40 protein-coding genes, 1 tRNA gene, 2 rRNA genes and 1 pseudogene are annotated in these 50,917 nt (G+C 61.5%); 11 read left to right on the top strand and 33 right to left on the bottom strand.

What is annotated here, in order from left to right; translation table 11 throughout:
* Positions 1 to 270: 270 nt before the first annotated feature.
* Positions 271 to 2,151: a methyl-accepting chemotaxis protein gene (locus BT116_RS22870; protein ID WP_072347278.1), complete on the bottom strand. Its 1,881-nt coding sequence runs from the start codon at positions 2,149 to 2,151 to the stop codon at positions 271 to 273.
* A 253-nt stretch (positions 2,152 to 2,404) separates the two neighbouring features.
* Here BT116_RS22870 and BT116_RS22865 point away from each other — a divergent pair, with 253 nt between their 5' ends.
* The 3 genes from BT116_RS22865 (at position 2,405) to BT116_RS22855 (ending at position 6,486) form a co-directional block, all read left to right on the top strand.
* The gene (locus tag BT116_RS22865; protein WP_072347296.1) at positions 2,405 to 2,905 is read left to right on the top strand and encodes a sigma-70 family RNA polymerase sigma factor; all 501 of its coding nucleotides are present in this window, start codon (positions 2,405 to 2,407) and stop codon (positions 2,903 to 2,905) included.
* Positions 2,895 to 3,896: a FecR domain-containing protein gene (locus BT116_RS22860; protein ID WP_072347275.1), complete on the top strand. Its 1,002-nt coding sequence runs from the start codon at positions 2,895 to 2,897 to the stop codon at positions 3,894 to 3,896. The genes BT116_RS22865 and BT116_RS22860 overlap by 11 nt, the downstream gene beginning before the upstream one ends.
* 85 nt (positions 3,897 to 3,981) lie before the next feature.
* Positions 3,982 to 6,486, top strand: a complete 2,505-nt coding sequence (locus BT116_RS22855) for a TonB-dependent siderophore receptor (RefSeq protein ID WP_072347273.1) — start codon at positions 3,982 to 3,984, stop codon at positions 6,484 to 6,486.
* A gap of 192 nt (positions 6,487 to 6,678) precedes the next feature.
* Here BT116_RS22855 and BT116_RS22850 read toward each other — a convergent pair whose 3' ends face one another.
* A complete protein-coding gene (locus tag BT116_RS22850; protein ID WP_072347271.1) occupies positions 6,679 to 7,752 on the bottom strand; it encodes a fatty acid desaturase in 1,074 nt (357 codons plus the stop codon).
* Between the two features lie 100 nt (positions 7,753 to 7,852).
* On the opposite strand from BT116_RS22850, the gene BT116_RS22845 reads away from it, so the two are divergent.
* Positions 7,853 to 8,857 carry an AraC family transcriptional regulator gene (locus BT116_RS22845; protein WP_072347269.1) on the top strand — a complete coding sequence of 335 codons (1,005 nt, stop codon included), beginning with the start codon at positions 7,853 to 7,855 and terminating at the stop codon, positions 8,855 to 8,857.
* A 192-nt stretch (positions 8,858 to 9,049) separates the two neighbouring features.
* Here BT116_RS22845 and BT116_RS22840 read toward each other — a convergent pair whose 3' ends face one another.
* Positions 9,050 to 9,736 (bottom strand): Crp/Fnr family transcriptional regulator, encoded by a 687-nt coding sequence (locus tag BT116_RS22840; RefSeq protein WP_072347267.1) that lies wholly within the window; start codon positions 9,734 to 9,736, stop codon positions 9,050 to 9,052.
* Positions 9,737 to 9,824: 88 nt separating this feature from the next.
* On the opposite strand from BT116_RS22840, the gene BT116_RS22835 reads away from it, so the two are divergent.
* Positions 9,825 to 10,349: an Mpo1 family 2-hydroxy fatty acid dioxygenase gene (locus BT116_RS22835; protein WP_072347265.1), complete on the top strand. Its 525-nt coding sequence runs from the start codon at positions 9,825 to 9,827 to the stop codon at positions 10,347 to 10,349.
* Between the two features lie 436 nt (positions 10,350 to 10,785).
* Here the strand turns inward: BT116_RS22835 and BT116_RS22830 are convergent, their stop codons facing one another.
* From BT116_RS22830 to oscA, 8 genes are all read right to left on the bottom strand, one after another.
* The gene (locus BT116_RS22830; RefSeq protein ID WP_072347263.1) at positions 10,786 to 13,008 is read right to left on the bottom strand and encodes a GMC oxidoreductase; all 2,223 of its coding nucleotides are present in this window, start codon (positions 13,006 to 13,008) and stop codon (positions 10,786 to 10,788) included.
* Positions 13,005 to 13,514, bottom strand: a complete 510-nt coding sequence (locus tag BT116_RS22825) for a sorbitol dehydrogenase (protein ID WP_072347261.1) — start codon at positions 13,512 to 13,514, stop codon at positions 13,005 to 13,007. The genes BT116_RS22830 and BT116_RS22825 overlap by 4 nt, the downstream gene beginning before the upstream one ends.
* Complete coding sequence (locus tag BT116_RS22820) at positions 13,504 to 14,871, bottom strand: cytochrome C (RefSeq protein WP_072347259.1); 1,368 nt, start codon at positions 14,869 to 14,871, stop codon at positions 13,504 to 13,506. The genes BT116_RS22825 and BT116_RS22820 overlap by 11 nt, the downstream gene beginning before the upstream one ends.
* A 490-nt stretch (positions 14,872 to 15,361) precedes the next feature.
* The gene (locus BT116_RS22815) at positions 15,362 to 16,351 is read right to left on the bottom strand and encodes a sulfate/molybdate ABC transporter ATP-binding protein (protein ID WP_072347257.1); all 990 of its coding nucleotides are present in this window, start codon (positions 16,349 to 16,351) and stop codon (positions 15,362 to 15,364) included.
* Between the two features lie 3 nt (positions 16,352 to 16,354).
* A complete protein-coding gene (gene cysW, locus BT116_RS22810; protein WP_072347255.1) occupies positions 16,355 to 17,224 on the bottom strand; it encodes a sulfate ABC transporter permease subunit CysW in 870 nt (289 codons plus the stop codon).
* Between the two features lie 12 nt (positions 17,225 to 17,236).
* Positions 17,237 to 18,055, bottom strand: coding sequence for a sulfate ABC transporter permease subunit CysT (gene cysT, locus BT116_RS22805; protein WP_013692011.1), 819 nt, complete (start codon positions 18,053 to 18,055; stop codon positions 17,237 to 17,239).
* A gap of 203 nt (positions 18,056 to 18,258) precedes the next feature.
* On the bottom strand, positions 18,259 to 19,272 hold the full coding sequence (locus tag BT116_RS22800; RefSeq protein ID WP_063323504.1) for a sulfate ABC transporter substrate-binding protein: 1,014 nt from the start codon (positions 19,270 to 19,272) through the stop codon (positions 18,259 to 18,261).
* A 138-nt stretch (positions 19,273 to 19,410) separates the two neighbouring features.
* Positions 19,411 to 19,593 carry a sulfur starvation response protein OscA gene (gene oscA / locus BT116_RS22795; protein WP_003186967.1) on the bottom strand — a complete coding sequence of 61 codons (183 nt, stop codon included), beginning with the start codon at positions 19,591 to 19,593 and terminating at the stop codon, positions 19,411 to 19,413.
* 480 nt (positions 19,594 to 20,073) lie between these two features.
* Here oscA and BT116_RS31920 point away from each other — a divergent pair.
* A pseudogene (locus tag BT116_RS31920) lies at positions 20,074 to 20,358 on the top strand (DUF6124 family protein); the annotation flags it as partial.
* Positions 20,359 to 20,531: 173 nt separating this feature from the next.
* Here the strand turns inward: BT116_RS31920 and dibA are convergent.
* Positions 20,532 to 22,439, bottom strand: a complete 1,908-nt coding sequence (gene dibA / locus BT116_RS22785) for a phosphodiesterase DibA (protein ID WP_072347253.1) — start codon at positions 22,437 to 22,439, stop codon at positions 20,532 to 20,534.
* Positions 22,440 to 22,585: 146 nt separating this feature from the next.
* Between dibA and desA the strand changes: the two genes are divergently transcribed.
* A complete protein-coding gene (gene desA, locus BT116_RS22780; protein WP_072347251.1) occupies positions 22,586 to 23,770 on the top strand; it encodes a delta-9 fatty acid desaturase DesA in 1,185 nt (394 codons plus the stop codon).
* A gap of 328 nt (positions 23,771 to 24,098) precedes the next feature.
* Positions 24,099 to 25,088 carry a GGDEF domain-containing protein gene (locus BT116_RS22775; protein ID WP_057450587.1) on the top strand — a complete coding sequence of 330 codons (990 nt, stop codon included), beginning with the start codon at positions 24,099 to 24,101 and terminating at the stop codon, positions 25,086 to 25,088.
* Between the two features lie 281 nt (positions 25,089 to 25,369).
* On the opposite strand, the gene BT116_RS22770 is transcribed toward BT116_RS22775, so the two are convergent.
* The 3 genes from BT116_RS22770 to gabD form a co-directional block, all read right to left on the bottom strand.
* Entirely contained in the window at positions 25,370 to 26,587 is a 1,218-nt protein-coding gene (locus BT116_RS22770; protein ID WP_072347249.1) for an HDOD domain-containing protein, read from the bottom strand.
* Positions 26,588 to 26,725: 138 nt separating this feature from the next.
* Positions 26,726 to 28,003, bottom strand: coding sequence for a 4-aminobutyrate--2-oxoglutarate transaminase (gene gabT / locus BT116_RS22765; RefSeq protein ID WP_072347247.1), 1,278 nt, complete (start codon positions 28,001 to 28,003; stop codon positions 26,726 to 26,728).
* 173 nt (positions 28,004 to 28,176) lie between these two features.
* Positions 28,177 to 29,619: an NADP-dependent succinate-semialdehyde dehydrogenase gene (gene gabD, locus BT116_RS22760; RefSeq protein ID WP_072347245.1), complete on the bottom strand. Its 1,443-nt coding sequence runs from the start codon at positions 29,617 to 29,619 to the stop codon at positions 28,177 to 28,179.
* Positions 29,620 to 29,968: 349 nt separating this feature from the next.
* Here gabD and BT116_RS22755 point away from each other — a divergent pair.
* A tRNA-Arg gene (locus BT116_RS22755) sits at positions 29,969 to 30,045 on the top strand.
* A 78-nt stretch (positions 30,046 to 30,123) separates the two neighbouring features.
* Here BT116_RS22755 and BT116_RS22750 read toward each other — a convergent pair.
* The 7 genes from BT116_RS22750 to BT116_RS22720 form a co-directional block, all read right to left on the bottom strand.
* On the bottom strand, positions 30,124 to 30,648 hold the full coding sequence (locus BT116_RS22750; protein ID WP_072347243.1) for a type II toxin-antitoxin system VapC family toxin: 525 nt from the start codon (positions 30,646 to 30,648) through the stop codon (positions 30,124 to 30,126).
* 1 nt (position 30,649) lies between these two features.
* Positions 30,650 to 31,351 carry a hypothetical protein gene (locus BT116_RS22745; RefSeq protein ID WP_256574487.1) on the bottom strand — a complete coding sequence of 234 codons (702 nt, stop codon included), beginning with the start codon at positions 31,349 to 31,351 and terminating at the stop codon, positions 30,650 to 30,652.
* 154 nt (positions 31,352 to 31,505) lie between these two features.
* Positions 31,506 to 32,123, bottom strand: a complete 618-nt coding sequence (locus tag BT116_RS22740) for a hypothetical protein (protein WP_072347239.1) — start codon at positions 32,121 to 32,123, stop codon at positions 31,506 to 31,508.
* Positions 32,120 to 32,692, bottom strand: a complete 573-nt coding sequence (locus BT116_RS22735; protein WP_072347294.1) for an RNA polymerase sigma factor — start codon at positions 32,690 to 32,692, stop codon at positions 32,120 to 32,122. Before BT116_RS22735 ends, BT116_RS22740 begins: the two co-directional genes overlap by 4 nt.
* Positions 32,693 to 32,865: 173 nt before the next feature.
* Positions 32,866 to 34,536 (bottom strand): vWA domain-containing protein, encoded by a 1,671-nt coding sequence (locus BT116_RS22730; protein WP_072347237.1) that lies wholly within the window; start codon positions 34,534 to 34,536, stop codon positions 32,866 to 32,868.
* A gap of 142 nt (positions 34,537 to 34,678) precedes the next feature.
* The gene (locus BT116_RS22725) at positions 34,679 to 35,260 is read right to left on the bottom strand and encodes a hypothetical protein (RefSeq protein ID WP_072347235.1); all 582 of its coding nucleotides are present in this window, start codon (positions 35,258 to 35,260) and stop codon (positions 34,679 to 34,681) included.
* Positions 35,261 to 35,363: 103 nt separating this feature from the next.
* Complete coding sequence (locus tag BT116_RS22720) at positions 35,364 to 36,365, bottom strand: zinc-dependent alcohol dehydrogenase family protein (RefSeq protein ID WP_072347233.1); 1,002 nt, start codon at positions 36,363 to 36,365, stop codon at positions 35,364 to 35,366.
* Between the two features lie 107 nt (positions 36,366 to 36,472).
* Between BT116_RS22720 and BT116_RS22715 the strand changes: the two genes are divergently transcribed.
* A complete protein-coding gene (locus BT116_RS22715; protein ID WP_072347230.1) occupies positions 36,473 to 37,351 on the top strand; it encodes a LysR family transcriptional regulator in 879 nt (292 codons plus the stop codon).
* 5 nt (positions 37,352 to 37,356) lie between these two features.
* Here BT116_RS22715 and BT116_RS22710 read toward each other — a convergent pair whose 3' ends face one another.
* The 3 genes from BT116_RS22710 to BT116_RS22705 all read right to left on the bottom strand — a co-directional run bounded on the left by BT116_RS22710 (position 37,357) and on the right by BT116_RS22705 (position 39,598).
* Complete coding sequence (locus BT116_RS22710; RefSeq protein ID WP_072347228.1) at positions 37,357 to 38,670, bottom strand: MFS transporter; 1,314 nt, start codon at positions 38,668 to 38,670, stop codon at positions 37,357 to 37,359.
* 38 nt (positions 38,671 to 38,708) lie between these two features.
* Positions 38,709 to 38,882, bottom strand: coding sequence for a hypothetical protein (locus tag BT116_RS31100; protein WP_163006770.1), 174 nt, complete (start codon positions 38,880 to 38,882; stop codon positions 38,709 to 38,711).
* A gap of 155 nt (positions 38,883 to 39,037) precedes the next feature.
* Positions 39,038 to 39,598: a YbhB/YbcL family Raf kinase inhibitor-like protein gene (locus BT116_RS22705; protein ID WP_072347226.1), complete on the bottom strand. Its 561-nt coding sequence runs from the start codon at positions 39,596 to 39,598 to the stop codon at positions 39,038 to 39,040.
* 140 nt (positions 39,599 to 39,738) lie between these two features.
* Between BT116_RS22705 and BT116_RS22700 the strand changes: the two genes are divergently transcribed.
* Positions 39,739 to 41,271: an FAD-dependent oxidoreductase gene (locus BT116_RS22700; RefSeq protein ID WP_072347224.1), complete on the top strand. Its 1,533-nt coding sequence runs from the start codon at positions 39,739 to 39,741 to the stop codon at positions 41,269 to 41,271.
* Positions 41,272 to 41,338: 67 nt separating this feature from the next.
* On the opposite strand, the gene pgaD is transcribed toward BT116_RS22700, so the two are convergent.
* The 8 genes from pgaD to rrf (BT116_RS22660) form a co-directional block, all read right to left on the bottom strand.
* Positions 41,339 to 41,845 (bottom strand): poly-beta-1,6-N-acetyl-D-glucosamine biosynthesis protein PgaD, encoded by a 507-nt coding sequence (pgaD, locus tag BT116_RS22695; RefSeq protein WP_072347222.1) that lies wholly within the window; start codon positions 41,843 to 41,845, stop codon positions 41,339 to 41,341.
* On the bottom strand, positions 41,842 to 43,197 hold the full coding sequence (gene pgaC / locus BT116_RS22690; protein ID WP_072347220.1) for a poly-beta-1,6-N-acetyl-D-glucosamine synthase: 1,356 nt from the start codon (positions 43,195 to 43,197) through the stop codon (positions 41,842 to 41,844). Before pgaC ends, pgaD begins: the two co-directional genes overlap by 4 nt.
* A gap of 1 nt (position 43,198) precedes the next feature.
* On the bottom strand, positions 43,199 to 45,196 hold the full coding sequence (gene pgaB / locus BT116_RS22685; protein ID WP_072347218.1) for a poly-beta-1,6-N-acetyl-D-glucosamine N-deacetylase PgaB: 1,998 nt from the start codon (positions 45,194 to 45,196) through the stop codon (positions 43,199 to 43,201).
* Positions 45,197 to 45,208: 12 nt separating this feature from the next.
* On the bottom strand, positions 45,209 to 47,689 hold the full coding sequence (gene pgaA, locus BT116_RS22680; RefSeq protein WP_072347216.1) for a poly-beta-1,6 N-acetyl-D-glucosamine export porin PgaA: 2,481 nt from the start codon (positions 47,687 to 47,689) through the stop codon (positions 45,209 to 45,211).
* 246 nt (positions 47,690 to 47,935) lie between these two features.
* On the bottom strand, positions 47,936 to 49,441 hold the full coding sequence (locus BT116_RS22675; RefSeq protein ID WP_072347215.1) for a YdgA family protein: 1,506 nt from the start codon (positions 49,439 to 49,441) through the stop codon (positions 47,936 to 47,938).
* Between the two features lie 159 nt (positions 49,442 to 49,600).
* On the bottom strand, positions 49,601 to 50,239 hold the full coding sequence (locus BT116_RS22670) for an NADH:ubiquinone oxidoreductase subunit N (protein WP_072347214.1): 639 nt from the start codon (positions 50,237 to 50,239) through the stop codon (positions 49,601 to 49,603).
* Between the two features lie 171 nt (positions 50,240 to 50,410).
* Positions 50,411 to 50,526, bottom strand: a 5S ribosomal RNA gene (gene rrf, locus BT116_RS22665).
* A 107-nt stretch (positions 50,527 to 50,633) separates the two neighbouring features.
* A 5S ribosomal RNA gene (gene rrf / locus BT116_RS22660) occupies positions 50,634 to 50,749 on the bottom strand.
* Between the last annotated feature and the right edge of the window lie 168 nt (positions 50,750 to 50,917).

Here is a 50,917-nt window from a genome sequence, read left to right as displayed (position 1 = left end):
GCGTGGGAACGATCGAACCGCCAGTCCCCTGTGGAAGCGGGCTTGCTCGCGATGGCGTCAGCCCAGACACCCCGTGGGTTGGTTTGAAGCTGATCGTCCCCATGCTCTGCGTGGGGATGCATCCCGTGACGCTCTGCGTCACATTCCGGAAGCGGAACGCGGAGCGTCCCTGGCGGCATTCCCACGCAGGAGCGCGGGAACGATCGAACCGCCAGTCCCTTGTGGGAGCGAGCCTGCTCGCGATGGCGGTGGCTCGGCTTGCGACTGGGATCAGATCTTGAAGCTATCCACCAGTTGCTTCAATCGATTGGCCTGTTGCGACAAGGCATCGCAATCCTTCAGGGTTTCATTGAGGTTGGCCACGCTTTGCTGGTTCAGCAGGTTGATGTGGCTGACGTCCATGTTGAGGGTTTCAACGACAGCGGTCTGTTCTTCGGTCGCAGCGGCTACCGATTGGTTCATGCCGTCGATCTCACCGATACGCTGCGTCACGCTGACCAGTCGCAGGCCGGCCTGGTTGGCCACTTCCACGCTTTCTTCGCTGGACGTCTGGCTGGCGTTCATCGTGGTTACCGCTTCACGGGAGCCGACTTGAAGCGAGGTAATCATCTTGTGGATTTCTTCCGCCGACTCCTGGGTACGGTGCGCCAGGTTGCGCACTTCATCGGCCACCACCGCAAAACCACGGCCGGCTTCACCGGCACGGGCCGCTTCGATGGCCGCGTTCAGGGCCAGCAGGTTGGTTTGCTGGGAGATGCCTTTGATCACGTCCAGGATGTGGCCGATGTTGTCGGTGCTGGCGTTCAGGGTTTCGATCTGGGTGCAGGAAAGGCTGATCTTCTGCGACAGCTCGGTCATGGCCTGGATGGTTTTTTCCACCACTTGGCGACCGTCATCGGCCTGTTCACTGGCACCGCTGGCATGTTGCGAGGCATCGGCGGCATTGCGGGCGATTTCCTGGGTCGCAGCCCCCAACTGGTTGATGGCCGCGGCCACGCTGTTGGTGCGAGCGCTCTGCTCATCCGAGCCGACAAGCGACGCATTGGACGAGGTCATCACCCGCTGCGACAAGTCATGCACCTGACGGGTGGCGGAAGACACTTCCGAGATCGACGCGTGAATCCGCTCCACGAACTGGTTGAACGAACCCGCCAGCACCGCGAACTCATCCTTGCCCTGCACCACCAGGCGCCGGGTCAGGTCGCCTTCGCCCTGAGCGATGTCCTGCATGGCGCGCCCCATGGTGGTCAACGGGCGCATCAATACCTGGATCAGCATGCTCAGCAGCAACGCAATGGCCGCCACCGCGACAAACATCGCAATCAGCGCAGACGTACGGAACTGGCTCAACGGCGCGTAGGCCTTGGCCTTGTCGATCGACAGGCCAATGTACCACTCGGCGTTCGGCAAGCCAGTCACTGGAGTAAACGAAAGGATACGGTCCTGCCCGTTCAGCTCAACATCCTGGATACCCTTGCCAATGCGCACCGGGGTCCCGGGGTAGATGTCCTTGAGGTTCTTCATCACCTGGTCTTTGTCCGGGCTGACGATCACCTGACCGTCGCCGCTGACCAGGAACGCATGGCCGATACCACCGAAGTCCACGGAGTTGATGATCTTCACCAGGGTTTCCAGGCTCAGGTCACCGCCCACCACACCGAGCAGTTCGCCGTTGTGCTTCACCGGCAGGGCAACGGTCACCACCAGGCCACCTACCGCCGCCAAATAAGGCGGGGTCAGCATGGTTTTATCGGCGGTCACCGCCTGTTTGTACCAGGGGCGCTGACGCGGGTCGTAGCCGTCAGGCATTTTGGCGTCCGGGCGCTGGGTGAAGACGCCGTTGGCCTGGCCCACATAAGTGAACTGGAAGTTCGAGGTCAGCGCCGGCTGATCGACCAGCCCCGGCAGATCGGCAGTAGCGCCCTGGTGCGCGATGTTTTGCGCCAGGTTTTCCAGCACCAGTATCCGGCCACTCATCCAGTTCTGGATGCTGCTGGCCGTCAGGTCGCCGGATTGCTCGATGGACGACTCAAGGCTGCTGCCGATGGTGTTGCGCTGCAAATAATCGTTGTAGAGCGTGAACAGGGCAAAAGCCAGGACCACCACACCAGAGGCGGCAAGAAGGATTTTGTGGCTGAACTTTAGATTCATTGATGAGGCTTCTTAGGCAAGGAGTGGGGGTGCATTCCAGATTTGCAACGTTCCATGTAGCAGTGCGAGCGGTTATCAGTACGCTCCACTTTGGTGCACGCATACCAGTCTGTCGGCAAGCCTGTACAAATAATTAGGGATTCGAAGAAATAGGCGACGGGAGGACATAGTGGGCGAACGGTGGTTGCAAATTCGCCGACGGCTGATGACAATGCGACCTATTATCATTTGTAACATCCAGGCCATCGCGTCCATGTCATCTCCCGAGTTTGCAGTACAGGCGCTCTACAGCCGGCATCACGGCTGGCTCAATACGTGGCTGCGCACCCGGCTGGGCAATGCCGCCGATGCGGCGGATCTGGCCCAGGACACCTTCGTGCGCCTTTTGCAGCGTAGCGAACGCCTGGAACTTCGAACTCCACGCGCCTTTTTGCGCACCATCGCCCAAGGCCTGGTGATTGACCATTGGCGGCGAGAAGAAATCGAACGTGCCTACCTGCAAACCATAGCTCACTTGCCGGAAGCCCAAACCCCTGGCGCTGAAGCCCAGGCCCTGATCCTGGAACTGCTCGAAGCCATTGCCAGGATGCTCGAAGGCCTCAAGCCGAAAGTGCGCAGGGCCTTTCTGTTGGCCCAGTGCGAAGGCCTGACGTACAAGCACATTGCCGAACAGATGGGCATCTCGTTGCGCTCGGTGGAGCGCTACGTCGCCGATGCGCTGTACCACTGCTATGTGCTGCGTTATGAAAGCTGAGCCGGCGGAGCACTTGCAGAGCCGCCGCAACGGCCCGTCGCAACAGGTGGTCAGGCAGGCGATCAACTGGCTGCTGCGCCTGCGCAATCACACCGCTCACCCGACCCTGCGCCAACAGTGCGACACCTGGCGCGCCGCCCACCCGGAACACGAACTGGCCTGGCAACGGGTGCAATCGCTGCACAGCGAATTGACCTCCAACCTGCGGGCGGTGCCCGGTGCCCATGTCGCCCTGGACACCCTGGAAAACAGTGTCCAGCGCCTCAGTCGTCGCCAGGCCCTGAAGTTGCTGTCGGGCATCGCCGTGGTGAGCGGCGCGGCTTGGCTGGGCAAGGATCTGGGCTGGCAAGCGTGGAGCGCTGACTTCGCCACCGCCATCGGTGAACGCCGAGGTTTCCAGTTGCCGGACGGCACGCGACTGGAGCTCAATACCCACAGCGCCGCCGACCTGGACTTCAGCGCCCGGCAGCGCCTGATTACCCTGGCCCGCGGCGAAATCATGGTCACCTGTGGTCGCGACCCGGGTCGGCCGCTGCTGGTGAAAAGCAGGCATGGCCTGTTCGAAGGGCTGGAAGGACGCTTCGTCGTGCGCCAGGACAGCGACTGCACGCGCTTGAGCGTCACCCGCGGGCAAGTCGTCATCCGTTCGCACCCCAACAGCGATGGCACGCCCATTCAGGTCGAGGCCGGGCAAAGCTATCTGATCACGGCATCGACAGCGGCCCTCGTACCGCCGCTGGACATGGACGCAGGCGCCTGGGCCGACGGCTTGATCGTCACGCGCAACATGCGCCTGGAAGACTTCCTCAATGAAGTAGGACGCTACCGCCCGGGTTATATGAACTGCGCGGCGTCGGTTGCCGACCTGCGCTTGTCGGGGGTTTTCCGTTTGGAGGACACCGACAAACTGCTCGCCGTCCTGCCACGCATGCTCCCCGTACAGATCCGTTATCGAACCCGTTGGTGGATCACGGTGCAGCGCCTGGCTTGATTTTTTTTGGCGGGTTTCAGGCCGGCGTCCGGCTAGGACAGTAAGCACCCCTTATCTGCCTTCAGCGACTCCAACGGAACCTACAATGACTGAGCGCTTGTTTCTCAAGACCCCCTTCGGCTTCTCTGCGCAACCGGGCCTGTTGCGCCAGGCGATTCATGCCGCGCTGTTCTCCACGGCGCTGGGGGTCAGCGTCGTGCCGATGCTCGCGGTGGCCGCACAAAACGGCGTGACCGCCAGCCGTCAGAGCTACAACATTACCCCGGGCCCATTGAGCGATGTGCTGAACCAGTTCGCCCGCCAGGCCGGGATCACCCTGGCAAGCACCCCGGCGCAAACCGGCGGCGTCCAGTCCCCGGGGCTCAAGGGCGAGTACTCGCCGGACCAGGCCCTGAGCCAACTGCTCAGCGGCTCGGGACTGGTTGCCGTCAGCCAGGATGGCAGCAGCTACGTGCTGCAGACCGAGACCGCTGGCAGCACACTGGAATTGCCGACCACCGACATCAAGGGCTTCGCCTTGGGTAACGCCCTGGGCAGCATGGAAGGCTACAACGCCACCCACAGCCAGGTCGCCACCAAGACCAGCACCGCCCTGCGCGAAACCTCCCAGAGCGTGTCGGTGGTCACCCGCGAACAAATGGACGATCAGGGCGCGCAAACCGTGTCCCAGGCCATGCGCTACACCCCCGGTGTGCTGACCAACCCCTACGGCGCGACCCACCGCTACGACTACGTGGCGATGCGCGGCTTCAACGATGGCTCGGTGGATAACATCTACCTCGACGGCCTCAAGTCCATGGGCGACAGCGGCACCTACAGCTCCATGCAGGTCGATCCGTACTTCCTGGAGCGGGTCGACATTCTCAAGGGCCCATCCTCGGTGCTCTACGGTCGCAGTTCGCCCGGCGGCCTGGTGGCACTCACCAGCAAGAAGCCGCAGTACGAGGCCTATCACCAGATCCAGGCCACGGTCGGCACCCAGGGCCAACGCGGCATGGGCTTGGACTTCACCGGCCCCGTGGATGACGACAAACGCATCACCTATCGCCTGATCGGCCTGGCGGACACCTCCGACACCCAGTTCGACCACAACAAGGAAAAGCGCTTCGCCCTCGCGCCGACAGTGAACATCGACTTCAGCGAGGACACCTCGCTGACCCTGCAAGCCTACCTGCAGCATGACCCCGACGGCGGCTACCACGGCGGCATGCCGGCCGATGGCACCTTGCATCAGCGCAACGGTCGACGGATTTCCGAGCACTTCTTCGAAGGCGAACCCGGCATCGACCGCTATGAGCGTGACCAGCAGTCGTTCGGCTACCAATTCGAACACCGTTTCAACGACGTCTTCACCGCCCGGCAGAACTTCCGTTACCTGGATTCCGAGGTCAAGAACGATCAGGTCTATGCCTACGACTGGACCACGCCCACCAGCAACGAACTGAACCGCTACTACACCGGCGCCGAAGAAAAGCTTCATTCCTTCATCGTCGACAACATGCTGCAAGCCGAATTCTTCACTGGCGCGACCAAGCACACCGTGCTGATGGGGGCCGACTATCAGCGGCGCAAAACCGTGGTCGACTGGACCAGCGGAAATCTGGCGCCAATCAACGCCTTTGACCCGGTCTACGGCAACTCGACCATCACTGGTCGCTATGACACCAGCTACCTGCGACGCCTGGAGCAGACCGGCGTTTACCTGCAAGACCTGATCGAAATGGACAAGTGGCGCTTCTCCCTCGGCCTGCGCCAGGACTGGGTGCAAACCTCGGATGAGAACCGCATCGCTGAGTTCGGTCGCCCAGAAGGCACCGAGATCAACGACAAACGCACCAAGCTCACTGGCCGGGCCGGGGCGCTGTACCTGTTCGACAACGGCCTGGCGCCGTACATCAGCTACTCCGAGTCGTTCAACCCCAACTCCTATGCCGACAGCGCCGGCAACCCGCTGCCGCCCACCGATGGCAAGCAATGGGAACTGGGCCTGAAGTACCAGCCGCCGGGCACAGACGACCTGTACACGGCCTCGCTGTTCCGCATCGACCAGGAAAACCTGGCGACCAAACTGCCCCAGGACAACTTCTACCGCGCCGTCGGGGCCGTGCGCTCCCAGGGCCTGGAGTTGGAGGCGCACCTGCAGTTGACCGAACAATTCAAAGTGCTGGGCAGCTACACCTTCACCGACATCGAATACTCGAAATCGATGGTCAGTACTTTGAGCACGCCCACCGACATCATCGAAAACAAGGGCAACTCCCCGACCCAGGCCCCGCGCCACATGGCCTCGGTGTGGGCGGACTACAAGTTCGACAGCGGCACCCTCGATGGCCTGCGCCTGGGCGGCGGCGTGCGGTATGTCGGCTACAGCTGGGTCGATGCGGAGAACACCATGAAAGTGCCGTCCTACACGTTGTTCGATGCCTCGGTGGGGTATGACCTGGGCAAGGTCGGCTTGAAGGGCGTGGACGTGCGCCTGAACGCGAACAACCTGACCAACGAAAGCTACGTCGCTTCGTGCGCGAGCCTGAGCTTTTGCTACATGGGCGAAGAGCGCAATGTGGCGGCGACGGTGAGTTACCAGTTCTAACTCATTCTTCAGGCCAGGCATGCACCTGTGGCGAGGGGATTTATCCCCGCTGGGCCGCGAAGCGGCCCCAAAAAGGGTGGATGTGATCAGGCCTGACACTACGCGGCGGCAGGTCAAAGGGGCTGCTGCGCAGTCCAGCGGGGATAAATCCCCTCGCCACAGGTTGTGTGTTTGTCCCTGAAGTGGTGCGTCTCAAACTCGAGCCGTACCCACCTCCTCCCGCGCCACAGCCTCTTCCCGTACAAACCGATTCGCCCGCCCGAACGTACCGAAATCATTGAACCGCACACCCATCTCCCGCATCACCTTGTGCGCCACCGGCACCGTCAGTTGACGAATGTAGAACGGCTCCTTCACCACGAAGTGATGAATGCCATGGCTGCTGCCGAAGTTGAAGCAGAACGCCTGCAACGGCCACAACCACCAGGGATTGAGCACTTGGGTTTGCTGGATGACATTGCCCGGCTCGATATCGCCGTAGTAGTGCATGTTCGAACTGACGAAATGCAGGCAAAAGGTGCGCAACACGTTCGGCCCGATGATCACCACCGCCGCGATATCGATCACCCGCATCGTCGCCAGCGTAATGGCCGACCAGTCAATTGAAGTCCCCAGCAGACTGGCGACACCGTTAGCCCCGTGGAAACCGAGAAACACATACCAGGCGCCCCAGTGCAGCAACGCCAGCGGGAAATACACCTTCAGCGTGCGCTTGAGGATGCTGCGCTTGTGCGCCCAGGTCCTGGCTCGCAGCAGGCGGATGAACGCCGACATCACGTTATCGCCGACCATCAGCAACCGCGCCAGTCCCCAGGGTTCGCCGTTGGTGATGGCCCGCTCCTCCATGTCGGCTTCGCTGCCGGACACCTTGTGATGGTTGAGGTGCAGGTGGCGGCGGATCCACGGATTGATCGTGCTCGGCCGCGCCAGCCAGACCAACCCCATCATCAGGTTGTGGGGCAGGCGCTGCTTGCGAAAATACATGCTGTGGATCAGGTCATGTTCCAGCTCGTGGGTCAGCGACGCGAAGAACGCGTTGAGCAACAGGCACGCCCACCCGGCCAGGTAACCGTTGATGTAGAGCAGCGCCGAACCGATCATCCCAGCCAGGGCGAACGCCAGGATGCCCGCGCCCAACGCGTCCTGGTGGCGCAGGATCGGATAGCGCCGACGCAACTCCTCGCCCCGGGCCAATACAACCTGGCGAATATGGGCTGATCGTTGTTGTGCATTCAATCGCTCGGAGCTTGCGCAAGTGCCGTGCATGGCTTACATCCTCTGTTAGAGATGTGCTCATCCTGCCGGGCGTTGTCCCCTGGGGTGGTAGCCGTAAACGCCAACCTGTTGACCGCAAGCGCCAATCGTCATGACTGAACCGACTTCCCTCGCCAGCTGGACCCGCGCCCTGCGCAAACAGCTCGATGCGCTGGGCCTGGACAGCCATGTCTTGTGCGTGGAAGCCGGCCTCGACCCGCAATGGATGGACGACCCGAACGCCCGTTACCCGCTCTCGGCCACCACCCGCCTGTGGGCATTGGCTGTGCAGGCCAGCGGCGACCCGGCCATCGGCCTGCGGGTCTCGCGTTTCGTCAGCCCCACCACCTTTCACGCGCTGGGTTATGCCCTGGTGGCCAGCGGCAGCCTGCGGGAAGTGTTCGAGCGGATCGTGCGCTATCACCCGGTGGTCAGCGATGCGCTAACCCTCCAGCTGATCCGCACAGAGGACCGTTATCGCTTTAGCCTCGAGGTGCCGCCGGACCGACCGGCGCCAGCCTTCGAGGCCATCGACGCGTTCGCGGCGATTTATGTGCGTACCTGTCGCAACCGCCTCGGCCGTGATTACGCACCACTGGCGGTGTACCTGCGGCGCCCGAAACCGGCGGACCCCAGCCCCTGGCACAAAGTGTTCCGCTCGCCGGTGCATTTCGGCGCCGCGCAGGATTGCCTGGAGTTCAACCTCACCGATTTCGACAGCCACCTGGACGACGCCAACCCGGAACTGGCCGAACACAATGAAACGGTGCTCGAACGCACCCTCGCACAGCTCAAGCCACTGACCTGGGAACGCAAGGTACGCGCGGCCATCGAGGCCCAACTGCCCGAAGGCGAGCCCAGCGCCGAACGCATCGCCCAGGCCATGCACCTGAGCCTGCGCAGCCTGCAACGGCACCTGGCCGACGAAGGCTGCCGCTTCGACGCACTGCTCAACGAGTGCCGGGAGAATCTGGCGCTGCTGCACCTGCGGGATCCGAATTGTTCGCTGAGCGAAGTCAGCTACCTGTTGGGTTTTGCCGATGCCAGCAGCTTCAGCCGCGCCTTCAAGCGCTGGACCGGGATGACGCCGGGGCAGTTTCGGGATGGGTTGCGCTAGGGATTTGGATTGGCTGGGCGGGCGATGACTTTCGCCCAGACAACCAGCTCCTGTGGCGAGGGAGCTTGCTCCCGCTCGGCTGCGCAGCAGTCGCAAAACCGGCCAATGCGATCCGCCTGCCTATAGACATGCCAAGGGCCTGCTGCGCAGGCCAGCGGGAGCAAGCTCGCTCCCACAGGGGGCAGGTCGGTTTCAGATGGTGGTCAGCGCCCGCAATCGCTCGATGTCGACGATTTCGATCTCGCCATAACCCAGGTGGAGAATGCCCTGGGCCTGCAAGTCCTTGAGGATCTGGTTGGTGGTCTGGCGTGACAGCGCGAGCATCAATGCCAGTTGCTCCTGGGGCAGTTGCAGGACGCGGCGGGCCGGTTCGATTTCGCCGTAGCCTTCGGCGATCATCAGCAGGCGGTGGGCCACCCGGGCCGGGGCGGGCATCAGGCTCAGATGTTCGAGGTTGATGAAGGTCAGGCGCAGTTTGTGGCTCATCAACAATGCCAGATGCCGCCAGTAGATCGGTTGCGCTTGCAGGAAGGCCAGCAACGGCGCCTGCGGCACGTGCAGCAGCGTACCTTGACCGACCACCACCGCATCATGAGTGCGCGGCTGGCCATCGAACAGGCAGATTTCACCGAACCAGTGGGGCGCCTCGATCATACTCAGCAGTGCCTCCTTGCCCTGTTCGTTCACCGCACCGACGCGCACCGCGCCTTCCAGCACGGCATACAGCCCGCACGGCGGATCGCCACGCTTGAACAGCCCATGGCCCGGCGGCAGGCGGCGCTCGCGGGCCATATCCAGCAGGCTATTCTGTAACTCAACGGGCAAGCGGCTGTACCAGTGGCCGGCCATCAGTTGTGAGTGCCAGGGATGCGAATTCATGGAAACTCCGGGACAAGTGTCGGCTAACTGACAGAGCGTCGTGCAAGACCTGATGCATCATGCGGGCATCATCCCAGGAGGAACAACAATGAAAAGCCTCGTCGATCATCTCAGTCAATACGCCACCTATCACCGCGATCCTCGCAACATCGCCACTCATTTCGTTGGCATTCCGCTGATCTTCGTCGCCGTTGCCGTGCTGCTGTCACGGCCCGGTTGGCCGCTGGGCGCGATCCTGGTTTCTCCGGCATTGCTGGTGGCCGTGGCCAGTGCTTGGTTCTATCTACGCCTGGAAGTGCGCCTGGGTGTGCTGATGACGGTGCTGCTGGGCCTGGCGCTATGGCTGGGTCAGACACTGGCAACGCAAAGCACGGCGGTGTGGTTGAGCAGCGGCCTGGGGATGTTCGCGGTGGGTTGGGTGATCCAATTCGTCGGCCACTATTACGAAGGCCGCAAACCGGCGTTTGTCGACGACCTCACCGGGCTGATTGTCGGGCCGCTGTTTGTGGTGGTAGAAGCGGGTTTCCTGCTGGGGCTTCGCGGCGAATTGAAGCAGGCCATCGAAGAGCGCGCCGGGCCGGTGACGTTGCGCAACCAGCGTTCGGCCGCCTGAAAACACCCCCCTGTGGGATCGAGCTTGCTCCCACAGGGGATTGGCGGCTCGATCGTTCCCACGCTCCTGCGTGGGAATGCCGCCAGGGACGCTCCGCGTTCCGCTTCCGGAAGGTGACGCAGAGCATCACGGGATGCACACCAGAGCGTGGGGACGATCAGCTTCAAGCCAATCCATGGGTTGTCTGGGCTGACGCCTTCGCGAGCAAACTCGCTCCCACAGGGGACTGGCGGTTCGATCGTTCCCACGCTCCTGCGTGGGAATGCCGCCAGGGACGCTCCGCGTTCCGCTTCCGGAAGGTGACGCAGAGCATCACGGGATACATCCCCCCGCAGAGCATGGGGACGATCAGCTTCAAGCCAATCCATGGGTTGTCTGGGATGACGCTTTCGCGAGCAGCTTGCTCCCACAGGAGTTGGGCCTTACCGCTCAGGCACTACAGGGCGCCGAATTCGATCCGCACCGTCAGCGCACCGGTGTTATCGCTCAAGCCTGCTCCGTATTGCCCGGTCAGGTCATCATTGATGCACAGTTGCAGCTCGCCTTGCTCGCTGGCAGGAACCTGCCCCAGATCCCCCACCAGGAACGGCTTGCCACCATCGCCTACGCGACCGATCAAGGCGCCTTCGGCGGCACCGGGCAAGGCATAGCTGCTGTAGTCGATGTGCCTCGAACCGCCATTTCCATCGACATTGCCACCCTGCGGACTGGCACACCATAGCCCACTGACGTAGCGAACCAAACGCGGAACCAACCCGTTGACCTGCACGCCAGTGCCCTGCCAGGCGATATTGGATTGCACCTGCATCGTCACCGCCTTCAGGTCGTTGGCCACGGTGTCCCCGGCCTGGAACGACAACGCCGCAATTGTCAGGCTCGGGTTCGAGGTGCCGGTACTGGGGAAGACGCCATCGCCTACCAGGAACAGGTTCTTGTGGTCCCAACTGCGCTGGTCCTTGTCCACTACCGACTTGGTCGGGTCATCACCCATGCGGTAGGTGCCCATCAGGTGCCCGGCGCCCTGGAAGGTGTAATCCTCTTCTTTGTACCTGAATGTCCCTTGACCAATGGGTGCCGTCAGCTCCACGGCGCCGAGCAGGTCCTTGATGATGTGGCTCGCCAATACCTTCGCCTGCCTGAAACCTTCCTTGGTGTAATCGGACAGGTCGTAGTGGATTTCCGGCCGAAGAATGCCAAGCCCATCCGTGAGCTTGTCCGTCGAAGGCACGATGTAGCTCTTGGACTGGTCGGGATCCTTCTCCACCTGCTCCACCAAAAAGCCGATCCGAAACTGGCGGATGAACAGGTCGTTGAGCCGTTGAATCAGGGCCGTGCCATAAAGCGCTTCAGTGGGCGGCGGCGGGTTCTCTTTCGATGGCAACGGGTTGGTGCAGCTTTTGTTCTTGCCATCGATAAAATCGGCCACGGTGACGTAAGGGTCGCCCACCGGCCAGTTCCAGCCCTCATTGCCGATTTCGATACGCCACGCCGCTCGCTGGCTGCGAAAGTCGCCGTCACGCAGGCTCTCGATGCCCGCCGTGGACACCGGTCCCCGGTAGGGGAACACCGTCTTGCCTTCCGGCATCAGCCCCCACGCCAGGTAAATCGGATGGTCGGACAGGCTGCGTCCGACCTGGCCGCTGCTATTGGCCACGCCATCGGGCCAGGCCGGGGTCTTGGAGTTGAGCAGCAATTTAGGGGTTTCGATGGCATGGGCCGCGATCACGTAACGCTGCCCGATGGCCACGCCGGTGCCCGTCTTCGGTCCCTCGCCAAGCTGGTATTGAATGAATTCGACGCCATTGATGTTCTTGTCCGGGCCCACGGTCACCTTGCTGGCCACGGTCCGGTACATGACTCGGACCTTACCGGTGGCCAGGGCCTTGTTCAGGGTCACGGTGGCGTCGTACTTGGCCTGGATCGGGCAGATCGGCGTGCAGTTGGTATTGCCGGCACACACCCGGCGCCCGGCATAGGGCTGGGAGTTGCGCCCGGCCGGGGTCGGGCTGACCACCAGCGGCAAGCCGTCGAAGTTCTTGCCGGTCACGGCTGTGACGAAACTGCCATCGACCAACGACAACGGAATGCTGTGCATCGGGAATGAATAGCCCTCGGGGAACGTCATGCCCAGGTAGGCCTGGTCGGCGACATTGGCCGACACCCCGATTTCCGCCTCGGCCCGGCAATAGGCGCTTTGCAGGTCGTCGTAGCCGATTGGCCAATCCACTCCGACGCCGTACTTGCTCTTCAGGCGGAAATCGTTCGGCACCATGCGCAGGCAGGTCCCGACCCAATGCCAGGTCGTGCCGCCGCCCACCCGTTCATAAGTGCTGTTGAAGGGCAGTGGGCCTTTCTGCACCAGATAGCTGACTTGCGGCTTGTCCCAGCCAAGGATCAGGTCGGCGATGGTCGCTCGAGGCGCATTTTCCTTGCTCGGGTCACGCGGCGTGTCCAGGGTCGACACTGGCGGATAGGGCGACTCCGGGGTCTTCAGGGTGGCGGTGTAGAAACGCTCCAGATACTGGGCACGGTTGGCCGGGATCTCCGGACCCGATTCGAGCACCAGCACATCCACGCCCGCCATGCCCAACTGATAAGCGATGATGCTGCCGGCCAACCCCGCGCCAACGATGATCACCTCGGCTTGTTCGGTACTCATGACGAGGCTCCTTGTGTGTGGGCAGGCACGCCGGTGTAGTCCTCAAGGCTCGGTGGCGTGGTGTTCCAATAGCCGAAAAACATCTCGCTGTAGCCCATGGGGTGGGCCTGGGCGATTTTCCAGGCCCAGCTCTGGATGTAGGCCTGGTCGGACACCACCGTCGAGTCGGTCGATTGGTAGCTGCCAGTGGCATAGGGCTGATACCAGACCCCCAGCAACCACAGTTTCATGATCGAACGCGCAGCTTGGGCCGCTTGCGTGACAGCCGGTCGCGATCCATCCATCAGCACCGCTTTGGCGATCTGGTCGGGAGGCACATTGTCCGCTGCCAGCGTGGCGTATTGAGTCAGCAACGCATTGAGCACCTCAGGGGTGATACGCGGGGTGATGAACGTGAGAAAGATCGGTGGCAAACCCACCTGGTCGATCGCCGGTGCCAGCCGATCCGTGGGAATGCCGGTCAGGGCCGATGACAGGCCTACAAAGTTGTCCAGATCACTGCTCATGGTTGACTCCTTGTCCGCCAGTGGACTGTGCGCGTTCGAGCAAATAGGTGAAATCCGCGAAGCTGGTACGCGGCGACTCGGTGACATGGGTGGCTGCATTGCCGTGGCAAGCCATGCAACTGGAAGACGCCTGGGGCACGGTGCCCTGGATGTAGGTCTCCAGCGTGGCGTTGGCCAGGAACAAGGGCGCAGGGCTGCCCAGCGGGTTGGCGGCCGATATCTGGCAGTTCGGTGACGGGGCCGACGGCCACTGGGTGCTGATCAGTTGATAGTTCGCCCAGACGCTCTTCGGGTTCACCGTACGCAATAGGTCTTGATACGTAGCGTTCAGTTTTTTGGTGGCCTCGGTGAGCGGCACGTCGCGCACGATCTGCGAGGGCGTCGCCTTCACGGCCGGGTTCCATGGCCGTGGCGGCGGTTGGTTGATGTCGCTTTGGCTGGCTGCGTTGTAGAACAGATAAGGCCCCGTGCGCTGGGCCACAGGCGTGGTTTTTTCCGGCACGTTTTTCACATGCTCAAAGGTTGACCAGACCCATTGCGCCGCGCTGGTGGTCTTATGGACCATGTGCAATCCCACCAACCCGACCGGCTCGGACACGCACGACTCTCCGACAATCGGCCCATGGCTCGGGTCGTTGTTGCCCGGGGTGTAGACCAGCGCATCGACGGTGTGAAAGTCCTGCCGGTTGTCGTTGGGGCCCAGCACTTTCCACGACGCCTTTACCATCACCGCGCCGACCTGTTTGCTCTCGGTGGAACCACAACTGAACGCCACGGTGTTGTTCGGATTGGCGGCGAAGAATTTCTGCTGGCCTTCGATGCTGTACAGGCCGTTGTCGACGATGCCGTTGAACATCGATTGGTTGACCACGATTTCGTTGCGCGTGTAGGTGCCGTTCTGGTCAACCAGCGGGCCGCTCTCGAAGGGCTGGATAAACTCATCCAGCACATCGGGTACCTTGCCCATCTGCTGCAACAGGCGACCGGGCTTGAGCGACTTGCACGCTTCAGGGAGGGTCGCCGGGGCATTCCAGGGCAGCGGCGCCTGGCCCTTGGCGCGGAAAATCTGGTAGCTCTCTTTCCAGCTCTCCCACACGGTGGCACCATCCTGCTTGCCGATGGGCGTGCCGGTATTCGGATCACCGTTGTTCAGCGCCGGCCAGTTCAGGGCAATGAAGGTCTGCCACGACAGCTCATCGAAATCGGCTTGCAGGCTGACCAGTGAAACGGGGTGGGTCACCGTGACATCGAAGGGTATCTGGGGGGACAACGAAGGGGCGGCGCTGGCGGCCGGAGCCAGCAAGACGCCTAACAATGCACAGCCAAGCGGGCCATGCCGACTGACTTCCACTCTCATGTTTTCTCTCCTTGGCATCAGGGCACCAGGAGAGATAACACCGGTCCGTCATGGACTCTCACTTGCCTCCTGGCCTGTCAGAGTCTAGGTAGGGTTTGGGCGGGGAAAAGGCGTTGGCGTAGAACCAATCGAAGCAAGGTTGGGTGGAGTTATTCAGATTCTGACCGGGGGCAGTGAGGACGCCATCGCGAGCAAGCTCGATCCCTTGGATTGGCTTGAAGCTGATCAAAAGCGGAACGCGGAGCGTCCCTGGCGGCATTCCCACGCAGGAGCGTGGGAACGATCGAACCGCCAATCCCCTGTGGAAGCGGGCTTGCTCGCGAAGGCGTCAGCCCAACTGGCTTGAAGCTGATCGTCCCCACGCTCTGCGTGGGGATGCATCCCGTGACGCTCTGCGTCACCTTCCAGAAGCGGAACGCGGAGCGTCCCTGGCGGCGTTCCCACGCAGCGTGGGAACGATCGAACCACCAGTCCCTTGCTCGCGATGCTTTTAGAGGTTGGCGACTTTCTGCCAGACCTTCGGCTTGAAGAACAGCGTCTCGCCCTTCGCCAGGCCCACCAGGCTGTCGTGATCCTTCACCACTTCCGCTTCGATCAGCTCACTCTGGCCTTCCACCTTCAGGGTCACCCGAGTGGTGGCGCCGAGCGGACGGATGTCGCGCACTTCGGCGGCGTGGTGGTCTTCCAGCTCCGAGCGCGACAGCGAGACTTCGTGAGGGCGGAACAGCACATGCCGGTCCTCACCCAAGTGCAGGCGGTTCGAGTCGCCGAGGAAGTGATACACAAAGTCGCTGGCCGGGTTTTCGTAGACATCCCCCGGCGAGCCGATCTGCTCGATCACGCCCTTGTTCATCACCACGATCCGGTCGGCGACTTCCATGGCTTCTTCCTGGTCGTGGGTCACGAACACCGAGGTCAGGTTGATGTCCTCGTGCAGCCGCGCCAGCCATCGGCGCAGTTCCTTGCGAACCTTGGCGTCGAGTGCACCGAAGGGTTCGTCCAGCAGCAACACCTTGGGCTCAACCGCCAATGCGCGGGCCAGGGCGATACGCTGGCGCTGGCCGCCGGACAGCTGTTCGGGGTAGCGATCGGCGAGCCAATCCAGCTGCACCATGTTCAGCAGTTCATGGACCTTGGTCGCGATCTGGCTTTCGTTCGGGCGTTGCTGCTTGGGCTTCATGCGCAAGCCGAAGGCGACGTTGTCGAACACCGTCATGTGGCGAAACAAAGCGTAGTGCTGGAACACGAAACCGACGTTGCGGTCACGCACGTCGTGGCCGGACACATCCTCGCCGTGGAACACGATGCTGCCTTGGTCCGGGGTTTCGAGGCCGGCGATGATCCGCAGCAGCGTGGTCTTGCCGCAGCCCGACGGGCCCAGCAGCGCCACTAGCTCGCCGCTCTGGATATCCAGGCTGATCTCGTCCAGGGCCCTGAACGCGTTGAAATTCTTACTGACGTTACGGACTTCGATCGACATGACTTATTCCTCCGCGGCGCTGGCGCGCAGGCGGTTGATTCGGTTTTCGCTCCATTGCTTGAGCAGCAGGATGAAGAGCGCCAGGATCAGCAACAGGCTCGCCACAGCGAACGCGGCCACGTGGTTGTATTCGTTGTAGAGAATCTCGACGTGCAGCGGCAGCGTGTTGGTCACCCCGCGAATGTGCCCGGACACCACCGACACCGCGCCGAACTCGCCCATGGCGCGGGCGGTACACAGCACCACGCCGTAGATCAGGCCCCACTTGATGTTCGGCACGGTGACGTGCCAGAACATCTGCCAACCGTTGGCGCCGAGCAGGCGCGCGGCCTCTTCTTCCTGGGTGCCCTGCTCCTGCATCAGCGGAATCAGCTCACGGGCCACGAACGGCACGGTGACGAAAATCGTCGCCAGCACGATGCCCGGCAGCGCGAACACAATCTGGATGTCGTGATCCGACAGCCACGGCCCAAACAAGCCCTGGGCGCCAAACATCAGCACATACACCAGGCCGGCGATCACCGGCGACACCGAAAACGGCAGGTCGATCAGCGTCACCAGCATGCTCTTGCCACGGAATGAATACTTGCTCACGCACCACGCGGCACTGACACCGAACACCAGGTTCAGCGGCACCGAAATCAGCACGGCGATCACCGTGAGCTTCAGCGCCGACAATGCGTCGGGTTCGAAGATTGCGGTGAAGAACGCCCCCAACCCGAGCTTCAGGCCCTGGGACACCACGATGAACAGCGGCAACAGCAAAAACAGCGCAAAAATCAGCCAGCCAAGGCCGATCAGGATTCGCCGCGACGTCGCACTACCACGACGGGCGGCGTTGGTGGAGGCTGCGGCAATAGACGATTGGGACATGTTCGCGCCTCCTTATGGGGTTTCGATGCGCCGCTGCAGCAGGTTGATCAGCAGCAACAGGACGAAGGAAACCACCAGCATAAGCACGCCGATGGAGGTGGCGCCGGTGTAGTCGTATTGGTCGAGCTTGACCATGATCAACAGCGGCAGGATCTCGGTTTTCATCGGCATGTTACCGGCGATGAAAATCACCGAACCGTACTCGCCCACGCCACGGGCAAAGGCCAGGGCGAAACCGGTCAACCAGGCCGGCAACAACGCCGGCACGAGGATGTGGCGGAACACCTGCCATGGCTTGGCGCCGAGGCAGGCGGCGGCTTCTTCGACTTCACGGGGAATATCGGCCAGCACCGGCTGCACCGTGCGCACCACGAAAGGGAGCGTCACGAAGGTCAGCGCCAGGGTGATGCCCAGCGGGGTGTAGGCGATTTTGAACCCCAGGTCAGTGGCGAACTGGCCGACCAGGCCGGTCGGCGCATACAACGCCGTCAAGGCAATACCGGCCACGGCGGTGGGCAAGGCGAACGGCAGGTCGATCATCGCGTCGATGATCTTGCGACCGGGGAAGGTGTAGCGCACCAGCACCCAGGCCAGCAGCGTGCCGATCACGCCGTTGATGATCGCGGCGTACAGCGCGGTGCCGAAACTGAGTTTCAAGGCCGCCAGCACCCGCGGTGCCGAGATGATCGCCCAGAACTGTTCCCAGGTGAGTTGGGCGGCATGCACGAACATCGCCGCCAGGGGGATGAGCACAATCAGACTGAGGTACACCAGGGTGTAGCCCAGCGTCAGCCCGAAGCCGGGTATGACGGGGGATATGCGACGCGACATAGAAGTCCTTGGTTGAACACACGAAACTGTGGCGAGGGGATTTATCCCCGTTGGGCTGCGCAGCAGCCCCAAGCCGTTATCGACAGTCAGATTTTAGGGCCGCTGCGCGCCCCAGCGGGGATAAATCCCCTCGCCACAGGTTATGTGTGCGGCTTTATCTTTGGTAACTGACTGACATTAGGTTCGTTTAAGCGTGTTTCAGCTTACTGCGCCTGATAGATCTGGTCGAACACGCCGCCATCATTGAAGAATTTCGGTTGCGCAGTTTTCCAACCGCCGAAGTCCTTGTCGATGGTCACCAGGTCCAGTTTCGGAAACTGGCGCGAGTACTTGGCGGCCACGTCCTTGTCACGTGGACGATAGAAGTTCTTCGCGGCGATTTCCTGGCCGGCCGGGCTGTACAAGTGCTTGAGGTAGGCTTCGGCGATTTCAGCGTTGCCTTTCTTCTCGGCGTTCTTGTCCACCACCGCCACCGGCGGTTCGGCGAGGATCGACAGCGACGGCACGACGATGTCGAACTTGTCGGCGCCGCCATCTTCCTTCAGCGCCAGGAAGGCTTCGTTTTCCCAGGCCAGCAACACGTCGCCCTGACCGTTGTTGACGAAGGTAATGGTCGAGCCACGGGCGCCGGTATCGAGGATCGGCACATGCTTGAACAGCGCTTGCACGTATTCCTTGGCCTTGGCTTCGTCACCGCCATTGGCCTTCAGGCCGTAGGCCCAGGCCGCGAGGAAGTTCCAGCGAGCACCGCCGGAGGTCTTCGGGTTCGGGGTGATGACCGATACGTCATTCTTGATCAGGTCGCCCCAATCCTTGATGCCCTTGGGGTTGCCCTTGCGCACCAGGAACACGATGGTGGACGTGTAGGGCGTGCTGGCTTCCGGCAGGCGTGTTTGCCAGTCCGCCGGCAGGGACTTGCCCAACTTGGCGATTTCATCGATATCGCCGGCCAGGGCCAGGGTCACCACGTCGGCCCGCAGACCGTCGATCACCGCCCGGCCCTGCTTGCCCGAACCACCGTGGGATTGCTGGATCTTCACGCTGTCGTCCGGGTGCGCTTTCTTCCAGAAACTGGCGAATTCGGCGTTGTAATCCTGGTAAAGCTCACGCGTCGGGTCGTAGGACACGTTGAGCAGCTCGTAATCCTTGGCGACGGCGGAACCTGCAAAAACAGCACTGGCCAGGGCGGCCAGGGCATAACGACGAATGGACGACATGGTGAAAGCTCCTGGAATTCTGGTTTTCTTATGGCTTCTGGAAATTCGTTTGGCTTGTAGAAAAGATCGCAGTCTTCGCCAGCTCCTACACTCAGCCCCCCGTAGGCACTGCCGAAGGCTGCGATCTTTTGTCTTTCTTCAAGACGGCTTATGACTCGGTTGCTGCAAGCGGAATTTTTCCTTGCGTTCGATCTGGACCACCTGCGCGTTATGCACGGTGATTTCCACTGCCCCAAAGCGTAGATCGCGCAACGCGCTCTGGATCTCGCGCAAGATGGTTGCTTCGTCCTGGCCGTCAACGCTACGTAGAGATGCGCTCATGCTGCTGCTCCTTTGAATGAATGCCTGGCAGTGGGCGGCACTGCTTGCGGCGTGGGAGCAATACTAGATAAGCGCAGATATTCTTAAAAAGACTATTTAAGAATTTTTATATAACCAAAATTACAGAAAGTAGCCGGCGTCCTACGGCAGGGGAGCTTGGGAGCCTTTCCCTGCTAATGCCTCGGATATTTCCTTCAAAACGCCGAGCTGTTCATGAACTAGGCAGCGCTCTATGCCGCGGCTAACCTCTGTTCGTCATCGCAAAAAACGGTGACACGGACGTGCAAGTCCGGACTGGTACGCAATTGGTTATGGCTATTGACCGAGCATTTTTTTATGCTCGCGTCCGTTATGGCAATTGTGCGTGGGAGGCCTTCGGGTCTGCCGGCGGTACCGGACCGGTCTTGCACACCTACGTACAGTTGCCACCTCTTCGAATGCAAGCGAAAGGATGTCGACCTCAACTCTGGTACATAGAATATGGTCAAACCTTCACCGAATCTTCCGCAAAGCGGCCACAAATCCCGCGTCCAAGCGCAGGAAGAAAAAAAGCTCGAAGACGCCGCCACCCGCGCCCTCGACTACTACCTCAACCCCAAGCCCGCCTCACCGCCCGAGCCCGACAAAAACCAACTCTTCATCGTGTCCCCCCACATCGACACCGAAACCCTGCTCGCCAACGCCTCCGAAGACCTGCTGTCCATCAGCACCATCGCCGCCGACCTGGCCGACGACGTGGATGACTCACGCCGCTGCGTTTTGATCGTTCCCACGCTCCTGCGTGGGAATGCAGCCAGGGACGCTCCGCGTTCCGCTTCTGAATGTGACGCAGAGCGTCACGGGATGCATTCCCACCCGGAGCGTGGGAACGATCAAAACCGTGGGAGCGAGCCTGCTCGCGATAGCGGAGTGTCAGTCAACATCAATACCACTGACGATCAAGCAATGACCGGCGCGCAGTGCCAATCCAACAGCGCCGCCGCCACGGGCCGGCCAAACCAGTAGCCCTGACCCAGCTCACACGCCTGTCCCAGCAAAAATGCCGCCTGCTCACGCTGCTCGATGCCCTCGGCGTGCACCTGCATGCCCATACTGTGGGCCAGGGCGATGATCACCCGGACGATCGCCGCGTCATCCTCATCCCACGGTAACCCCGCGACAAAACCCTGATCGATCTTCAGCTTCTGCACCGGCAAACGCTTAAGCCGCAACAACGACGAATAGCCCGTGCCGAAATCGTCGATAGCCAGGCGCACGCCCAGCTCCCGCAGGCGATGCATCTGCTCCAGCGCCACCTCCGGGTCATCCATCACCGCGCTTTCCGTCACTTCCAGCTCCAGGCAACCCGGATCCAGGCCCGTGTCGTGCAACACCTGGGCGACCTGGTCATATAACTCGCGACGCGCAAACAACCGACTCGATACGTTAACGGCGACGAACGACAGCGCCACGCCGGCCTGCTGCCACTGGCACATTTGCCGGCAGGCCTGGTCCATGACCCAGGCATCGACCTGGGCAATCAGGCCGGTACGTTCAGCGATGGGAATGAACTCGGCCGGCGACACCAATCCACGCGTGGGATGCTCCCATCGCACCAGCGCCTCGACACCGATCAGACGACTGGTCGCCAAATCGTGGACCGGCTGGTAGTGAACGCGCAACTCCTGTTGCTGCAGCGCGCGCCGCAATTCGAAGGCAATCTCGACCCGCTGCTGGGCGTGGGCGGTGAGTTCTTCGGTGTACAAGGCGTAGCCGTCGCGTCCGGCGCTCTTGGCCTTGAACAACGCCGAATCGGCATTGCGCAGCAGCTGCCCGGCGCTCAGGGCATCGCCGGGAAACAGGCTGATGCCGATGCTGGCATTGATGAACAATGCATGGTCATCGAACCGCAGGGGCTCTTTCAAGGCGTCCAGGATGCGCCGGGCCAGCGCCGCTGCCTGGCCTGGCTGCGGGCAGTTTTCCACCAGCACCGCAAATTCGTCGCCCCCCAGCCGGGCCAGAGTCACGCCCGGTGCAAAAAGCCCGCGGAACCGCTCGGCCACACCTTTGAGCAACTCATCGCCCACGTTGTGACCCAGGCTGTCATTGATGTTCTTGAAGTGATCCAGGTCCAGCAGCAACAGGGCACAGCCACGCTTGTGCAACTGCGCCGACGCCAGGGCCTGCTCGGTACGATCGGAAAACAGCAGGCGGTTGGGCAAGCCGGTTAGCGGGTCGTGATGGGCCAGGTAGGCCAGTTCGTGCTCGGAATCCTTGATGGCACTGATGTCAGAAAACACCGCGACATAATGGCTGATCTCGCCGCTGTCGTCGCGAATGACGCGGATCGTCTGCCATTGCGGGTAGATCTCACCGCTTTTACGCCGATTCCAGATCTCGCCGCTCCACTCCCCCTGGCTGTCCAGGGAGGTAAACATGTCGCGATAGAAATCCGTCCCATGACGACCGGACTTGAACAGACTGGGGCGCTGGCCCAACACTTCATCCCGCACATAACCGGTGATCGCCATGAAGGCCCGGTTCACGTGCACAATCAGGCCGTTGCGGTCGGTCACCAACACCCCTTCGCGGGTGCAATCGAAGACGGCGGCAGCCTGGCGCAGACGCTCGCGATCGGCGCCGTGCTCACCCTTGGCGAAAAATCGCGAGATCCGCGCCCGCGCCAAGAAGATCAACCCGGCGCTGAGCAGGACCCAGGCATAGCCGTTGATCAGCAGCCAGCGTTGCCTGTCAGCGAATTGATCGAAGAAACTGCTCAATAAATAACCAATCAGCTGCAGCCAGACGACTGACAACACGAGGTAAAGCAGCGCTACGCGCATGGCACTGCGTTGATAGGCAGGCATTCGGCCATCCATGTCCCTACAGAGAGGTGGGGATTATAGAGGAAGAAACATCCAGCCACTCTTATCTGAAAGGCCGACTGGTTTTATCTGTAGGGCCGGTGATAATGCAACGGCTGTTTCTATCTTTATCGAGGGCCCTACAGCCTATGTGGTACGAAGGTTTTCTTGGCTTGTCGGCCTGGTCACTGGTGGCAGTCACCCTGCTGATGACCCACGTCACGATCATTGCCGTCACGGTCTACCTGCACCGTTATTCGGCGCACCGCTCCCTGGAGCTCAATGCCGGCCTCAAACATTTCTTCCGCTTCTGGCTGTGGCTGACCACGGCACAGAACACCCGCGAGTGGACCGCCATCCACCGTAAGCACCACGCCAAATGCGAAACCGAGGACGACCCTCACAGTCCGGTCATCAAGGGCTTGTCCACCGTGCTGCGCAAAGGCGCCGAGCTGTATCGCGCCGAGGCGGAAAACCCGGAAACCCTGCGCATCTACGGCAAGAACTGCCCCGACGACTGGATCGAGCGTAACCTCTACAGCCGCTTCCCGCTGCTGGGCGTGGCGATCATGGGCATCATCGACCTGCTGTTGTTCGGTACCATCGGCATCACCATCTGGGCCATCCAGATGATGTGGATCCCCGTCTGGGCCGCCGGCGTGGTCAATGGCCTGGGCCATGCCGTGGGCTACCGCAACTTCGAATGCCGCGACGCGGCGACCAACCTGGTACCCTGGGGCATCCTGATCGGCGGCGAAGAACTGCACAACAACCACCACACCTACCCCAACTCGGCCAAGCTGTCGGTCCGCAAATGGGAGTTCGACCTGGGCTGGGCCTGGATACGGGTGTTCAGTATCCTGCGCCTGGCCAAGGTCCAGCGGGTTGCGCCGATCGCCCACCGGGTCGAAGGCAAGGGCCACCTGGACATGGACACGGCCATGGCGATTCTCAACAACCGTTTCCAGATCATGGCGCAGTACCGCCGGCTGGTCATCGCGCCGCTGGTCAAGCAGGAACTGGAAAAGGTCGATCACTCGGTGCGTCACCAGTTCCACAGGGCCAAACGCCTGCTGTCGCGGGAAACCAGCCTGCTGGACGAGCGTCACCACGTGCGCATCCAGAACATGCTCGAACACAGCCAGGCGCTGAAGGTGATCTACGAGAAACGCCTGGCCTTGCAGCAGATCTGGGTCAAGACCAGCAGCAACGGCCACGACATGCTCGCCGCCATCAAGGAATGGGTCCACGAGGCCGAGGCTAGCGGCATCCAGTCCCTGCGCGAGTTTGCCGACCAACTCAAGACTTACTCGCTACGGCCTGCCACGGCCTGACAAGATCACTGTGGTGAAGGGCTCCTGTGGCGAGGGGATTTATCCCCGCTGGGCTGCGTAGCAGCCCCAAAAAGCAGTCAACTCAAATTTATCTGACACACCGAGCCATCAGGATCCAGGGGCTGCTTCGCAGCCCAGCGGGGATAAATCCCCTCGCCACAGGTTCAGTACTTATGACGTGATTAGCTGAGTTCCCCCAGCCCTTCGTCGCCTGAAAAGGAACTTCGCCCCAAATCTCCTATCTCAAAGAGCACTTCGCCATCCAGGCGGGTTTTGGAGAAAGCGCGTGCGAACCAATAGCAGTGCATGCTCTTTGAGATTTGTGCCGATGGTCGACAAGAACCTACAGGATTACTCCCTACCTCATTGGCCCGAGGCAGCCCAGACGCTCATGGCGCTGATGCATGCCCAAGGCGAAGTGGCGCGCCTGAGCGAGCGTGAGCAGCTGTTCAGCTCGTTGCTGGTCAGCGTCAATGCCGTGCTGTGGGCGTTCAACTGGGAAACCCGGCAGGTGCTGTATGTCAGCCCCGCCTACGAGCGGATCTTCGGCCGCCCCGCCGGCCTGGTCCTGGCTGACTTCAACGAATGGCGCGACGCCATTTACCCCGACGACCTGGAGTACGCCGAGCGCAGCCTGGCCGAGGTTTTGGTCAAAGGCGCCGTCGAAGACCGTGAATACCGCATCATTGCCGGCAACGGCCAAATCCGCTGGCTGAGCGACAAATGCTTCATCAATCGCAAGGCCGAGCCAGGGCAACCGGTGATTGTGGTGGGCATTGCCGAAGACATCACCGAAAAGAAGCTGCTGGAAAGCGAACTGCAGCGCCTGGCGACCACCGACGTGCTGACCCAAAGCAGCAATCGTCGGCATTTCTTCGAATGCGCCCACCGTGAGTTCGAGCAGGCACGGCTACAAGGTATGCCCATGGCGTTCCTGTTGCTGGACATCGATGACTTCAAGGTGATCAACGACACCTACGGCCATCAGGAAGGCGATACCGTGTTGCAGAGAATCGCCGAAAGCGGGCGGTCCGTGCTCCGGCGCGGTGACCTGTTCGGGCGGATCGGCGGCGAAGAGTTCGCCGCGGTGTTCCCCGGCTGCCCCCCGGACATGGCGCTGCAAGTGGCCGAGCGGTTGCAACGGGAAATCCAGCGCCTGATGTTCCGCTGCGGTGAACAGAGTTTCGGCATTACCGTCAGCCAGGGCCTGACCGGCATTACCCCCGAAGACCAGTCCCTCGACAGCCTGTTCGCCCGCGCCGACGCAGCCATGTACGAAGCCAAGCGCAAGGGGAAGAACCGCATCATCGCGGCTTGACGCCAATCGCAGTGCTGTTGAGCCCAGTCATGCCGCTCCCACAGCTCTGGTTTCGAGGCGGATGCGAAATTGCGAGCCACCGACAATCCCCTGTGGCGAGGGAGCTTGCTCCCGCTCGGCTGCGCAGCAGTCGCAAAACCGAACAACGCGTTCTGCCTGTAAACATGCTGAGGGCCTGCTGCGCTGGCCAGCGGGAGCAAGCTCCCTCGCCACAGGTTCTGGCCTGTCTGGACTGCCACCATTGCGAGCAAGCTCGCTCCCACAAGAATGAGTCGGCGGTCCTACTTGCGGCGCAACCGCATCAACTCCGGCAAGCCGATCTTCAGCAGCCGCGCCGTGCGGCCACGGGCCAGTTCTTCAAGGCCCTCATGCGCGGGCAGATGCGCCATCTGCGCTGCCATGTTCATCACCAAGGCTTCACGGGAATACACCCCGCCCCCCAAGTTATAGACCGCCGCGATCAACTCCCGCAGCTCCAACGGCAGACGCCAGCGGGCACGTAACGCCGAGCCGAAACTGGCGCCGAACATGTCCAGCGAGTCGCCGACTTCCTCCGGCTCGTCCAGCTCGCCACCGGCCTGTTTCCACTCTTCCAGGCAGCGCAGCAACGCCAGGTCGCCCAGGCGATGCAACAAGCCGGCGCAATAGCAGCGCTCCTGCTCCAGGTCCAGCAAGCGCGCCATCGTCCGGGCGTATTCGGCCGTGTGCAGCGACAGCTCCCAGTAACGCTCGGCATAGTCCGCCAGGCATGGGACGCTGAGCCGGGCGCAGCGTTTGAGGGTCAGGGCGAGGATCAGGTTCATGCTTGGTCCGGAACCAAGCTGGTGCAGCGCCTGGGCCACCGTCTGCACCGGACCACCGCCCTGATGCTGGGCAGCACTGTTGGCCGCCGCGATCAGCACGGCGGTGATTTGCGGGTCGGTGCGGATTTCTTCTTCGAGCAGTTTCAGGTCCAGGCCGCCGGGGTTGAGGCTGCGCTTGACCGCCACTTGCACATCGGTCATCAAGGGCGCGCCCTCGGACAGGTCACGCCGACGTTCCAGGAAGGCGAGCAAGGTCAACGCCGGCCCCGGAACCGGCGCATCGTTGGAAGTTTCTTCACCGCCGTTCACTAACAACCCCTGCAAACGCTGGGTCAGGTTTTCCCGGTTCAAGGGTTTGGTCAGATACGCGGTCGGCGCCAGCGGCAAGACCTCGCGCACGCTGGCGCTGTCATTGCGCCGACTCATCAGGATGAACGGCAACGGCGGCGTGCGATGCTGCTGGCGAAGGCCACGCAGAATCGCCAGGCCATCAACCCCCGGCAACTCCCAATCGGCGATCACCAGGTCGTAGGAATGCTTCGCCAGCAAATCCAAAGCCTCTTTACCGTCGCCACAAGTGTCCACCCTGGCATCGCAGCGCACACTCGACAACACCTGCTCAAGCAGCTCACGGGACGCCGGATCGGCCTCGGCGATCAACACACGGGGTACAGCGGGTAAATCCACAGCAGTCATGCAGCATGCTCCCTTGCCATACTTGCACCTTAGACGTTGGTGGCCGTTCCAGACAGCTCAAAATCCACCGGACAGCTTCGCCAATATGAAAAAACCCGCCAGAAGGCGGGTTTTTGTGAATCAGCGCACAACCGTCACTCAGAGTTCGGAGAAGCACTCTTCGAGGATTGCCAAGCCTTTTTCCAGTTGCTCGTCCGGCGCGGTCAGCGGCACCAGCACCCGCAGAACGTTACCGTACGTGCCGCAGGACAGCAGGATCAGCCCCTTGTCACGCGCCTTGGCCACGACTTGGGCTACCGCTGCCGCGTTCGGCTTGTGGGAGTCGCCGTTTTCGAACAGCTCCACGGCGATCATCGCGCCCAGGGCTCGCACGTCACCAATGACCGGGTACTTCTTCTGGATCGCCTTGAGGCCGGCCACCAGACGCTCGCCCACAGCCTTGCAGCGATCCAGCAGGTGTTCTTCTTCGAACACTTCCATCACCGCCAGCGCCGCCGCACAGGCGATCGGGCTACCGGCGTAGGTGCCGCCCAGGCCACCCGGCGCGATGGCATCCATGTACTCGGCCTTGCCGCACACACCGGCCAACGGGAAGCCGCCAGCGATGGATTTGGCGAAGGTGGTCAGGTCGGCGGCAACACCCATCTGCTCCATGGCGAAGAAGGTGCCGGTACGGCCGGCACCGGTCTGCACTTCGTCAGCGATCAGCAGGATGCCGTGCTGGTCGCACAAAGCGCGCAGGCGCTTCATGAATTCCTTGGGGGCTACATAGAAACCACCTTCGCCCTGTACCGGCTCGATGATGATTGCCGCGATGTCACGCGGTTCGGCGTCGTTCTTGAAGATGCGCTCGATGCTGGCGATGGAATCGTCGATGCTCACACCGTGCAGTTCATTCGGGTACAGCGCGCGGAAGATGCCGCCGGGCATCAGGCCCATGCCGGCCGAGTACGGCACGACTTTACCGGTCAGGCCCAGGGTCATCATGGTGCGACCGTGGTAAGCGCCGGTGAAGGCGATCACACCGGCACGGCCTGTGGCGGCGCGGGCGATTTTCACGGCGTTTTCCACCGCTTCCGAACCGGTGGTCACCAGCAGGGTTTTCTTGGCGAAATCGCCCGGCACCTTGGCGTTGATTTTTTCACACAGTTCCACGTACGGCTCGTAGGCCAGGACCTGGAAGCAGGTGTGGGTCAGCTTGTTCAGCTGTTCGGTCACCGCGGCGATGATTTTCGGGTGCACGTGACCGGTGTTCAGCACGGCGATGCCGCCGGCGAAGTCGATGAACTCACGACCTTCAACGTCGGTCACCGTGGCGTTCTTCGCCGATTCGGCAAAGATCGGGTGAATCTGCCCAACACCGCGTGGAACAGCGGCGGTACGGCGGGCCATCAGGTCTGCGTTGGTCTTGCTCATTAAAATGTCCTCATTCGCCGCTCATCGGTCGGCGTGGCTCAAGGAATACATGGCAGGGAGGCAACTGCGACAGCATGCGATGATCGACTGCCGCAGCGTTCCGGCCACAAGAAACAGAACGGGTGAAACGCGCAAAGGGACAGCGCTCTCGTGCCCTTTGCGCTTGAAGCGGATCAGATACCCAGGCAGAGGTATTTGATTTCCAGGTAATCCTCGATGCCGTACTTGGATCCTTCACGGCCCAGGCCCGAAGCCTTGATGCCGCCGAATGGCGCGACTTCGTTGGAAATCAACCCGGTGTTGACGCCGACCATGCCGTATTCCAGCGCTTCGGCCACACGGAACACACGGCCCAGGTCGCGGGCATAGAAGTACGAGGCCAGGCCGAACTCGGTGTCGTTGGACATCGCGATCACTTCGGCTTCGTCTTTGAAGCGGAACAGCGGTGCCAGCGGGCCGAAGGTTTCTTCTTTCGCCACGGCGGCATTGTTCGGTACGTTGGTCAGGATGGTCGGCTCAAAGAAGTTGCCTTCCATCGCCTTGCCGCCCGACAGCACGGTCGCGCCTTTGCTGACGGCATCAGCGATATGTTCCTGTACCTTGGCGACCGCTTTCTCGTCGATCAAGGGACCTGTGGTGGTGCCATCGTCCAAGCCGTTGCCGATCTTGAGCTTGGCGACCGCTGCCTTGAGTTTTTCGGCGAAGGCGTCGTACACCGAATCCTGGATGTACAGACGGTTGGCGCAGACGCAGGTCTGGCCGTTGTTGCGGTATTTGGAAATGATCGCGCCTTCGACGGCCTTATCCAGGTCCGCGTCGTCGAACACGATGAACGGCGCGTTGCCGCCCAGTTCCAGGGAGACTTTCTTGATGTCCTTGGCACATTCGGCCATCAATTGGCGACCGATCTCGGTCGAGCCGGTGAAGGACAGCTTACGCACGATCGGGTTGCTGGTCAGCTCGCCACCGATGTCGCCGGCGCTGCCGGTCACCACGCTCAACACGCCTTGCGGGATGCCGGCACGGTGCGCCAGTTCCACCAGGGCCAGGGCCGAGAACGGGGTTTGCGAAGCCGGCTTGATGACCATGGTGCAACCGGCAGCCAGGGCCGGGCCAGCCTTGCGGGTGATCATCGCGGCCGGGAAGTTCCACGGGGTAATGGCCGCGGTCACACCAATCGGCTGCTTGATCACGATCAGGCGCTTGTCGGGTTGGTGGCCGGGAATTACGTCACCGTAGATGCGCTTGGCTTCTTCGGCGAACCATTCGATGAACGAGGCGGCGTAGACGATTTCGCCCTTGGCTTCGGCCAGTGGCTTGCCTTGTTCCAGGGTCATCAGGCGACCGAGGTCGTCCTGGTTTTCGATGAGCAATTCGTACCAGCGGCGCAGCTTGTTGGCGCGCTCCTTGGCGGTCAGTGCACGCCAGGCCGGCAGTGCCTTGTCGGCGGCTTCAATCGCCCGGCGGGTTTCGGCGGCGCCCATCTTCGGCACGGTGCCCAGCACTTCGCCCGTTGCCGGGTTGGTGACCTTGATCGTCTGACCATTGTCCGCATCGACCCAAGCGCCATCGATAAAGGCTTGCTGGCGGAACAACTGGGTGTCTTTAAGCTGCATGTCGGCTTTCCTTAACAGCACCGCGCGCACGCGGAGCGAATTAGATTTGTAGAAAGGCGCCTCGGGGGCTGCCGTCAGGGAAATCATTCACCGGGCTGAAGCACAGAAATAACGCACATAAGCACAGACGTGCGGTTCAGCACCCAGACAAGAGCGTTTGAAATCTCAAACGAATCCTAGGGCCGATAGGGGTGAAGGACAATAGGCTGTTCGAAAAAAAGAACGAAAAAACCGTATTTGCCTGTTTTTTCTGATCAGCGTAGCCAACACCCGGCGAGCTGCCCAAAAACACAGGCGATTCAGCAGCATGGACGCCCGCCATGCATATGAGTATCATGGCGCCCGCGTCGCACCAGTAGCTCAGCTGGATAGAGTACTGCCCTCCGAAGGCAGGGGTCGTGGGTTCGAATCCCGCCTGGTGCACCATTTTCAAAATCAAAAGCCCCAGGTCGCAAGACCTGGGGCTTTTTTGTGGGCGCTGGTTTTGTCAGCGCTCAGGAGCTATCAGTGGTCCAGCTTGACCTCCAGTTGCTCCGGAGCCGGCTCAATATTCCCCAAGGATTTCGTAACCAACCCACATTTCTGGGCCTTAGAATAAAGACCTGCATCATGAGTCCAGATCTCATCGGCATTGGTTGCCAAAGCAATGGAAATGATCTGACGATCAAACCGTAACTTGGCTTTGGTAGCAGCAGGATCAAGCACCTTCAACTCGTTATCATCGACCATACGGGCACATTCGACCGCCGCAATCTGGTCAAACGATACGATCTCAAAACACGAAAGGCCGTTTATGACATCCAGATGGCTCTGGTGAAAGTTTCGATCGACACCAACCAAATACTCAGCCAACGCAGGTGTTGGGATCAGTACCGTTCCACCTCTGGCATCGACCAGTTCGATTAGGGCTTCAGCCCTAGCCTCCGCCCGATCAACATTATGACCAGTGGCAGGATCAACCAGAACGATACCGTCCTTTGCATTTCCCAAGGCTTGAACGAGGACATTGGTATCGAGAACTATGCGCACCTCATCCCCTTAAGTTCTGGATCGTTCCATGAGGGTCATCCATCTCGCTCCACGTGATGCCACCGAGTTCTTTTAGCTGGGTCACCGCACTGCGCAACGAGGTTTTTTCAAGTTTTTCATAGGATTGAATGAACATTTTGCGCAGCCGCCAACCGCCATGCGGCCGACTTTCCCATTCTCCCTTGCCATGAACGCGAACGTACTTGAACAGAAGCTTGCCCAACTGTTCAGCCAGTGCTGTATCGGCTTCACAAAGAAGAGTTTCGCCACCCGCGCCCTCAAGCCGGACAGGAACCGTCTCATCCTTCCCACCAACGACATACAGGCGCCCCTGTACGCTGCCTTGTTTGATGATGACCATGGGAGGAGGAGCGGTCTTTGCTTTGGGAAACTGGAGAATGTTCGCATCATCCGCTGCCTGAAGGACGCCATCTACTCGATCTTGCTCCATCAGCGCGGATAGCTGCACGTAGGCTTTTCTCGCGCGCTTAGGACCAATCCCCTGAGCGGCCTCCCGCACCCTGTTCAAGACGCGTGGGTACGTCTCGTCTTCCACCCACGTATTCAGGCAGACACAACCTTCGGTGACAGAGTCAAAATGAACATGATCTTGGGAGCCGAAAAGCTCAGCGAGCTCACACAGATAATCCGTCAAGCGAGCCATGGAGAGCTTGCTTGGGTCGGTTCCGTCGAGTTCGAGCATCAGCTTTTTCATGCTGGCGAGTATAGTTCCGCTCAAGTGTTCCTGCTATGGCTGCATTTGTAACCCGATACCGAGCATCAACCGCCTGAAAAGTGCCCCTTCACTTTTTGGATCGGAAGCGTTAATGCCCAGGGCTTTTGTAAGCGCTGATCGCTCAACGCTTGCGCAACGCCTCCAACCGCGCCGGCAGGTCTTCCTCGGGAAAGCGCTTGTGCAGCGCCAGCAGTTTCTCATCAGCAGCCTTGCTCTCACCCGCCTCGCGCAAGCGCAGGATTTCCATCAGGCCTTGCTCCAGCGATGGCAGTGCAGCCGGCGTCGATTTGCTCATTTTCGCCGCAGGCTTTTCCGCCAACGATTGCATCGGACTTGCCGGGGCTCGGGCCAGTTCGCCCTGGGGTGCCATGCGGGTGATCGGTGCGGGAGCGGGCATGGCTGGCGGCGGTGCAGCGGCAACGGCGGGCGCTTGCCGATCGGCGGAAAACTCCATCGAGGCGGGTGAGGACAGTTCGTCGTGGGGCACGGGCGAGCGCAGCACCAGGCCGATCATCAGCGCCACGCCGGCGATCGTGGCGAATGCCATTTGCCAGCGCGGCCGTTGACAGGCTTGCAACCAACGTTGCCACAAGCTCGGTGCAGGCGTCGGGGCTTCGCGGTGGGCGGTGGCCAGGATGAAAGCGTCCAGGGAAGCTGGCGGCTCGCCGCTGGTGTGTTGGCGGAAATGCTCGATCAGCACTTCGTCGTTGGGATCCGGGGTGTGTTTGGAGTCGATCATGCGGGTACCTCCTCGGCCAGCAGCCGATGCAACTTCTGCTGGGCGTAACGCAAGCGGCTTTTGACCGTTTCCAGTGGGGCGCCGGTCAAGGCAGCAATCTGTGGCAATTCCAGGTCGCCGTGCAGGCGCAGCAGGAAGACTTCTCGCTGATCCTCGGGCAAGGCCTGCAACGCCGCATCGAGACGCGCCTGGTCGCGACTCAGGCTCAGCTGCTGCTCAGGGCCGCTGGTGTCGTCGGGCTGGACGTGAAGCTGCTCGTCGTAGCTGTCGTGCAACGGATTGTGGACACCCTGCTTGCGCCAGTGGTCGATCAAGCGGTTGCGGGCAATCTGGAACAGCCAGGTGCGAAAACTCGCCCGGCCTTGTGGCTGGGTGGTGCTGCGAATCAGGCTGAGCCAAGTGTCCTGGAAGACTTCCTCGGCCAGTTCGGCCTTGTTGCTCAAGGACATGAGGAACCGGTAAAGCCCCTGCCGATGGCGGGTGTACAGGACTTCGAAAGAAGCCCCGTCGCCGTTGCGGTAGCGGGCCAGCAGCGATTCGTCGCTGGGAGAATCAAGCGCAGCGGACATGTGGGTGACGAACTCCTTTCCGGTCATAGCGACACAATCCTGGCAGACAATAAGGGTCCCCTGTGGGAGCGAGCTTGCTCGCGATGGCGTCGGATCAGTCAATGATGAGCAGATTGGTCCACCGCTATCGCGAGCAAGCTCGCTCCCACATGTGATCCTTGCTGTGCTCGGGATCAGCGCTTGGCCGCAGGCTCGAGGCTCTGGGCAAGCTCCACCAACTGCACAAACTCGGCACGCAGCCCAAACGGATCATCGCCGCGGGCCGAACGGGCCAATTGCGCAGTGTCCTTCAAGCTCATCGTCCCAGTGTAACGCCCATCCCCCTTGAGCTGCTGGGCGAAGGCCGCCACGGCGGCGGAGAAACGCAGGTCATCGCTAGGCTTGTCGTCGTTCTGCACGCCAGCAATCGGATGCTCGATCAATCGACTGCTACCGCCCTCAGCGGGTTTGTAGCGTACGCGCAACATCGCCAATTCGCCTGATTTCCCCTCCGACTGGGGCGTGCTGGCATAGCGCAGCGGCTCCAACCAGCCCGGCTGGCCCTTCGGGACAATTTCATACAAGGCCGTCACCGTATGCCCGGCACCTATCTCGCCCGCGTCGACCTTGTCGTTATTGAAATCCTCACGCTTGAGCGCACGGTTCTCATAACCGAGCAGGCGATACTCGCTGACCTGGGCAGGGTTGAACTCCACCTGCAACTTCACATCCCGCGCCACCACCGCCAGGGTGGAGCTGAGCTGGTCGACCAAGACTTTACGCGCCTCGAGCAGGTTGTCGATGTAGGCGTAGTTACCGTCACCAGCATCGGCCAATTGCTCCATCAGGTGTTCGTTGTAGTTATCCACACCGAAGCCCAGCGTCGTCAGGGAGACGCCGCTCTTACGCTGGTCCACCGCCATCTGCTTGAGGCTGTCGAAATCACTGATGCCGACGTTGAAGTCGCCATCGGTGGCCAGCAGGATGCGGTTGATGCCTTTGTCGATGAAGCTCTCCCGAGCCATCTGGTAGGCCAGTTCGATACCCGAGGCGCCCGCGGTGGAACCACCGGCGTCGAGTTGATCGATGGCGTTGCGGATTGTCACCTTGTCGCGCCCGGAGGTGGGCTTGAGCACCACCCGGGATTCGCCGGCATAGACCACCAGGGATACCCGGTCCTGATCGCGCAATTGATCCACCAGCAGTTTCAGCGTGCTCTTGACCAACGGCAGGCCTTCGCGACGGTCCATGGAGCCGGAAACGTCCACCAGGAAGACCAGGTTGGCCGGCGCCAGATCCGCCACGGCGCGGTCGCTGGCCTTGATGCCGATGCGCAGCAAGCGGGTGTGGGGGTTCCAGGGCGACGGGGCCAGTTCGGTGGTCACGCCAAAGGGTGAACCGTCGCTGGGCAGGGCATAGTGGTAAGGGAAATAGTTGACCATTTCCTCCAGCCGAACAGCCCCTTCGGGCGGCAGGCTGCCTTGATTGAGGAAACGTCGCACATTGGCATAACTTCCGGTGTCGACATCCACGCTGAAGGTCGAGACCGGCGTTTCGGCGACGCTATGGATGGGGTTGTCCGGCAGTTTTTCGTACTGCTCGCGCGGTTCGGTGCGGTAATCCCCGGCGATGGCATCGTTCGCCATGCCAGGGGCGGGCATTGATGCCGGGGCGACCATGCGCTTGGCCATGGGTTGGCGCACGTAGGCGATCTCACCTTGCGGTACAACGCTGGGTGCCACAGGCACCGGTTCGGATGGCTTGGCAGCCTCCCGGGAAGACAACCCACAACCGGCCAACGCCACCAGCAAAGTCACGGCGAAGCCTTGGGCAGCAGGACGCATAAAGGGAAGTGGACGGAACATGGGCTGAACCTCGTGAATGAATGATTCGTACACAAGCTCAGACGCAAGGCACACGAGGTTCGGGTTAACGATCAGGAATTTTTTTTGGCACGCTGGAAAAACCGGGCTCGGACCAATCGCCAGCACGTTGCAGCAGGCATGGTTAGCGGGACGGAATGCCCCGCAGATCATCGGCGATAAATCCGCTCAAATGGCCGGTGTAATAGTCTTCGACATCGGAGTTGCCTCTGTTCGTCAGGGCGCCCGCGATGCCTCTCATGGCCTCGAGTTGCCCGATCGCCCCACCCGGCATCAGCCCCTGGCGGGCCTGGGCAAAGTGCAGCACTTCGACACCGGCCTTCTTCACCTTGACCTGATAATTGAAATCGACACTGGCCAGATACGTACCGTCGGCGACGATTTTGTTCATGAAGCCACCTTGAGTGTCTTGGATACGGCGCGCATAGACGGCGCTGACGTCCAGCAGATAGTCAGCGGTTTCCTTGCTGGAGGCATAGCGATTGCCGTCGAGCAGGCGGACGATCAGGTCGGTGTGCAACTGGTCACGGACTTTTTCGTCGGGCAGAAAGCGTTCGTTTTTGCCGACGACTTCAACGTTGAACGTGTCGATCCAATAGGTGGCGGTCTCGGGGATCGCCACCGGCGCAGGGGAAATGTAGTAGTCGGGCTTGGAAGCGCAACCGGCCATAAGGCAGAGGGCCAGCAACAGGGTAAAAACTCGCATGTTTGAATTCGTCCTTGAGAGGTAGCGGCATAATGGCGGCTGCATTCTACGGGGTTTGTATGAGCGCTCAAGTTGTTTGGCCCTGACGGAGTGCCGTCCCGTCTCACTCAATCCCAATGTCCACGACCGTTTTCCCCGCCCCACGCCCCTCGGCTACCTGCGCAAAGGCCTCGTTGACTTGCTCCAGGCCAAACCGGCGCTGATCCAGCTTGATCCGCAGTTGCCCTGACTCAACCAGAGCGGCGGCCTCCCGCAAGATCTGACCATGATGCTCGCGCCCCTTGCCGGTCAGCAGCGGCATCAACGTAAACACCCCGGAATAACTCGCCCCCCGAAACGACAACGGCGCGAGGCTGTGTTGGCCCCAGCCGAGGCAACTGAGCACGTGGCCGGTGTAGGTTTTTATCGCGTTGAAGGACGCATCCAGGGTCGAGCCGCCAACAGTGTCGTAGACAATGTCGAAGCCTTCGCCATCGGTGTACTGGCGCACGTAACTGTCGGTGTCCTGGGTCCGGTAGTCGATGGCTGACGCGCCCAGTTCGCGGATGAAAGCCTGGCTGGCGGCCGAGCCCGTGGCGTAGACCTCGGCGCCACGGGCCTTGGCGATTTGCACGGCCATTTGACCGACGCCGCCCGCCCCGCCATGAATCAGCACCTGTTGCCCGGCCCGAACGTTGGCGCGATCGACCAAGCCTTCCCAGGCCGTAATGAATGCCAGCGGCAAGGCGGCCGCTTCGCGCATGCCCAGTGAGCGAGGCTTGGGCGCAATCAGGCGGGCATCGACCGCGATGTATTCGGCCAGCGCGCCTTGGGCCCCACCGATCCCGCCGGCCATGCCGAACACCTCGTCGCCAGGCGCGAAGTCATTCACGCCCTCTCCCCGTTCGACCACCATCCCGGCCAGGTCGATTCCCAATACGGCGGGCAGCGGCTGACGTGCGTGGGCCCCGCCTCCCGCCGCGATCTTGGTGTCCAGCGGGTTGATTCCGGCGGCATGCACCTTGATCAATACCTGGCCTTTGCCGGGAATGGGCCGGGAGATGGAACGGACAATCAGCGCAGCCTGAGCGGTTTCGGCAACGGCGGCGGACATGGTGTTGTTCATGACGGTAAACCTCCAATGAGTGGGCAGGTTCATAGTGCGAGGGAAGACGCATTCCGATAAGTGAGCAACAATGGATAGGATTTATTCCAGGCAGAGGCTAAATCCAGATGGATCTGTTCGACGCAATGCAGGTGTTCGTGCGGGTGGTGGAGCGCGGCTCGTTTTCGGCCGTCGCCAGGGAACTGAACCTGGGCCAACCGGCGGTGAGCAAGCAGATCCGCGCGTTGGAGCAACACCTCGGCGGGGCGCTGTTTGCCCGCAGTACCCGCCAGCTCGCGCTGACCGACCAGGGGCAGCGCTTCTACGCCGAGAGCAAGGACATACTCGCAAGCGTGGACGCCGCACGACTCAGTTTCGCCAGTGGCCAGGAACAGATCGCCGGCCTTCTGCGCGTGGCGGTGCCCGTCAGTTTCGGCCGATTGTGTATTGCGCCCCTGGTGGGCGAGTTCCTGGCCCTTCACCCACAGCTTCGTATCGACTTGAGGTTAAGTGATCAGAACGAAGACGTGCTGAAGGAAAACATCGACCTTGCGATTCGCATCGGCGCGGTGAAAAACGAAGGGCTGGTAGCGATTTCCCTCGGCGACAGCCCGCGCCGGGTGTACGCCTCCCCCGCCTATCTGCAACAGCACGGCACGCCCCTCGCACCGGCTGACCTGGCCGGCCATAACTGTTTGGCGTTCACGCTGCTGGAGCATTATGACGTCTGGCGGTTCGACCAGGATGGCCGACAGCACAGCGTAACGATCAAGGGCAACGTCACCTGCAACAGCAGCGAGGCGATCCGGGAAATGGTGCTGTCGGGCCTGGGCGTTTCGCTGTCACCGCAGTGGCTGTTCGCTGCCGATGTTCGCCAGGGAACCGTCTGCCCCCTGCTGGCCGATTACCAGCCACTGGCGCTGCCCATCAGCGCCGTGTTCAGTCAAGATCGACGCCGCTCGGCACGGACTCGTGCTTTTGTGGATTTTTTGCGTGGGCGTCTTTAACCGGATCAGGATTCACAAGCCAATGACGGCTGCGCCGCCTTCCCATGCCGTCCTGGAAAATACGCCGCCGCCCCCACGCCCACCGCCCCCATCACCACGCAATACCCCACGCACACCCACGGGCTCCACGGCACCAGTGCAATCAGCATCAGCGGTGTCATGCTGGCCCACAGGGCATAGGCGATGTTGTAGGTGAGCGAGATGCCGGACACGCGGATCTTCGGCGGGAACAGGCTGACCATCACCGACGGCACCGCACCGACCACGCCGCAACCCAGCCCGGCCACGGCGTAGGCCAGGCCCAGCCAGGCGCTGCCGCTGATCAGGCTGGCGTAGAGCACGGCAATGCCCACAGGCAGCAGCAGGCTGTAGAGCATGACGGTGCGCCAGGCGCCGATGCGGTCGACGATGAGCCCGGCTAGGACACAGCCGATGTTCAGGAAGACGATGCCCAGGCTGCTCAGGGCGAAGGTGTGGCTGGGGGTCATGCCGAAGCTTTTCTGCATCACGGTCGGGGTGATGACCACGAACACCACCACGGCAGAGGTCAGCACGCAAGTCAGGATGGCGGCGGGCAGCAAAGCCTGGCGGTGGTCGCGCAGGACCGTGCGCAACGGCAGTTCCGCTGCGCCTTCGCGATTGGCTTGCAGGGCCATGAAAATCGGCGTTTCGCTCAGCCAGCGACGCAGCCAGACGCCGATCACGCCGAAGACGCCCCCCAACAGGAACGGCAGGCGCCAGGCGTAATCGAGTATCTCCGTCGGCGTGTAGATCCGCGCCAGCGCTGTTGCGGTCAAGGCGCCCAGCAAGTAGCCGAAGGTCAGGCCGGCCTGGAGGAAACCCAGGGCATAGCCGCGATGATGCAGCGGCGCGTGTTCGGCCACGAATACCCAGGCGCTGGGCACCTCACCGCCCACCGCCGCACCCTGCAGGATACGCAGCGCCAGCAACAGCAACGGTGCGAAATAACCGATTTGCGCGTAGGTGGGCATCACGCCGATGAGCAGGCATGGCAAGGCCATCATCAGGATGCTCAGGCTGAATACGCGCTTGCGTCCCAGGCGATCAGCGAAGTGCGCCATGAGAATGCCGCCCAGGGGCCGGGCCAGGTAGCCGGTGGCGAAAATCCCGAAGCTTTGCAGCAAGCGCAGCCAATCGGGCATTTCCGGCGGGAAAAACAATTGGCTGAGGGTCAGGGCGAAGAAGACGAAGATGATGAAATCGTAGATCTCCAGCGCACCGCCCAAGGCAGCCAGGCCCAGGGTCTTGTAATCGGATCGGCTGAATCGGTCACCGGGTAGAACAGGGGTGGCAGTCATAGGCAGATTTGAACGATAAGTTGAAAGAGGGCGACGGCTCAGTCGTCGCGATCAGTATCCACCGGTTGAACCGGTGGCTGGCCTGGCTCGGCGTCTTCGGCCTCGTCGGCAGGCAGGAAATCCTTGCGGCTCTGGGCGATGGCCCGGCGTATTTCGTCGCCCTTGGTCGGGCAGTTCAGGAGGCGGGCGATGCCGTCGGGTTTCTGCGTCATCGCCATCCTCCGGCATGAGTGAACAGGGGCTCGATAGTGCTCGCTTTTGGCGCGTGATGCCAATTTTGTGTCTGGGCGGCGTCATTGTGGCAAGGGGTGCTTTGCACCCCAACGGGGATAAATCCCCTCGCCACAGGGGGTTGTGTCGTCTTGGGTCAGCGGTGGTAACGGCGCACTACGCTGCTGTTGCGCAGCACGTGGCCTTTGATTTTTTCCATCAGTTGGGCGCGTGTGAGGTCGGCGGGCAGTGCCTCCGGCGGCAGGTCCAGGGCGAAAAGCTGGATCAGGTAGTGGTGAGCGCTGTCGCCGACAGGCGGGCAAGGACCGATGTAGCCGTGGGTGTTCTTGCTGTTGATACCGCTCATGCCTTCCAACGAGGACTTGGTGCCGGCGCCCGTCGGAATCTGCCGCGTGGTGGCCTTGATGCCGTAGTGGATCCAGTGGTCGACACCTTGGCCCCTTTGGCCGTCCGGGTCCAACATGACGATGGCGTAGCTGAGGGTGCCGGGCGGGCCGGCGTTCCAACTCAGGGCCGGAGAAATGTTCTTGCCACCACAAGTATTGGCATCACTGGCTGCCGCCGCCGTGAAGAGGCGGTCGTCCGACACGCCGGGGATGCTGAGGGTAAAACGCTCCTCGGCCTGGACAGCCCCTTGTGCGCACAGCACCAGGGCGACGGCCGCCAGCCAAGGGGAGAAAAAGTTCAATCGGGTCATACCGGGGGCACCTTGTGCGTGTCTGGCCATGGACGGCTTGCGAACTATAGCCGCAGCTTCGCCAAGGTTGCAGTGACAATTATGCTGAAACTCGCCCCGATCCTGCGACTCCAAAGGGAAACGCCTGCCGGAGAATGACCATGTCTCTGCATCAAGTCGCCCGTTTCGCCGACGTTCGTGAAGATCGCGGCCTTGAAGTCAAAATCGACGACACGTCCATCCTGCTGTTGCGCTCCGGTGATCAAGTGCGCGCCTTCCAAGGCAAATGTCCGCATGCCGGCGCACCACTGGCCAAGGGCGCGGTGTGCCATGGACGGCTGATTTGCCCCTGGCACAAGGCCGCGTTCCGCACGGAAGACGGCGCCCTGTGCGAACCGCCGGCCCTCGACAGCCTGGCGCGCTACCACGTCGAGGTCCGGGACGGTGACGTCTGGGTCGACGATCAACCATTGCCAACCGATAAAGTCCCGCCGGCCGATGACGCACGCACGTTTACCATCATCGGCGCCGGTGCCGCCGGCACGGCTTGCGCGGCGGCGTTGCGCGAGAAGGGTTTTGGCGGTCGAATCCTGATGATCGACCGCGAAGCCGAAGCCGGCTACGACCGGACGGTGCTGAGCAAGTATGTGTTGGCCGGCGACATGGCAGTCAACGAGACAGCGCCGCTGCGCGATGAAACCTACTTCACCCGGCAACGCATCGAAAGGCTCCATGGCGAGGTCACCCACTTGGACCCCGACGCTCGGCAAATCCAACTCGCCGATGGCCGGCAGCTGGACTACGACGCCGCGCTCATTGCCACTGGCGGGGTACCCAAGATGCCAGCACTGCCCGGCATCGAATTGCCGCAAGTCTTCGTGCTGCGTTCGATCGCCCACGCCCGGCAGATTCTCGACACGGTCCGGCCAGGGCAACAGGCGGTGATCATCGGCGACAGTTTCATCGCCATGGAAGTCGCCTCGTCCCTGCGCAAGCGCGGGCTGGACGTCACCGTCCTGGCCCGGCATCCGGTGCCGTTCGCTGCACAGTTGGGTGAGAGCGTTGGCCAGGCCATCCTGGCCCGACACCGGGCCAACGGCGTGGTGTACCACACCGACGGCGAAGCGGCACGGATCGAGGGAGCGCACAAGGTCGAAGCCGTGGCGCTGGATAACGGCCAGCGTCTGGCTGCGGACCTGGTGATCGTCGGCATTGGCGTGCGCCCGGCCACCGAGCCGTTTGCCGGGTTGCCACGGGAACAGGACCAGTCGCTGTCCGTTGACGCAGGCATGCGTGTGGCTGAAGGCGTATGGGCCGTGGGTGATATCGCGACGTTCCCCCTCAACGGCGCGCCTGTGCGCATCGAGCATTGGCGCCTGGCCCAGCAACAGGCGCGCATCGCCGCTACGAACATGCTCGGCGGCGACGAGCGCTATCTGGACGTGCCGTTTTTCTGGACCTATCACTTTGGCAAACGCTATGACTATCTTGGCCACGCCGAGCACTGGGACGAAGTGGAATTCAAGGGCACGCCCGAGCATCCGCCCTTTATTGCCCTGCTGGGCAAGGACGGCCTCGTTGCCGCCGCAGTGGCTTGTGATGAAGGCCGGGCCATGGCGGCGTTGGCCCAGCGCATGAAACAACCGTTGCCGGTGGACGAGGCATGGCGGCTGGTTCGGGATTTCTCTTCGTAGATCTGTCCCACACCCCAAGTCCCCTGTGGGAGCGGGCTTGAACGCGAAAGCGTCGGCACGGCTTGCATCAATGTACGGAGTGATCGGCCGGCAGGTGAATCACGCCGGGGCGCTCCAGTGGCGCCAGGGGCGGTGGCTGCAAGTCGGGGCTGAGCAAGTGGAAATGCGGCACGACGTGGCTGATGTCGCCGTCCTGGTTGTTGTGAATGGTCTTCGAGCCGGGCTGGCGCAGCGTGTCCAGGCGCTCGTCGGTCAACTTGAAACTGGCGCTCAAGCCCTGGTCATTCACGACCGGGGCCGGCGACCGGCGCTGGGCGAAGCTACGACTTTTACGCTGTTGGTAACGCGCCCAGGTAATCAACAGCACCGCGTTGACCAAGGCGATCCATCCATAGACCTGCAAGGTCCCCAGGGTATCGAACAGAGACCCTCCCGGGCGCGGACCGGCCTGGCTCGCGAACAGCGGCCACAGCCCATTGACCAGCAAGTACAACAACCCCACCCACGCCAGTACGGTAAAAAACGCATCGATGAGCACCAGAAAAGGCCGTTGCCGGGTCCTGATAATTTTCATCGGATCACTTCCTCTTCCTGATCATCGAACGGTTTGATACCGCGATCCGGACTGATCCAGCGCGCACGCTTCTGATGCTGCCCGAACAGCACTTTTGGAAAGCTCACCAGAGTGGTGAAGAGGCTGATCAGCCAGAACACCAACGGGTACCAGACCACCCAGAACATGATGTGCCACAGGCCTTTTTCGTAGCGGCGGTCGATCAGGATGCTCACCGCGAACTGCAGCAGGCACACCACGGCCAGCAGCAGCCCGGTGAAGGCTGGCGGCATGAGGTGATCGACCGCAATGGCCTCTGGCATTTCGACGAACTTGCCAGCCCCCCAGAAAATCACCGACAGCAGGAACGTGAACGCCCAACCGGTGGACAGGCAATATTCGAACAACAGTGGCCACAGGTAGCGGTGGCGATACTGCCAGATGCCACGGATGTTCTTGAACAACACCTCGGCCCCCCCCTGGGCCCAGCGCAGCCGTTGCCGCCACAGGCCACGCAGGGTTTCGGGCATGAGGATCCAGCACAGCGCACGCGGCTCGTAGAAGATGCTCCAGTGATCCAGTTGCAGCTTCCAACTGATGTCGATGTCTTCGGTGATCATGTCCGGGCTCCAGTAGCCAACCCGGTGCAGGGCGGAGCGACGGAACGCGACGATTACGCCAGACACGGTGAAGATCCGCCCGAACACCCGTTGAGTGCGCTTGATCAGGCCGATGATCGAGGAAAACTCGCCGACCTGGACCCGGCCTATCAAGGTCGAGCGGGTACGGATGCGCGGGTTGCCGGTCACCGCGCCGAGGCGGGCGTTGTCCAGCATCGGCGCCACCAGGTAGGCACAGGTGTTCGGCGCCAGCAGTGCGTCACCGTCGATGCACACCAGGTATTCACTGCGCGCCGCGATGGCGCCCATGCGCAGGGCCACGGCCTTGCCCTGGTTTTCCGCCAGGTGCAGGACGCGCAGGCGCGGGTCTTCACCCGCCAGCTGATCGAGCATCTGGGCAGTGTTGTCCTTGGAGCCGTCGTTGATGGCGATGACTTCGATGTTCGGGTAATGCTGGCCCAGCGCCGCGTGAATGGTGTCGGCGACGTTATCGCCTTCGTTGAAGCACGGGATCAGGATACTGATCAACGGCTCGCCGGCCAGGGGCGGTGGCAAGGTGTCGTCCTTCCACAGCCAGTGGCGCTCCCAGTGCAGCCAGAAGTACAGGCCGCCGGCGATCCACAGTCCGGACATGAACAGCGGGTAAAAGAACACGAAGTCCATCAGGAATTGCCCGGTGACCAGGAAGATCAGGCCCAGGGGCACCCCAAGGACGATCGCCAGCACCAGCAGAGCGAGCAGTCTGTCGAGCATGTCAAGGATTCCACTTGTTGGAGAGCGCCGGCCGCACGGTTTTCACCGCGGGCTGGTCTTCGATGAAGTTGTCCGGGTAGTAACCGAAACTGGTCACGCCTTTACGCTTGAGACGCCCCATCCAGTCGGCCAATTGTTCACCGTCGATGTCGCTGACCGGCTTGCTGTGCCAGTCCCGGGCCTGCAATTCGAACACCGTGCGCTTGAGCGCGCCGGGACGGGCCTTGACGGTGTCCACCAGGCGGTCGAGCCAGGGGCCGGATTGCTGGCGGGTCTGATTTTCCATCAGCGGCATGGCCATCGGCGCCGTCCAGTCATAGGCGCCGAGGAAGTCATCGAGGTTCTGGGCGAACCAGGCTTCGCTGTCAGGATTGAGCATCGGTTCGGCAAAGATATTGCGCGCGGTGAGCACCTGCGGACCACGAATCGCCCGGACCTTGGCGGTCAGCTCATGGGTGAAGTCGATCAGGTAGCGGCTCTTGAAGCGGGTCCAGCGTTGCATCGCTGCAGGATCGGCCCGCAGGGCGGCAATGGACGTCGGCAGGCCGTTGGCGGCATAGACTTTCAGGGCTGCGGGGCTGGCATCTTCGAAGTCGGAGAACACCGCGTCGTCATGGTACAAAACGCCGTCCAATGAGCTCATCCGCGCCAGATCCTGGTAGATCTCGCCAATGACCTTGCGCACGTTCGGGTCGAACGGCGACAAACGCACGTACTGGTCCGGGGCAACGCCAGTCTTGCCGGTTTCCGGATCCCAGCGCTGTACCCGCGAAAGCTTTGCGTCCAGGGCGAAACTGAGCACCGGCATCCAGGCATAGACCTTGGCGTTGGCCCGGGTGCGCAACTGCCATGCAACCCGGTCGAACAGGTCGGCGCGCACTGGCAGGTGACGATTGGGGAAGTACAACGAATGCACGAGGCCGTCGCCTTTCGGATCGGCGAAGGCTTGCAGGAATACCGTATTGGCGCCCAGGTCGGAAATGCGCTGGACCAACTGGCCGACATTGGCTTCCTGCTGCACCGGGTCCGGATCGTAGACGTAATCCAGGTCGACATGTACCACGCGCATCGGGTCAATCGTCTGCACCGACACGATGCTTTCGGCGAAATGGGCACCATCCGGATCGGACGCCACCAGGAAGCGTGGGCCGCTCATCAGGTTATCCAGGCTGTCGAGACCATCCTCCAGGGTCAGGGCCATTTGATAGCCCTCGTTGCCAATCACCTGCAACGCAGTCCCGTCGGCTTCACCGTACGGCCAGACCCAGACACGCGGGCTGTAGCCAGTGACCTTGCGAATTTTCTCGGAAATGGCCGCCACGTCCTTGCGCAAGCGAGCCTGGAACTCGGCCTCGGTCTCGTAACGACCGGTGGCGGGGTCATAGCGCCGGGTGGTCGCAGCGGGTTGCTGGTTGCCTTGCGGGTTGGCGAGGATGCCTTTGTGATTGGCATCGGTGTGGGCGGCGATTTCCACCAGGCCCGATTTGGAAACCTCGCGAATCTGCTCCCAGGTCAGGAACTCGGAACGCTTGCGTGGCACCCCGGCGAAATCCACCGTTTGGTTCAGCGGCGTATCCACCCAACTGCCGACCGGGGCAAGGATCGCTGGCCAGTTATAGGCACGCAGGATGGGCATGACGCGAGTGTAGAAGCTCGCGTAGCCGTCGTCGAAACTCAGCAGCACCGCACGCGGTGGCAGTTCCGGGCCGCCATTGCGAGCCGTGATGATCTGATCCACCGTGACCGGCTGGTAGTTGTTTTCCCGCAGCCACGCCAGTTGCTCGATCAACCGTTCGGTACGCACGGCCACCAGCGCTTGGTCCGGGTCACGGTCGTCGACATCGTGGTAGGCGATGCCGAGCACATGGTTCTTGGGCCACGGGGCATCATTGGCCGCCAGCGGGCGCTGCGAGGGCGGCGTGAATGCCGGGGCTTGCTGGGCACAAGCGCTGATCAGCAAGACCCCCAGCAGAAGGATGAATCGCGAAATGACAGGCATCTTCAAACTCTTCTAGAAGCGATAGGTGAGGTCGACAAGCAGGCGCAAATCGCTTTCGCGATCGCCGTCGTAGGGGCGGTTGAGCCAACTCAGCGCGGCACCTGCCTCTAGCACGTCGTTCCAGATGAAACGCTGGCCGTAGCCGAGCAGTCCCATGGCCCCGGTGTCGTAGTCACGCTGGCTGTAGGTACCGGCACCGACCTGGAATTGCTGGCTCCACGTGGTTTCGTAGCGGCGATACAACACGTGGTTGGCGCTCACGGTCGGCATGACGCTGAAATCCGCTTTCGGGTTGAAATAGGGCACTTCGTTGGAGCCGCTGTTGCGGCTGGCAGCTACTTCCAGACCCAGCTCCACTTGCAGGCGCGGCGTGCTGTAGATGCCCTCGCGACCGGTCAGCTGGGTTTCGAGGCGGTTGTTGCCGTCACTGAAATGAGATGGGCTCACCGCCAGTCGCCACTCGCGGCTTTCATGGGCCCGCCAGCGGACGAAACCACTCCCGCCGTTGGCGCGGATGCCGCTGTTGAGCGCCCGCAGCGGGGTATTGGCCGAGAGGTAATCCAGGCTACCGCCGTATTGCCAGTGGTCGTCGATGTCTCGGGCCACGGCCACGCGCGCGCCTTGCTTGTCGCCGGAACCATAAGCGTGATTGGAGACCTCGGCCTCCAGCGTCATGTCCCGGGTGCGACGCTCCACGCCCAGGCGCTGCCAACGGTGGTGGCCAGTGCCTTCCTCGAAATCACCGGTGGCGTAGCCGGCACCGCCGAACAGCCGCCAGTCTTCATCGATGGGCGGGCTATAGAGCAGCGTTTCGATACCAAAGTCCCGGCTGCCAGTGACTGCGCCGGCGTCACCGTTGCCACCGCCATAGCTCTTGCCGGTGTACGCCTCGATGCGCAGCTCGGCCATGTCGTGTACCTCGCGCTGGCGCTGCAGACGTTTGACATGGGCGTTTTCCGGGTAGCGGACGACCACGTCGTCGGTCAGGGCATCCAGCTGCCGCCACTCCTGCAAATCCATGGCCGCACGGGCCTGGGCGATTTCCAGGTCACGGTTGCGCGGGATCGTCGCCTCGACTTCTTTGAGCAGGTTTTCCGAACGGCGCGGCCAGTCACGGGCCTGGTACAGATCGGCCTGGGCCAGGCGCATGCCGGTGTTGCCCGGGCCTTGGTTGACCAGGGTGTCCAGGCGCGCTTCGGCAGAAGGCAGGTCGGCGCCGTACGTGCCGGCCTGGGCGGCGAGTTGCTGGGCGTCCATCCATTCATCGTTGGGGTTGCCGATCGGCAGGCCCTTGAGCTCGATGCGCGGACGCTGGGCTTTCGCCATGTCTTCGGCCAGTGCACGGGCCTCTTCGGATTTTTCACTTTCCAGCAACGCATAGTAGAGCGCGGTGCTGTCTTCAAAACGCTCCGCGGGATCGGCATCCGGCGCAGTCAGGACCCGGCGGTACAGATCGACGGCAATCTCCGGCTCACGCTGTTCCAGATAGGAAGAGGCCACCCAGCGCAGAGCATAAGTGGGAATGCTCACACCCTCGGCGATCAGCTTCTGGTATTCGGCAATCACTTCTGCTCGACGGGCGCGGGCATTGAGCGCGCCCATGCGATCGATGCGCCAACGGAGTACGTCGTCGTGGGCCTCGGCCACCGGGGTCCAGGTGGCGAGCAACTTGTCGTAGTCGGCCAGGGCACGGTCGGCAATGACGAAGCGCTCCTGTTCGCTGCGGCTGGCCATGTCCGCCAGGCGCACCCGTTCGGCTGCTACGTCACCTTCCAGGCGGCGCTGCACGCCACGGTCGATCAGCCCCGGCTGCAGACGCGCCAGGCGCAACGCCGGCTGGGGCAGCCGCGCGCGTTGCAGGGCGTAGATGTATTCGCGTGCAATCTCCGGGCTGTTGCCCGCACGGGTGAAGGCTTGGTCGTATTCGAACAGCGCCTCGTGGGGGCTGTTGGCGCGGGTCAGGGCATAACCCAGCGCCAGTCGACGCATCGGATCTGTCGGTTTGGCGGCGACCATGGCCTTGGCGCGAGTGACGGCTTCGTCGGGCTGACCGCCATCGGCCTGGGTCAAGGCCAGGCCGAGTTGCAAGTCGGGGTTCTTTGGATCGATCACCAAGGCCTGACGGTACAGCTCTTGCGCCGAATCCCAACGCTTGAGGTTTCGATAGGCGCGAGCCGTAGCGGTCAGCGCCTGGACAGGCAGCACTCGATGGCGGCCCTGGGTCTCATAGACCGTCACTACCTCAGCGTCGAGGCCGGCCCAACTGGCGATTTGCAGGTGGTCGCTGATCTGCGCAGTGCTGGCCTGGCCGGCCGGTACCTGGCGCAACGCAGTCAGCGCAGGCGTGTAATGGCCGGCACGGGCGTCGAGCACCATTTGGTCATAGGCGGTATCGGCAAACACCAGCATCGGCCAGCACAATTGGCTGCACAGCGCGACGCGAAACAACGGGCGCAAACCACGTTGAAGAAAAGGACCCACAGTACGCGGCATTCGTCAGCATCCTTACATGGCCAGCCGGGTCGCAGTGCCCCCTTGCCCATCAAACAGGAAGCCGGATCAAAGAAATCCAGCCAAGCTCTAATGGGCCTAGTCTTGCACTCTCAGGCGGATCATCTTCAGGAACGCCACAATTCTTCAGAATCGCTACAGATTTCGGCGCAGGGCTGATCGATAGGCTTAAAAAAACCCGGCCCATGCGTCATGCACGGACCGGGTTTGGGGTGTTGCCCAAGCGTGTTACTGGACGGCGACGCCACCGCCCAGCTTGCTCATCACGAATGCCGTGAATTGCTCAACGGTCATCTTCTGGCCGTTGAAATCGACCTGATTGTTGGCGTAGTGCAGCTTGGTGACAACATCGTTGCCTTCAAGCGTTGCCAGTTCCGAACCGACCGCCATGGCGCTGAACATATCGCTGGTGGCAGTGGCCTGATCGGCGATCAACTTCGCATCCGTTTGGCCTTCCATCTGTGCCTGCACGGTCATCAGGTCCACCAGCATCGGTTTGGAAACCTTGACGTTGAAATCCAGCAGCGCGAGCAACTGACGGCCCAACTCATCCGGTGGCAGGTCCATGGACTGCGGCTTGGCCAGATCAACGATCAGGTTGGCGCGGCTTTCACCATTGGCGGTGCTGAACGACAGGTTTTCCAACGCCACTTGCGGGGCGCCGGCCAGGAGTTTCTCCAGATCAGCCTTGACCTGCGCTTCTTCAGCTTCGGTCAGGCTCAGCTCTGGCGCCGGCTCACCGGCTGCTGCGGCCTCGGCTGCAGCTTTTTCGTAGGGTTGCAGCTTGGTCTGGTAAATCTGCATCAGCGACATGGTGGCCGGGATGTCCAGGTTCTTCAGGCTGACTGCCATCTGCGCCGAACCAATGGTCTTGTCGTTGAACGACAACTCACCGATCTTGTAATCGGCACGCCCCGAAGCGCTGGTGCCGCTCTCGGTGCTGCTGTTCTTCATCTCGAAGTTCTTCAGGCCCAGCACCGACTTCGGCTCACCAAAGGTGGCCTTGGTGTTGCTCAGCAGCAGGGTGTTGTCACCCATGTAGTAACCGTAGGAGCTTTTGCTCAGGTTGCTCGCCAATGTCAGGCCATTCAGCTCAACCTGCACGGGAGTCTGGTCTTCGGCGACGGTGGTCAGCTTGAAGCTGTCCATATAGCCGTCGGCCTTGACCTTCTGTGCCTGGGCGCTGGCAGCCAGGTCGATTTTAAGACCGGAGAAAGTGAGCTGGGATTGCTCATCCAGCTTGGTATCCACGGGCAGCAGCTCGTAGGTGCCATTGATGGATTGGTCGTAACCCAGGTTGACCACACCTTTGAGCGGCGATTGGTCCTTGGTGGCGGCGAACCACTTGTCAGTCAGCGGATTGCGCTCAAGCGCGGTGTGGCTGGTGGCCATGACCGGTAGCCATTTGAGTGTTATCAAGCGCGAAAATGGCAGTGGGCCGTGTTCGATCTGGTCGACGAAGAGCAGCTCAACCGGCTCGCCACCGAAGATCTCGCCCTCGCCCTTGAGGCGGTAGTGGGCGGTGCTGCTGAACGTTCCACGGTCCATGGAAACCAGCTCCAGGGTGGCGGTGCTATTGGACCCGGCCAAGGCTGTCTGCATCTGCTTGTTGCTATCGGCAATAGCGTTCGTCAACACGCCTTCGAGCTTGGTCCCGGTGTACCAGGCGCCGCCCGCACTGACAGCACCGACAGCCACAACGATTCCCAGGAGTATGCTTGCTGATTTATTCATGAGTGACCCGATCGATATCCATGGTTGAACAAAGCCGTCGTCTTCCCTGACCCGCAAAGGGTGTGGCTCGACGCCGAAAAAAGAGGAGGGGAGATTACCATCAGGTACCCCTGCGGGCCCAATGTTTAAAGGGGTAAAAACGTTTTCTTGCGAGGTGGTCTACGAATATTGGACTTCTATCTCGTCGAGCTGATGGTCGAAAGTCTTGAGACGGGCCGTCCAGGTGTACACCAGCACTTCGAAATCGCGATTGATCACTGCCGCGCCCGATGATGAGTCTGCGCGTGAATCGCAGAAGTCCAGTTGATAGCGCTCACGGGCCATGGCATTAGCCACGTCACACAACTCTCGCGCGTTATTGAGCCAATGCCAGCCGTCCTGGGTGACTTGCTTGTCCAAGGCTGCACATTGGGTTTTCAGGGCTTCCAGGCTTTTTTCCAAAGGGGTACCGGTGAGCTCCCCCATGACTTCCTGGAACGTGCGGCCAGGCTGCCAATAACTGCCCCAGAAATAACGGTCAAACACCGTTTCGACACGTCGCAGCGCAACCTTGGTATCCCAAATCAGCACCAGTGTCTTGCCTTGTTCGAGGTGTTTTTTCTTGATGCGCTGACCCTGCAGCGATGCCCAGGCCACGATTGCAATGGATATCACGCCGATCAGCGCCGCGGCGCTATCGAGGAACAACAGCGCTTTGTCGATCTGGTGAGTGAGCATGACGCCATAGAAATATGTGGCCGAAAGCAGCAGCAAAGCCACAATGGCGCACCAGAAGCCGGGAGCATAAGGGTTTTTCATTATTGGAATCCCCATGACCAGTGACGTCGCGGGCCCTTGGTCAAGGCCCGACTATCACAGCATAGCAACGGCATTGGGGGTTTGCCGGGGCATCAGGAGCTTGATCCGATTACCGGCCCAAAACGACAAAACCCCTGGCTGCTGATGCAGACAGGGGTTCTGGGAATTCAATCTTGACGATGACCTACTCTCACATGGGGAAACCCCACACTACCATCGGCGATGCATCGTTTCACTGCTGAGTTCGGGATGGGATCAGGTGGTTCCAATGCTCTATGGTCGTCAAGAAATTCTGCGACCAACCCGTTTAACAACAACGTGTCGGTAAAATCGATGACTTCTACTAAAAACAAAACCCCTACCTGCATCAGCAGATAGGGGTTTCGGAATTTAATCTTGACGATGACCTACTCTCACATGGGGAAACCCCACACTACCATCGGCGATGCATCGTTTCACTTCTGAGTTCGGGATGGGATCAGGTGGTTCCAATGCTCTATGGTCGTCAAGAAATTCGGTAGCCAGCGCGTGCCTTGCGGTCACGTTCCAGCAAATGGGTATGCGATAGTTTGTGTGCTGCGCTCGAGTCTCTCGAACTTTCGGTTCGTTTCGTCTTCACACACCGCAATCTGGTCTCTTTCGCCTTTTGGCTTGGAGGTGACAAATTGCTTGGGTGTT

The sequence above is a fragment of the Pseudomonas sp. NFACC16-2 genome (genome assembly GCF_900119205.1).
Classification (GTDB): domain Bacteria; phylum Pseudomonadota; class Gammaproteobacteria; order Pseudomonadales; family Pseudomonadaceae; genus Aquipseudomonas; species Aquipseudomonas fluorescens_Q.
This window is presented reverse-complemented; position numbering and strand designations above follow the sequence as displayed.

What these genes read in the sequence shown, in the direction of transcription:
- BT116_RS31100 (WP_163006770.1), bottom strand. Translation starts at nt 38,882, where the DNA reads ATGACGCAGAAACCCGACGGCATCGCCCGCCTCCTGAACTGCCCGACC.
- BT116_RS22835 (WP_072347265.1), top strand. Translation starts at nt 9,825, where the DNA reads ATGAAAAGCCTCGTCGATCATCTCAGTCAATACGCCACCTATCACCGC.
- BT116_RS22735 (WP_072347294.1), bottom strand. Translation starts at nt 32,692, where the DNA reads ATGTCCGCTGCGCTTGATTCTCCCAGCGACGAATCGCTGCTGGCCCGC.
- gabD (WP_072347245.1), bottom strand. Translation starts at nt 29,619, where the DNA reads ATGCAGCTTAAAGACACCCAGTTGTTCCGCCAGCAAGCCTTTATCGAT.
- gabT (WP_072347247.1), bottom strand. Translation starts at nt 28,003, where the DNA reads ATGAGCAAGACCAACGCAGACCTGATGGCCCGCCGTACCGCCGCTGTT.
- oscA (WP_003186967.1), bottom strand. Translation starts at nt 19,593, where the DNA reads ATGAGCGCATCTCTACGTAGCGTTGACGGCCAGGACGAAGCAACCATC.
- dibA (WP_072347253.1), bottom strand. Translation starts at nt 22,439, where the DNA reads ATGCCTGCCTATCAACGCAGTGCCATGCGCGTAGCGCTGCTTTACCTC.
- BT116_RS22675 (WP_072347215.1), bottom strand. Translation starts at nt 49,441, where the DNA reads ATGAATAAATCAGCAAGCATACTCCTGGGAATCGTTGTGGCTGTCGGT.
- BT116_RS22865 (WP_072347296.1), top strand. Translation starts at nt 2,405, where the DNA reads ATGTCATCTCCCGAGTTTGCAGTACAGGCGCTCTACAGCCGGCATCAC.
- BT116_RS22720 (WP_072347233.1), bottom strand. Translation starts at nt 36,365, where the DNA reads ATGAACAACACCATGTCCGCCGCCGTTGCCGAAACCGCTCAGGCTGCG.
- BT116_RS22730 (WP_072347237.1), bottom strand. Translation starts at nt 34,536, where the DNA reads ATGTTCCGTCCACTTCCCTTTATGCGTCCTGCTGCCCAAGGCTTCGCC.
- cysW (WP_072347255.1), bottom strand. Translation starts at nt 17,224, where the DNA reads ATGTCCCAATCGTCTATTGCCGCAGCCTCCACCAACGCCGCCCGTCGT.
- BT116_RS22830 (WP_072347263.1), bottom strand. Translation starts at nt 13,008, where the DNA reads ATGAGTACCGAACAAGCCGAGGTGATCATCGTTGGCGCGGGGTTGGCC.
- BT116_RS22825 (WP_072347261.1), bottom strand. Translation starts at nt 13,514, where the DNA reads ATGAGCAGTGATCTGGACAACTTTGTAGGCCTGTCATCGGCCCTGACC.
- BT116_RS22775 (WP_057450587.1), top strand. Translation starts at nt 24,099, where the DNA reads ATGGTCGACAAGAACCTACAGGATTACTCCCTACCTCATTGGCCCGAG.
- BT116_RS22845 (WP_072347269.1), top strand. Translation starts at nt 7,853, where the DNA reads ATGACTGAACCGACTTCCCTCGCCAGCTGGACCCGCGCCCTGCGCAAA.
- BT116_RS22850 (WP_072347271.1), bottom strand. Translation starts at nt 7,752, where the DNA reads ATGCACGGCACTTGCGCAAGCTCCGAGCGATTGAATGCACAACAACGA.
- BT116_RS22770 (WP_072347249.1), bottom strand. Translation starts at nt 26,587, where the DNA reads ATGACTGCTGTGGATTTACCCGCTGTACCCCGTGTGTTGATCGCCGAG.
- desA (WP_072347251.1), top strand. Translation starts at nt 22,586, where the DNA reads ATGTGGTACGAAGGTTTTCTTGGCTTGTCGGCCTGGTCACTGGTGGCA.
- BT116_RS22855 (WP_072347273.1), top strand. Translation starts at nt 3,982, where the DNA reads ATGACTGAGCGCTTGTTTCTCAAGACCCCCTTCGGCTTCTCTGCGCAA.
- BT116_RS22870 (WP_072347278.1), bottom strand. Translation starts at nt 2,151, where the DNA reads ATGAATCTAAAGTTCAGCCACAAAATCCTTCTTGCCGCCTCTGGTGTG.
- pgaD (WP_072347222.1), bottom strand. Translation starts at nt 41,845, where the DNA reads ATGAAAATTATCAGGACCCGGCAACGGCCTTTTCTGGTGCTCATCGAT.
- pgaA (WP_072347216.1), bottom strand. Translation starts at nt 47,689, where the DNA reads ATGCCGCGTACTGTGGGTCCTTTTCTTCAACGTGGTTTGCGCCCGTTG.
- BT116_RS22860 (WP_072347275.1), top strand. Translation starts at nt 2,895, where the DNA reads ATGAAAGCTGAGCCGGCGGAGCACTTGCAGAGCCGCCGCAACGGCCCG.
- BT116_RS22800 (WP_063323504.1), bottom strand. Translation starts at nt 19,272, where the DNA reads ATGTCGTCCATTCGTCGTTATGCCCTGGCCGCCCTGGCCAGTGCTGTT.
- BT116_RS22740 (WP_072347239.1), bottom strand. Translation starts at nt 32,123, where the DNA reads ATGATCGACTCCAAACACACCCCGGATCCCAACGACGAAGTGCTGATC.
- BT116_RS22710 (WP_072347228.1), bottom strand. Translation starts at nt 38,670, where the DNA reads ATGACTGCCACCCCTGTTCTACCCGGTGACCGATTCAGCCGATCCGAT.
- pgaC (WP_072347220.1), bottom strand. Translation starts at nt 43,197, where the DNA reads ATGCTCGACAGACTGCTCGCTCTGCTGGTGCTGGCGATCGTCCTTGGG.
- BT116_RS22705 (WP_072347226.1), bottom strand. Translation starts at nt 39,598, where the DNA reads ATGACCCGATTGAACTTTTTCTCCCCTTGGCTGGCGGCCGTCGCCCTG.
- BT116_RS22815 (WP_072347257.1), bottom strand. Translation starts at nt 16,351, where the DNA reads ATGTCGATCGAAGTCCGTAACGTCAGTAAGAATTTCAACGCGTTCAGG.
- BT116_RS22745 (WP_256574487.1), bottom strand. Translation starts at nt 31,351, where the DNA reads ATGCTCGAACTCGACGGAACCGACCCAAGCAAGCTCTCCATGGCTCGC.
- BT116_RS22670 (WP_072347214.1), bottom strand. Translation starts at nt 50,239, where the DNA reads ATGAAAAACCCTTATGCTCCCGGCTTCTGGTGCGCCATTGTGGCTTTG.
- pgaB (WP_072347218.1), bottom strand. Translation starts at nt 45,196, where the DNA reads ATGCCTGTCATTTCGCGATTCATCCTTCTGCTGGGGGTCTTGCTGATC.
- cysT (WP_013692011.1), bottom strand. Translation starts at nt 18,055, where the DNA reads ATGTCGCGTCGCATATCCCCCGTCATACCCGGCTTCGGGCTGACGCTG.
- BT116_RS22840 (WP_072347267.1), bottom strand. Translation starts at nt 9,736, where the DNA reads ATGAATTCGCATCCCTGGCACTCACAACTGATGGCCGGCCACTGGTAC.
- BT116_RS22725 (WP_072347235.1), bottom strand. Translation starts at nt 35,260, where the DNA reads ATGCGAGTTTTTACCCTGTTGCTGGCCCTCTGCCTTATGGCCGGTTGC.
- BT116_RS22700 (WP_072347224.1), top strand. Translation starts at nt 39,739, where the DNA reads ATGTCTCTGCATCAAGTCGCCCGTTTCGCCGACGTTCGTGAAGATCGC.
- BT116_RS22715 (WP_072347230.1), top strand. Translation starts at nt 36,473, where the DNA reads ATGGATCTGTTCGACGCAATGCAGGTGTTCGTGCGGGTGGTGGAGCGC.
- BT116_RS22820 (WP_072347259.1), bottom strand. Translation starts at nt 14,871, where the DNA reads ATGAGAGTGGAAGTCAGTCGGCATGGCCCGCTTGGCTGTGCATTGTTA.